Origin of the sequence: Micromonospora sp. DT233 (assembly GCF_049841815.1) — a bacterium.
Classification (GTDB): domain Bacteria; phylum Actinomycetota; class Actinomycetes; order Mycobacteriales; family Micromonosporaceae; genus Micromonospora.
This window is the reverse complement of record NZ_JBNCLB010000008.1, coordinates 111,905-166,340: the sequence shown is the minus strand read 5'-3', so window position 1 is coordinate 166,340 and position 54,436 is coordinate 111,905. Positions and strand designations below refer to the sequence as shown.

Here is a 54,436-nt window from a genome sequence, read left to right as displayed (position 1 = left end):
GCGCCCCGCTGAGCCGTCGACCGACGCAGGCCGTGACCGGATACGTCTTCCGTCGCATCACCTTCCGGAGGAAACTGACGGGAACCCGTCCCAAGCAATCGGTAGCCATGGCCGTCAGGCAAGATGTCGGCGTGCTCCGCTGTCGCCGGTCCCACGGGGGATTCCGACCGCGCACCGGGGCCGTCCTCAGCAGAATGGGGTAGTGCCGGTGACGTCGGCGACGCTGTTGACCCCCACCAGGACGCCACCACGTCCGGGTACGCGCCGATCCGGGCCGGTGGCCCGGGTCGACGAGCGGGCGTACGTACGCATGCTGGTGGTGCTGGACACCGCCGTGCTGGCCGCCGCGGTGCTCATCGGCTACGTCGCCCGCTTCGGCGACGAGGAGCCGGTGGGTTCGAAGATCCCCTACGTGGTGGTCGCCCCCGCGCTGGTGTTGACCTGGCTGGTCTCGCTGAAGGTGCTGCGCTGCTACGACGACCGGGTGCTCGGCTACGGCGCGGACGAGTACCGCCGGGTCGGCACCGCCTGCCTGCGGCTCGCCGGCGGCACCGCGATCGCCGGCTACATCGCCGACGTCGGCGTCTCCCGGGGCTTCCTCGCCATCTCCTTCGCGGTCGGCATGCTGGGCCTGGAGGTGGCCCGGTTCGCCGCGCGCAAACGGCTGCACCGGGCCCGCTCCCAGGGCCGGGGATGGTCCCGCAAGGTGCTGGTGGTCGGCGACACCGCCCACGTGCTGGAGCTGGTGCACCAGCTCCGCCGGGAGCCGTACGCCGGCTATCAGGTGGTCGGCGCGTGCATCCCCGACGCCCTGCTGGCACCGGTGCCGCAGCGGCTCGGCGACGTGCCGGTGGTGGGCTCGTTCCGAGGCATCCCCGAGGCGGTGACCGCGATCGGCGCGGACACCGTCGCGGTCACCGCCTCCGGCGAGCTGACCGCGACCCGGCTGCGGCGTCTCGGCTGGCAGTTGGAGGGCACCGGGGTGGACCTGGTCGTCGCGCCCGCGCTGACCGACGTCGCCGGCCCCCGCATCCACACCCGGCCGGTCGCCGGGCTGCCCCTCATCCACGTCGAGGCCCCCGAGTTCAGGGGGGCCCGCAAGCTGGTCAAGGGCTTCGTCGACCGGGCCGCCGCGTCGCTGGCGCTGGCGCTGCTGCTGCCGCTGCTGGCGGCGATCGCGCTGGCCGTCAAGCTCGACACCCGGGGGCCGGTGCTGTTCCGGCAGACCCGGGTCGGTCAGGGCGGTCGGGAGTTCGGGGTGCTGAAGTTCCGCACCATGGTGGTCAACGCCGACGCGCTCCTCGCCGAGCTGGCCACCCGCAACGAGACCGACGGCCTGATGTTCAAGATGCGCGACGACCCCCGGGTGACCCGGGTCGGCCGGGTGCTGCGCAAGTGGTCGCTGGACGAGCTGCCCCAGTTGGCGAACGTGCTGCTCGGCCAGATGAGCCTGGTCGGCCCGCGCCCGCCGCTGCCGTCGGAGGTGGCCCGCTACGACGGCGACGTGGCGCGGCGGCTGCTGGTCAAGCCCGGCATGACCGGCCTCTGGCAGGTCAGCGGCCGATCCGACCTGAGCTGGGAGGACGGCATCCGGCTCGACCTGTACTACGTGGAGAACTGGTCGCTGGCCGCCGACCTGACGATCATGTGGAAGACGTTCGGCGCGGTGATGCGCAGCCGGGGCGCGTACTGACCGACTCCCGGCCCCGCCGTCCCGGCCCCGCCGTCCCGGCCCCGCCGTCCCGGCGGTGGCCCTCGTCGGTCAGGGCTGGGGGCCCGTCCAGTCCAGGCAGACGACCACCGCGTCGTCGATGAGGTCGCCGGCGACGAACGCCCGCAGGTCGCCGATCAGGGACCGGACCGCCTCCAGCGGTGCCATCGGGCCGGTCCGGCGCAGGAACCGGTCCAGCGCGGTCTCGCCGTAGCGGACCTCCTGGCCGGTCGCGTCCAGGACGCCGTCGCTGAGGACGAAGAGCCGGTCGCCCGGGAGTAGCGTGAAACGCTGCTCCCGGTAGTCGGTGTCGTCGAACATGCCCAGCGGGAACTGCGCCTCCAGCGGCAGCTCGACCACCTCGCCGGCGCGCAGCAGCACCAACCGGGGCGATCCGGCGTCGACCACCGTCAGCACCCCGGCGGCCAGGTCCAGCGCCAGCAGCAGCACCGAGACGTGCTGCTCGCCCCGGTGCATCGCGTACAGCGCCTGGTCGGCCAGCGCGGCCTGGTCGGCCAGGCCGAGCCCGCACCGGCGGGCGTTGCGCAGGGCGTGGGTGGCCAGCGCGGTCAGCGCGGACGCGGCGACCCCCTCGCCCATCCCGTTGATCGTCGACAGCCACAGCCGGTGGCCGTCGTCGGACCAGTCGAAGCTGTCGCCGCGCACCGCGTACGCCGGTTCGAGCTGCCCGGCCAGGCTGAACGAGGGGCGGATCCGGCTGCGTCCGGGCAGTAGCTCCCACTGCATCTCGGCGGCCAGCGTGAGCCGCCGGCTGCGGCGGGCGGCCTGGTACACGTCGGTGCCCTGGTTGACCGCGACCAGTTCGTGACCGAGGGCGGTGGCGATGCCGAACAACTCGTCGATCACGGCCCGGTCGTCGGGGACCGGGGCCAGCCGGAGCACCCCCTGCCGTTCCCCCCGCATGCTCACCGGCAGGTATCCGACCCGGTCGACGACGATCGGCTCCTGGTGGTCGAAGCACCGCCAGGCCGGGTGCCCGGCCTCGGTCAGCGCCTCACCCTCCGTGAGCGGCAGGAGCCCCGAAAGCCGGTAGTCGACCTGGAACAGCTCGGCTTCGGTGATCCCGTACGACCGCTCCAGCTCCGCTGCCAACCGGTCGACCAGCAGGTCGGCGGGTGCCTCGGTCAGCGTCCGCCGGGCCCGGTCTGCGGCACCGCTCATCGTCGCACCCCTGTTCGGACGGGCCGGCGGCCAGGAACGGCGGGTAGTGTCGTGCCCACCATGGCCGAAGAACGCGGTCCACGCGGACCAGAAGCGAGTATGGCCGCAGCCCTCGATGCGGCCGCCGGCACCCTGCTCTCGGTCTTCGAGGCGGCCCGTGAGTCGACCACCAGCCGGCTCTCCGGGGCCCAACTGCGCGCGGTGATGGCGGTCGAGCAGCACGACGGGATCAACCTGCGCCGGCTGGCGACGCTGCTCGACATGCTGCTCTCGTCGGCCTCGCGGCTCTGCGACCGGCTGGTCGCCGCCGGGATGCTGGAGCGCGAGCCGGGCCGGTCCGACCGGCGGGTGATCTCCCTGCACCTCACCCCGGAGGCCGAACAGCTCCTCGCCGAGCTGCGCGCCGACCGCCAGGAGCGGCTGGCGGCGGTGCTGGCCGGCATGACCCCCGAGGGACGACGGGCGTTGCTGGCCGGCATCCGGGAGTTCGACGAGGCCGCCCGGCGTCGGCACCCACCGGAGCCGCCGAGGGCGGAGCACTCGGGGCAGACCCGAGCGGCCGAGGCGACCACGCGCCCCGAGCCGACGCGCCCCGAGCCGACGCGCCCGGAGACGACCACGCGCCCCGAGCCGACGCGCCCGGAGCCCACGCGCCCGGAGGCGACGACGTGGCCCGAGGCGACGACGCTGCCCGAGGCGGCCTCGCCGGGCAGGCCGACGATGTCGGGCGGGCCCGGACGGTCCGACGACCCCGCCCCGCACGGCGATTGGCCCCGTACGGCCTGACCCGCGCGGCGGCGCGGCCCGGGGCGGGGGATCCGGACCGGACCGTGCCTGCGGCCCCCCGACACCGGCGCGCGCTCGCGCTCAGCGGTGGTCGGCGGCGACGGCCAGCATCGCGATGTCGTCGTGGCCCTGCCCGTCGAGCCACTCGTCGACGAGCTGGAGCACCCGGTCGACCAGGGCGGCGGGGGGCAGCCCGGCCGCCGACGCGACGGCCCGCCGCAGCCGCTCGTCGCCGAACATCTCCGTCCCACCCGCCCCACCCCGGGCCTCGGTCACCCCGTTGGTGTGGGCGAACAGCAACTCGCCGGGGGCGAGGCGGAGCTGCGCGTCGGCGAACCGGGGGGCGCTGAGCGCGCCGACGGGCATGCCGCCGACCCGTACGGTCCCGACGCCGCCGTCGGCCCGGACCACCAGCGGGGACGGATGGCCACCGCCGGCGACCCGGACCCGGACCCCGCCGTCCCGCTCGGGAGTCAGCGCACCGAGCAACAGGGTGGTGAGCTGGCTGCGGCGGGTGTGGACCGGCGCGTCGAGCAGGGCCCGGTTGAGCAGGTCCATCAGCTCCAGCGGGCGCTGCTCGACCAGGCGCAGGGTCTGCAGGGACTGGCGGACCCGGCCGGTGAGCACCGCCGCGCCGACGCCCCGGCCGCAGACGTCGCCGAGGGCGAACAGGGCCCCGGCCGAGGTGGGGAAGACCTCGTAGAAGTCGCCGCCGATGCGCAGGCCGTCCCCGGCGGCCCGGTAGCCGCCGGCCAGGGCGACGCCCGCCACGGCGGGCAGGTCGGGCGGGAGGAGGCTGCTCTGCAGTACCCGGGTCAGGTGGGCCTGCTCGCTGTAGAGGCCGGCGGCCAGCAGGGCGGCACCGGCCCGAGCGGCGAATTCCCGGGCCAGGTCGACGTCCCGCCCGTCGAAACCGGGACGCCCGGCCCACCGGAGCAGCACCAGCGCGCCCGCCGGGCCGCCCGTGCCCGGCATGGGGCTGGCCAGCACGGTCCCGGCCCGGGGCAGGCCCCCCGGCAGCACCTCGGCGAGGCCGGCGGGCTCGGCGTCCCGCCAGGGGGCGGGTTCCGGTAGGTCGCCGCCGAGCGCCTCGGCGAGGCCGGGCAGCGCGGTGAGCAGCTCCCCGGCGCTGACGCCGGTCGTCGGTGCGGGGTCACCCGCGACGTACCGGGTCCAGTGCGGGGCGTGCTCGGCCGGCGGTGGCGGGTGGTCGACGACCAGCGCGGCGTCGGCCAGGTACGGCACCGGCAGGGTGGCCGTGGCCCGCAGCACCTGCTCGCGGTGCAGGGAGAGCCCGAGCCGGCTGCCCGCGCGGGCCAGGAACGCGGTGCGTGACCGCTCGGCGCGCAGTGCGGCGGCGCGGGCCTGCTCGCCGGTGACGTCCCGCACGTACCAGGCGCACCGCCCGCCGCGCAGCGGGCGACGCACACCGTGCAGCCGCCGGCCGTGGTGCTCGGCGTCGAAGGTGTCGGCCCCGGCGACGCCGGCGCGGGCCAGGGCGGGCACCGGGCAGCCGGCCAGCTCGGCACCGGGGGCCAACTCCGGCAGCAGCACGCCGGCCATCGCGTTGACCAGGGTCACCACGCCGCCGGGATCGACGGTGACGACGGCCTCGGAGAGCCCGTCGAGCAGCTCGCGGGCCAGCCCCGCGTCGGTCGTCATCGCCAGGCGCCGGGCGCACCGGTCTGCCGACCTGTGTGCATGGTCCTGAGCGCTCCTCCGCCTCGCGACGCCACCGACTCCGCGCAAGCGTACCGAGGCGCTCCGGCGCGCGCCCAGCGAGCAGAGGCGGCCGACCGCCGGGCGAGGGCGGCGGCTCAGCCCGCGCGGTTGAGCCAGCCGACCGGGGCGGCGACGATGCGCCGGACGACGGAGCCGGCCGCGCCGACCACGGCGGCCTCCGGGCCGAGCGCCGACGGGCGTACGGTCACCGGCGACCAGGCGGCGGTGAGTACCCGTCGGGACACCTCGGCCAGGACCGGCGGTCGCAGCCAGGGGGTGAGCCGGGCGTACCCGCCGCCGAGGACCACGGTGTCGAGGTCGAGCAGGTTGACCACGCCGGCCACCGCGACCCCGAGCGCCGCGCCGGCCTCGGCCAGGGCCGCCCGGGTGGCGTGGTGGCCGGCGGCGGCGAGGTCTGCCAGCCGGGCGGCGGCGGTGTCGGCGGGCAGGTCCGCCCGGTCCAGCCCGGCGGCGGCGAGGACGGCCTCCTGGCCGGCGTACCGTTCGAGGCAGCCCCGGCCGCCGCAGCCGCAGGGCCGCCCCGCCGGCCGGACGGTCAGGTGGCCGATCTCGCCGCTGAAGCCGCGCACGCCCCGGAAGAGGGCACCGTCCAGGACGATCCCCGCGCCGATGCCGACCTCCCCGGAGATGTGCAGGAAACTCACCGGGCCGTCCGGGTCGGCATGCAGCTCGCCCAGCGCGGCCAGGTTGGCCTCGTTCTCCACCACGAGCGCCGGGATGCCGGGGACCGGCTCGGCCAGCGGCGGGTGGGCGGCCAGCAGGGCGGGGACGGGCACGTCCCGCCAGCCGAGGTTCGGGGCGAGGCGGACCAGCCCGGCGGCGTCGACCAGCCCGGGGACCGCGAGGACGGCACCGGCCAGGGTGAGCCCCTGCCGGCGGGCGTCGAGGCGGGCGGCGTCGGCCAGCGCGACGAGCCGGGCGAGCGCGTCGGCGGGGGGCAGCGGGCGCAGGTCGGCCCGGTGCACGGTGTGGTGCCGGACCCGGCCGGCCAGGTCGGTCACGCAGACCGCCAGGTAGTCGACGTTGACCTCCAGGCCCAGCCCGGCCGGGCCGTCGCCGGCCAGCACCAGCCCCCGGGCGGGCCGCCCGGCCCCGGCGCGGGGGGCCGGCTCCGCCTCGGCGACCAGCCGGCCGGCGATCAGGTCGTCGACCACGGCCGAGACGGTGGCCCGGGTCAGGCCGGTCGCGGCGGCGACGTCGGCCCGCGAGGGCGGGCGGGGGGCGGCGGCGATCCGGCCGAGCACCACGGCGAGGTTCAGCTCGCGGAGGCTGCCCTGGCGGACCGCAGCCGGGGCGGCGGGGCGGTGCACCCCTTGACACTGCCATACGTCCGCCAAATAATTCAATCACTGAACAAATAGCTGACGGAGGTTCGCCATGGCGCCCCGCCCCACTCCCGCCGACAAGTTCTCCTTCGGTCTCTGGACGGTCGGCTGGCAGGCCCGCGACCCGTTCGGCGACGCCACCCGCCCCGAGCTGGACGCCGTCGAGGCCGTGCACCGCCTCGCCGAGCTGGGCGCCTACGGCATCACCTTCCACGACGACGACCTCGTCCCCTTCGGCGCGGACGCGGCCACCCGCGACGGCCGCATCGCCCGCTTCCGCAAGGCGCTCGACGAGACCGGCCTGGTCGTCCCCATGGTCACCACCAACCTCTTCAACCACCCGGTGTTCAAGGACGGCGGCTTCACCAGCAACGACCGCGACGTGCGGCGGTACGCGCTGCGCAAGGTGCTGCGCAACGTCGACCTCGCCGCCGAGCTGGGCGCCCGCACCTTCGTGATGTGGGGCGGCCGGGAGGGCGCCGAGTACGACCTGGCCAAGGACGTGCAGTCCGCGCTGGAGCGCTACCGCGAGGCCGTCGACCTGCTCTGCCAGTACGTCCTCGACCGCGGCTACGACCTGCGCTTCGCCCTGGAGCCGAAGCCGAACGAGCCGCGCGGCGACATCCTGCTGCCCACCATCGGGCACGCGCTGGGGTTCATCTCCACCCTGGCCCACCCGGAGCTGGTCGGCCTCAACCCCGAGGTCGGCCACGAGCAGATGGCCGGCCTCAACTTCGTCCACGGCATCGCCCAGGCCCTCTGGCAGGGCAAACTGTTCCACATCGACCTCAACGGCCAGCGCGGCATCAAGTACGACCAGGACCTGGTCTTCGGCCACGGCGACCTGCTCAACGCGTTCGCCCTGGTCGACCTGCTGGAGCACGGCGGCCCCGGCGGCGGCCCGGCCTACGACGGCCCCCGCCACTTCGACTACAAGCCCTCCCGCACCGAGGACATCGACGGGGTCTGGGCGTCGGCGGCGGCGAACATGAGCACGTACCTGCTGCTCAAGGAGCGGGCCAAGGCGTTCCGGGCCGACCCGGAGGTGGCCGAGGCGCTCGCCGTCAGCCGGGTCGCCGACCTGGCCACCCCCACCCTCGCGCCGGGCGAGAGCTACGCGGACCTGCTGGCCGACCGCACCGCCTTCGAGGAGTACGACGTCGACGCCGCCGCCGCGAAGGGCTTCGGCTTCGTCCGGCTCAACCAGCTCGCCGTCGAGCACCTGCTCGGCGCCCGCTGAGGCCGCCGCCATGCCCCTGGTCGCCGGAATCGACTCGTCCACCCAGTCCTGCAAGCTGGTCATCCGCGACGCGGAGACCGGCGCGCTGGTCCGCTCCGGCCGCGCACCCCACCCCGACGGCACCGAGGTCGACCCGGCGGCCTGGTGGCGGGCCCTGCGGGCGGCGGTCGAGGCGGCCGGGGGCCTGGCCGACGTGGCCGCGATCTCGGTCGCCGGCCAGCAGCACGGCATGGTCTGCCTCGACGAGGCGGGCGAGGTGGTGCGCCCGGCCCTGCTCTGGAACGACACCCGGTCGGCCGGGGCCGCCGCCGACCTCATCGAGGAGGCCGGCGGCGGCGAGGCCGGCCGGCGGTTCTGGGCCGACGCGGTCGGCTCCGTGCCGGTGGCCAGCTTCACCGTCACCAAGCTGCGCTGGCTGGCCCGGCACGAGCCGGCCAACGCCGACCGGGTGGCCGCCGTCTGCCTGCCGCACGACTGGCTGACCTGGCGGCTGGCCGGAGCGCCGGGCCTGGGCGCCCTGCGCACCGACCGCAGCGACGCCAGCGGCACCGGCTACTGGTCCCCGGCGACCGGGCAATACCGCCCCGACCTGCTGGAACGCGCCTTCGGTCGGGCGTTGGCGGTGCCGGTCGTGCTCGGCCGCGCCGAGGCCGCCGGCACCCTGGACCCGGCGGCGCTCGCCGGCCACACCGCCAGCGGGGTGCTGCTCGGCCCCGGGGCCGGCGACAACGCCGCCGCCGCGCTCGGCGTCGGCGCCCGCCCCGGCGACGTGGTCGTCTCCATCGGGACCTCCGGCACCGTGTTCAGCGTCGCCGACGCCCCGGCCGCCGATCCCGGCGGCGCGGTCGCCGGCTTCGCCGACGCCACCGGCCGGTACCTGCCGCTGGTCTGCACGCTCAACGCCGCCCGGGTGCTCGACGCCGCCGCCGGGATGCTCCGGGTCGGCCTCGACGAGCTCTCCGACCTGGCGCTGGCCGCGCCGCCCGGCGCGGACGGGCTGGTCGCCGTCCCGTACCTGGAGGGCGAGCGGACCCCGGACCGGCCTTCGGCCACCGGGTCGGTGCACGGGCTCACCCTGCGCACCGCCACCCCCGCCCACCTGGCGCGGGCGGCCGTCGAGGGGATGCTCTGCGCCCTCGCCGACGGGCTCGACGCGCTGGTCGCCCAGGGGGCCCGCGTCGAGCGGGTGATCCTGGTCGGCGGCGGGGCCCGGTCGGCGGCGGTGCGGCGCATCGCACCGCAGGTCTTCGGCCGCCCGGTTGTCGTCCCACCACCGGGGGAGTACGTCGCCGACGGGGCCGCCCGCCAGGCCGCCTGGCTGCTCCTGGGCGGGGCCAACCCGCCAGAGTGGCCCGCCGCCGGAGTGGAGGAGTTCGCCGCCGATGGGGTCGCCGCCGTGCGGGAACGCTACGCCGCCGCCCGCGACCGGGTGCTCGACCGCGTCGACCCGGCGTACGGGACGCCCCCCGAGGCGTAAAGGGTTGTCCGTGGCCGTCCCGGCTGGCGATGATCGACTGATGCGTTCCACTCCCGCCGGTGACGGCCCCGGGCAACTGCCCTCGATCCTGCAGTACGACGACGCGGACACCCCCTGCGACGTGATCGACGCGCTGGCGCTGGCGGACTTCGTCACCGGCCGACACCCCTGGTCACACACCGTGCGGCTGTCCCGGGTCAACCCGGCGGCGACCCTCACCCCACCCGACGGGCGGCTGCTGCGCGTCGCCATCGAGCACCGGCAGCGCTCCCGGCTGCTCGGCGGGGAGGGCTGGACCGCGCGGGTGGTCACCTGGAAGGGGCGGGGTGCCGAGGTGACCGTCACCGCCGTCGACGACGAGGTGGGTCAGGCGGCCCTCGACCGGATCGTTGCGGGGGCGGCCGAGCCGGAGGACCCGGACACCGGGCGGATCGGCTTCTGGCACCACAACCAGCGCCGGGGCGCGCAGCGGGACCTGCGCTCCATCGCCGCCCCCGAGTGGTCGCAGATTCGCGGCAACTACACGGCGACCGCGCGGGCGGCCCTGGACGCGTTGATGACGGTCACCCCCGAGAGCATCACCGGTCGGCTGGTGCTGCTACACGGGGCACCGGGCACCGGGAAGACCACCGCCCTGCGGGCGCTGAGCCGGCAGTGGCGGCCGTGGTGCCAGGTCGACAGCGTGCTCGACCCCGACGTGCTCTTCGCCGACACGTCGTACCTCTCCGAGGTCGCCGTCGGCGAGGAGGAGGACGGGGAGGCCGGCACCGGCCGGCGGTGGCGGCTGCTCATCCTGGAGGACTGCGACGAGCTGATCCGCGGCGAGGCGAAGCAGGCAACCGGGCAGGCGCTGTCCCGGCTGCTCAACCTCACCGACGGGCTGCTCGGTCAGGGCCGCGACGTGCTCATCGCGATCACCACGAACGAGGACCTGTCCCGGCTGCACCCGGCGGTGGTCCGTCCCGGCCGCTGCCTGGCCCGGGTCGAGGTGGGCCCGCTGTCCCACGGCGAGGCCGCCGGCTGGCTCGGCACCGCCGCCGGGGTGCCGTCCGCCGGGGCCACCCTGGCCGAGCTGTACGCGCTGCGCGCCGGCACCCCGACCGTCCCCTCCGTCGCCGCGGAGATCGGCGGGTACCTCTGAGCGCCCGGCCCGGTGAGCGGGCCGCTCGCCGGGCCTGGTTGGCTGCTGGGCATGACCTCGACGAGGGGCCCCCGGGCGGCCCGGGGCGGCACGGCGGCGCACCGCGCGTACAGCGTCGTGGTCTTCGTGCTGCTGGCCTCCCTGGACAACGTGGCCATCGGCCTCGTGCCGCCGCTGTACGGGCCGCTCTCCGGGGCGCTCGACGTGTCGCAGCGGATGCTCGGCCTGGTCACCGCCGTCAGCTTCCTGGTCAGCGCCGTCGCGGCGGTCGGCTGGGCGTACGTCGGCGACCGCACCGACCGCAAGCCGCTGCTGATGGTCGGCACCCTGGTCTGGGCGGTCGGCACGGGCGGCAGCGCCCTGGCGCAGAGCTACCCCACGTTCCTGGCCGCCCAACTCGTCGCGGCCGTGGGCCTCGGCGCTGTCGGCTCGGTCGGCTTCTCCGTGGTCACCGACCTGATCTCGCCCCGCCGACGCGGGCTGGTGATGAGCTTCTGGGGGCTCTCCCAGGGCATCGGCACCCTGGCCGGCACGCTGGCCGGCGGGCTGCTCGGCGCGACCGACTGGCGGCGTCCCTTCTGGCTGCTCGCCGTCGTGGGGTTGGTCGCCACCGTCGGGTACCTGTTCACCTACGACATCCGGCGTGGGCAGAGCGAACCGGAGCTGGCCGGCGTGCTGGCGACCGGCGCCGAGTACGACTACCGGATCACCCGCGCCGACCTGCCCCGCATCCTGGCCCGGCGGACCAACCGCTGGCTGATCCTGCAGGGCCTGACCGCCCAGGCCGCGTTCGGCTCGCTGGTCTGGCTGCCGGTGCTGTTCACCCAGCGGGCGCAGGCGCAGGGCTACTCGACGGCCACCGCCGTGGTGGTGGGGAGCGTCTTCGCCACCCTGTTCCAGCTCGGCGGGGCGCTCTCCATCGTGGGCGGCCTGGTCGGCGACGCCATGCAGCGCCGTACGCCCCGGGGCAGGGCGCTGGTCGCGGCCGTCGGCATCCTCGCGGCCCTGCCGTTCTACCTGGTCCTGTTCTTCGTGCCGCTGCGCATCGACGTGCCCGACGGCGGCGGCACCGGTGCGGTCGTCGGCGCGGTGCTGGCCAGCGTGTTCACCGAGCCGACGGTCGGGCTGAGCCTGCTCACCGCCGTCGTCGCCCTGGCGCTGACCTCGGCGAACTCGCCCAACTGGTTCGCCCTGATCGCCGACGTCAACCCGCCCGAGCACCGGGGCACCGTCTACAGCCTCGGCAACCTGGTCAACGGCGTCGGCCGGGCCGCCGGCAACGGCCTGGTCGGGGTGGCCTTCCACGGACTGCGGGCGGCCTTCCCGCCACCGCTGAACTACGCCGTCGGGCTGGCCGCGTTCCAGCTCTTCTTCATCCCCACGGGGATCATGTACTGGCTCGCCTCCCGCACCTCGTCCCGCGACATCGACGCCGTACACGACCTGCTGCACGCCCGCGCCGACCGGCTGTAGCAGCCTGCGGGTTGCGCGAGCTGGTGGGTTGCGCGGCTGGTGAGTTGCGCGGCTGGTGGGTTGCGCGGCTGGTGGGTTGCGCGGGTGTGGGTTGCGCGGGCTGGTGGGTTGCGCGGGTGTGGCGGATCTGTCGGGTTGCGCGAGTTGCGTGGGTTTGCCGGGCGGTTTCGGCGGCCGCACGATCGGCGCGATGCTGCTGGTTGGCAGCCTCGCGGCTAGGAGCGGCGGTCTGCGGTCGGCGGTGGTGCGGTGGTGCGGTGGTGGTTTGCGGCCGGTGGCGGCGCGGTGGCGGTTTTGCGGCCGGCGGTGGCGGTTTTGCGGCCGGCGGTGGTGCGGTGGCGGCGGCCGGCGGTGGTGCGGTGGCGGTTTGCGGCCGGCGGAGGTGCGATCGGCACCTGGCCGTAGCTCCGATGCTCTCCGATCCGACGAGGGCTGCGTTGCCGGTCCTTTGGAGCTGATGTCGTAAGCGAATCACGAGCGTGGCGACGTCGAGGGCGGCATTCGCGCCCGCTTCGGATGGGCGGTGGCCGGATGCTGGATGGGCGGTGGCCGGATGCCGGGGTGGCCGGATGTTGGATGGGGCCGGTCGCCGGTCGCCGGTCGCCGGGTCGCCGGGTGCCGGTCGCCGGGTGACCGGGCACCGATGGGCGGATCGGGTTGCGGCCCGCCCAATCGCCCGCCCTGCACCCCTGCGCAGCCAAGATCCGCGCATTTTCCCTGAAGATGCTGGCTCGATCAGGGGTTCAGCCAGCATTTTCCCCGAAGATGCGCGGATCTTGAGCTGCGGGAGAGGACGCGCGGGGGTGCTGATTCGTTTACGACATCAGCTCCAGATAGAGCGGAAAAGCCTACCGGCTCGGCGCGGCGTCGGAGCCTGGAGCTGCCGGGGCTATATGCCCGATCCCAGGGGTGTATGTCCGATTCTGGGCGAGCTGCCGGGCGGCGGGGTGAGCTGCCCGGCTCCGGGGCGGAGCCGGGCAGCTCGCGGGCGTTGCGGCGGTGCGGTGAGAAGGGGGTCAGGCGGTGGTGGTGGTGCGCAGCCAGACCGTCACGTCCTGCGGGACCGCGCCCTGGTCGTCGAGCGGGGCGCTGGCGTGCAGGACCTCGGCGTCGGCCGGCAGCGGCACCGGCGTCGCGCCGAAGTTGGTCAGCACGGTCACCTCGCCGTTGCGGAAGCTCAGCGTCTCGTCGTCGGAGGAGAGCCAGTACAGGCTGCCCCGACCCAGGTCGTGCTCGCGGCGCAGCCGCAGCGCGGTCCGGTACAGCTCGTACGTCGAGCCGGGGGTGTCGCGCTGCCGGTCCAGGGCGTACTCCGCCCAGAGCGGCGGCTGCGGCAGCCAGCTCGCGTCGGTCGGGCCGAAGCCGTACGAGGGGGCGTCGGCCTCCCACGGGATCGGCACCCGGCAGCCGTCGCGGCCCCGCTCGGTCTGCCCGCTGCGCTCCCAGGTCGGGTCCTGCCGGGCCTCGTCGGGCAGCGTGGTGTGCTCCGGCAACCCCAGCTCCTCGCCCTGGTAGAGGTACGCGGAGCCGGGCAGCGCCAGCATCAGCAGGGTGGCCGCGCGGGCGCGGCGCAGGCCCAGCGCCGCATCCGGCTGCGGGTCGCCGATGCCGATGCCGTTCGGCCTGCGGGTGCCCACGGGCAGGCCGAGCCGGGAGGCGTGCCGGACCACGTCGTGGTTGGAGAGCACCCAGGTGGTGGGGGCGCCCACCGCGTCGGTGGCCTCCAGCGAACGGGTGATCACCGCGTACTGGGCGGCGGCGGTCCAGGAGGCGACCAGGTACTCGAAGTTGAACGCCTGGTGCATCTCGTCGGGCCGGACGTAACGCGCCAACCGCTCGGCCGGCTCCACCCACGCCTCGGCGACCAGGACCCGCTCGCCGTCGTAGGAGTCGAGCAGCCGACGCCACTCCCGGTAGATCTCGTGCACGCCGTCCTGGTCCCACATCGGCGGGCGGGGCTTGTCGACCTCGTTGCCGGAGAGGATCTCCTGCGGCTCCTGCCAGTTTGCCAGGTCGGCCTGCTTGATCAGCCCGTGCGCCACGTCGACCCGGAAGCCGTCGACGCCACGGTCCAGCCAGAAGCGCAGCACCTCCAGGAACTCGGTCCGCACCTCCGGGTTGTCCCAGTTGAGGTCGGGCTGGCCGGGGTCGAACAGGTGCAGGTACCACTGGCCGGGACGGCCGTCCGGCTCCGTGACGCGGGTCCACGCCGGGCCGCCGAAGACGCTGCGCCAGTCGTTCGGCGGCTGGTTGCCGTCCGGGCCGAGGCCGTCGCGGAAGACGTACCGGGCGCGCTCGGGGCTGCCGGGCGCGGCGGCCAGCGCGGCGCCGAACCAGCGGTGCGCCGACGAGGTGTGGTTGGGCACCAGGTCGACGATGATCCGCAGGCTCCGGGCGTGCGCCTCGGCGATCAGCCGGTCGGCGTCGGCGAGCCCGCCGAACAACGGGTCCACGCCACGGTAGTCGGACACGTCGTAGCCGGCGTCGGCCTGCGGCGAGGGGTAGAACGGCGAGAGCCAGATCGCGTCCACGCCCAACTCGACGAGGTGGTCGAGGCGGGCGGTGATGCCCGGCAGGTCGCCGATGCCGTCGCCGTCGGAGTCGGCGAACGACCGCGGGTAGATCTGGTAGATGACGGCCTCGGTCCACCATCCGGTGGCCGGGGCGGCGGACGATTGCTGCTCGGTCGCGTTGCTGTTCAGGGCCTTCTCCAGTGTCTCGACGCCATCGCCGGTCATGTGCCCGATCGAGGGGCGGGTGAATCCGATCAGTGTGCCCGGGGCGGTGCCGTCGAGTCCCGTACGACGAGCCGAGTGGGCAGGATCACCGACCCGGACGCCGGGTCGGCCGGGGGGTCGAGGCCGGCCCGGTGGACCTGCGGCGGGACGAGGTCCGGGCCGCCGAGGGGGTCGAGCAGGAGGCGGGCCGCGACCCGGCCCAGCTCCGCCGCGGGCTGGGCGACCGTGCTCAGCCCCAGCACCCCGGCAAGGTCGTGGTCGTCGATGCCGACGACGCTGACGTCCTGCGGCACCCGCAGCCCGGCGTCGCGTACCGCGCGCATCGCGCCCATCGCCATCTCGTCGCAGGCGGCGAAGATGGCCGTCGGCGGCTCGCGCCGGGCCAGCAGCTCGACGGTGGCCCGGTGGCCGCCGTCGATGGTGAACTGCGTCTCCAGGTCCAGGCTGGGGGAGGGGACGATGCCGGCCTCGCGCAGCGCCTGCTGGTAGCCCCGGCGTCGGTCGCGGTGGGTGGTGAAGGCCAGCTCGTCGGGGTCGCCGGAGAGGTGCGCGATCCGGTGGTGGCCCAGGCCGAGCAGGTGCCGCGTGGCGGTCCGCGCGGCGGCGGCGTCGTCGATGCGTACGCAGGGCCAGCCGGGGACCTCGCTGCCGGAGCTGATGGTCACCCCGGGCAGGTCGAGCGCGGCGAGGGTGGTCAGCTCGGCCGGGCGCAGGTGGGTGGCGACCAGGACCACCGCGTCGACCCGCTTGTGCAGGCTGGTGGGGCGCAGCACCCGCTGCCGGACGCGTTCCCGGCCGCCGAGGTTGTAGAGCAGCAGGTCGTAACCGGACTCGTGCAGGGTGTCCTCGACCGCCTCGACGACGGTGCCGAAGAACCAGCGGGTGATCCAGGGGACCACCACCGCCACGGTGCCGGTCCGGCCGCCGGCCAGCCGCGAGGCGCTCGGCGACACGGCGTACTGGAGTTGTTCGGCGGCGGCGAGCACCCGGCGGCGGGTGGCCGCGGAGACGGTCGGCAGGCCGCGCAGCGCCCGTGAGACGGTGGCCGTGGAGACCCCGGCGAGCCGGGCGACGTCATCGATTGTGGTCACGGTCATCCCGCCTGCGACACCGCGACCGCCGCCGCCCGGTCACCCCGGGCGACGGCGGTCGGCGGGGTCAGCCCTTGACGCTGCCGGCGAGCAGGCCGCGGACGAAGTACCGCTGGAGCGACAGGAACACGATCAGCGGTACGACCATGGAGACGAACGCGCCGGCGGTGAGCCGCTGCCACTCGTTGCCCCGGGTGCCGGCCATCTCGGCCAGCCGGACGGTGAGCGGGGCGGTCTCGTTGCCGCCCCCGGCGAAGATCAGTGCGACCAGCAGATCGTTCCAGACCCAGAGGAACTGGAAGATGCCGAAGGCCGCGAGGGCCGGGGTGATCAGCGGCAGGACGATGGTGCGGAAGATCTTGGGGTGGGTGGCCCCGTCGACCCGGGCCGCCTCCATCAGGTCCTTGGGCAGCTGCGAGATGAAGTTGTGCAGCAGGAAGACGGCGAACGGAAGCGCGAAGCAGGTGTGCGCGAACCACACCTGCACGAACTTCTGCTCGTCGACCAGGTCCCAGGCGGGCATGAGGGTGACCCCGCCCAGGCTGACCCCGGTGGAGAAGAACTTCAGCAGCGGCACCAGGGCCATCTGCAGCGGGACGATCTGCAACGCGAAGATCGCGATGTAGAGCCAGTCCCGGCCCCGGAAGTTGATCCACGCCAGCGCGTACGCGGCCAGCGCCGCCAGCGCGAGCGGGAACAGCACCGAGGGGACGGTGATCGCCAGCGAGTTGATGAAGTAGCTGGCGAGCTGCCCCGACGACGCGGAGCCGCCGAAGAGCACGTCCTGGTAGTTCTCCAGGGTGAACTGGGGGTCACCGAAGAACGACCACCAGCCCGTGCTCTTGATCTCGTTCTCGGGCCGGAACGACGAGACGAGCAGCCCGAAGGTGGGGATCGTCCAGATCAACGCGATGGCGAGGGAGACCACCGTCGCGGTACGGCTGCTCAGCCGCTTGCGGACCCGCCCGACGGCGGTGGAGCCCTTCTTGGTCGCCTGGACCCCGGCCGGGAGCGTGGGCGTACTGGTGGTCATCTCAGCCCTCCCGCTGCTGGCGCAGGTTGCGGATCTGGTAGATCACCAGCGGGATCACCAGGACGAAGAGGACGACGGCCAGCGCCGAGCCCTGCCCGTTCTGGCCGTACCGGAACGACTGGTTGTACATCTCGTTCGCGATGACGCTGGTGTCGTAGTTGCCGTTGGTGCCGGTCCGGACGATGTCGAAGACCTTCAGCGTGGCGATCGAGATCGTCACCACCACTACGATCATCGCGGGCTTGATGCTCGGCAGGGTGATCTGCCAGAACATCTGCCACGGGCTGACCCCGTCGAGGCGGGCGGCCTCCACGATGTCGGCCGGGATGGCCTTGATCGCGGCGGAGAGCACCACCATGGCGAAGCCGGCCTGGATCCAGACCATGATCACGATCAGCAGGACGGTGTTCAGGGGCGATTCCAGCAGCCACTGCTTCGGCTCGCCGCCGAGGCTCACCACGATCTGGTTGAGCAGACCGATCTGCTCCTCGCCCTCACCCCGGTAGGCGTAGACGAACTTCCAGATGATCGCCGCGCCGACGAACGAGATCGCCATCGGCATGAAGATCAGCGACTTGGCGACCGACTCGAACTTCGCCTTGTCCACGATGATCGCGTAGAGCAGCCCGAACGCGGTGGCCACCAGTGGCACCAGCAGCACCCAGACGAGCGTGTTGATCAGCACCCGGACGATCGAGTCCTCGGCGAACATCCAGGTGTAGTTGCGCAGGCCGACCCAGTTGGTACTGCTGCCGTCCATGAAGGACAGCAGCGTGGTGCGGACGGCCGGGACGACCAGCCCGACGAGCAGCAGCAGCACCGTCGGCAGCAGGAAGAAGAACGCGAACATGCTCTCGCGCTGCTTCGGGCGGCGGGGCAGCGGTGCCCCGTTGGCCGAGGCGGCGATCAGCTGCGCCTCGCGGCGTCGGGCGAACCAGGACGGCACAGCGTCGAGGAGCAGCAGCAGCCCCCCGATGAGCAGGACGAACGCGATCAGCCCGTACAACAGCATGAGGAGCTTCGGCTGCTCTTCGGCGAAGTCGAACTCCATCAACCCTCCTTGGGGTCTAGACGCGACCGGTGGGCCGGTCCACGGCTACCGCGGACCGGCCCACCGGCGGGGAACTACTTCGGCCAGCTGCTTTCGATGCCCTGGAGCACCGTGGCGGTGTCCTTGCCGTTGATCCAGTCGACCATGCCCTTCCAGAAGGTCCCGGCGCCGACGGCGGCGGGCATCAGGTCGGAACCGTCGAAGCGGAACACGGTCTTCTGGTCCTGCAGGAGCTGCACGGAGAGCTTGTCGACCGGGTTCGGCACGTTGGCCAGGTCGAGCTTGTTGTTCGCCGACACCCAGTCGCCGATCTTGGCGCGGCTGTTGGCGTACTCACCGGAGGCGAGGTAGGTCTGCACGGCCTGGACCTCGGGACGGTCGGTGAAGGCGGTCACGAACTCGCCGCCGCCGAGCACCGGCTTGCCCTTGGCCGGGTCGATGCCCGGGAAGTAGAACGCGAAGACGTCGCCGTCCTCGGCCACCGTGGTGCCCTTCGGCCACTGGTTGGCGTAGAAGGACGCCTGGCGGTGCAGGGCGCACTTGCCGGTGGTGATCGGCAGGCCAGCCTCGCCGAAGGCGGTGGTGGAGATGCTCTTCACGCCGCCGAAGCCGCCGTTGACGTACTTCTCGTTCTTGAGGATGGTGCCGGCCTTGTCGAGGGCCTCGGCGACCTTCGGGTCGTTGAACGGGATGCCGTGGGTGGTCCACTGGTCGTAGACCTCGGGGGTCTGCGTCCGCAGCATCAGGTCTTCGATCCAGTCGGTGGCCGGCCAGCCGGTGGCGTCACCGGACTCGATGCCCGCGCACCACGGCTTGGTGCCGCTGCCGGCGATCTTCTCGGTCAGGGCCATCATGTCGTCCCACGTGGTGGGAACGGTCCAGCCCTTGTCCTTGAAGGTCTTCGGCGAGTACCACACGAAGGACTTCACGTTCGAGCCGAGCGGGGCGCCGTAGAACTGGCCGTTGACGGTGCTGTACTTCAGCCAGTCGGCGGAGAAGTTCTGCTCGGCCATGGCCTTGGTGTCGGCACCGGCCGCCTTGAGCTTGCCACCGTCGGCGAACCGCTTGATCAGGCCCGGCTGCGGGACGAAGGCCAGGTCGGGGGCGTTGCCGCCGTCGACCCGGACACCGAGCTGCGCCTCGAACTCCGCGCTGCCCTCGTGGTTGATCTCGATGCCGGTGCAGTCCTCGAACTGCTTCCACGACTGCTCGAGGCGGTCGGCCTCGATGTCGCGGATCGACGAGTAGATCGAGACCTTCTTGCCGTCGTTGCCCTCGTACTTATCGTAAGCCGCGCACTCCGCGGAGCCCGCCTTGTCGCTCTTCTTGTCGTCGCCGGTGCCGCAGGCAGTGACGCTGAGCGCCAGCCCCAGTGCGCCAGCTACCGCGAGAGCCTGGCGTGGTCTGGCAGATACCGCCATGCCGTTCTCCTTCCTTGCCGGCGCGGTCGTGCTCGACGCGGCGCCGGTCCGATGGACGTCACCACATGTAAGCGCTTGCATCGGAGGGAGTCCAGCCCAGGGCGGACACGGACGAGTAACAATCCCGAAACCAGCTCACCCCTGCTGGGCGCGCTCCCACGGATAGGGGTCCGTCCGTTGCGTCGCGCCCCTCCCCGAAAGTGGAGTTTTCTGCCAAGCTGAGAGCTTCTTATTGAAGGATGTAAACATTGGGGGTGCTGGATGGTTAAGCGGTGGTGGAGCCTCGCGGCGGCCGGCGCGTTGGCGGTGTCTGTCCTGGTCCCGGCGGTGCCGGCGATGGCCGCGCCGGGTTTCAAGGTGCCGTTCCCGTGCGGCCAGTCCTGGTCCGGCCAGACCCGGTCGGCCCACAGCCCGGCCAACGCGGTGGACTTCAACCGCACCGACGACCTCGGCGACCCGGTGGTGGCCAGCGCGCCGGGCACGGTCGACCGGGTCACCGATCTTGGTGGCACCAGTTACGGAAAGTACGTGCGCATCAACCACGGCGGCGGCTACAGCACCTACTACGCCCACCTCAACGGCTTCAACGTCTCGGTCGGCCAGAGCGTCGGCTACGGCAAGGTGCTCGGCTGGGTCGGCAGCACCGGCGGCTCCACCGGCCCGCACCTGCACTACGAGCAGCGGCTCAACGGCGCCGACGTCCAGGTCCGGTTCAACGGCACGTTGGCGCTGTACTGGGGCACGAAGACCTACACCAGCAACAACGGCTGCTCCTCGGGCGCGGCCTCGGCCACCGTGGACACGGCCGGCACCCCGCTGACGGTCCGCTCGGGCCCCGGCACCGGGTACGCCTCGGTGGGCACGGTCGCCGACGGCACGAAGGTCACGATCCAGTGCCAGACCAGCGGCACCAGCGTGACCGGCACCTACGGCACGAGCACGATCTGGGACCGGATCGGCAGCGGCCGGTTCATCTCCGACGCCTACGTCTACACCGGCTACGACGGCTACATCCCGAACGTCCCGCGCTGCTGAGCCGGATGCCGGGCCGGCGCCGCGCCGGCTCGATGTCGCGCCGGCCCGACGTCGCGTCGGCCCGACGTCGCGTCGGCCCGACGTCGCCGGAGTCGAGCTGCGCGGATCGAGCTCAGTTGAGCTGCCAGATCGAGTAGTTCAGGGCGGCGGCGAAGGTGACCCAGGCCCAGTAGGGCAGCAGCAGCGCCGTCGCCGGCCGGGAGACCCGCGCGAAGAGGGCCACCGTCACCCCGATCGCCAGCCACATCAGCACGATCTCGGCGAAGGCCAGGCCGTACCGGCCCGCGCCGAAGAACAGCGGCGTCCAGAGCGCATTGAGCACGAGCTGCCCCGCCCACGCCCAGAGCGCCGGGCCGAAGCCGACCCGCCGCCACACCAGCCACCCGGCGACCGCGATCAGGGCGTACAGCAGGCTCCAGGCCGGGCCGAAGAGCCACGACGGGGGTGCCCAGTCCGGCTGGGTCAGGCCCGCGTACTCCTCGGAGGTGCCCCGCACGCCGAGCCCGCCGACGGCGGCGGCCACGGCCACGGCCGCGCCGAAGCCGAGCAGCGCCCACCACGTCCGCGCGCCGCCCGACCGCCGGACGCCGTCCGAAGTCGTCATCCCGGTTAGGTGCCCGCAGACCGAACAGACAAACCCGGCGCTCCCCGATCGCCTCGGGTAACGGGTGCGTTCGTTGTCGCCAGGGCGACAACGAACGCACCCGATGGCGCGGCGCGGCCGGTCAGGAGAGGCGGCTCTGCTCCCAGCTCCGCACGGAGATCCGTCCGGCCATCTGGAGCACGAGCACGGCGGAGAGGACGGTGGCGGCCAGGCCGAGGACCCAGACCACCGCGAGGCCGATCCGGGGTGCCGTCGCGACATGGTCGCGGAGGAAGACGTGCCCGACGGTCCAACCCAGGGCGAACACGCTCGTCGCGACGAAGGTGAGCAGCAGCGGCAACGTGAAACCCAGGACGTGTGGATTGCGTGGTTGCCGCCGTCGAAGCCACTCTTCCCAGGCGAGGGCGCCCGGGACCCGGTCGCTGAGTTCGGCGATGATGTAGTCGGCAATCCGCATCGTGGCGAAGTGCTGGGCCACCAGGCGCCCGCACAGCAGGTACGACGTGAACGGCATGATCAGCAGAAGTGCGCCCATCCCCGGGCGGGAGACGGCGAAGCCGAAGATCGCTGCGGCGACGGTGAGCTGCAAGGAGAGCAGCTGCTGCTGCCCCTTGATGCGTTCCTGGAGCTCCTGCCGCAGCGCGGAGAACTCCGCGAGCGGGCCCTCGTGTCCGTCGGCTGCTGCTGTCGGCTGGTCATCGGCCAGCGCGGGATCCGATCGACACATGTCTGCACGGTATGACCCGACAGCCACCGGGCCCGTACGAAAGGCGCCGGGGTCGCCGCGACCGGATGTTCCTGTCTGGGAGGACGGAACTCCGGTCCCGACGACCCCGGCGGGTCTAGGACGGATACGAAATCAAGGTCAATTACTGAAGATGCTGACCCCACCCGGGCCGACCAACAGCCCGACCACGATGAGGACCACACCCCAGAGGATCTGCCGGCGGAAGAGCGCCAGAATGCCGGCGACCACGAGTACGACTGCGAGAATCCAGAGAATCAGCTCCATGGTTGCTGAGTACCCGATGGGCCGATCCCGGAAACCTCCGCCGGATCGGGTTGCTCGCCCAGGTGGAAGACGCTGTACGCCTGCTTGATCACGGGGTGCGCGACGTTGCGGACCCGGACCCCGCCGGGGGTGATGCCCCGCTCGCTGCCGGCGTGCGCATGCCCGTGCAGGGCCAGCGCGGTCGGCGCCGAGTCGATCGCCTGACCGAGCTGGTACGACCCCAGGAAGGGGTAGATCTCCAGCGGCTCCCCGGCCAGCGTCTCCGGCACCGGGGCGTAGTGGGTCAGCGCCACCAGCAGGTCGCAGTCCAGCCCGCGCAGCGCCGCGCCCAGCGCGTCGGCGCTCTCGTTGGCGGTGCGGACGAACGCCTTCATCTCCGGCTCGCCGAAGTCGCTGGCGCAGCGGCCGGCGAAGCCCCCGCCGAAGCCCTTCACCCCGGCCACGCCGAGCCGCCCGCCGGGCAGGTCCAGCACGATTCCCTCGCCCTCCAGCACCCGGATGCCGGCCTCCTGGAGCACCTTGACCACCTGCGGCACCTCGTCGCACTGGTGGTCGTGGTTGCCCAGCACCGTCACCACCGGCACGCCCAACCCGCCGAACTCCCGGGCCACGCAGCGCGCCTCGGCCTCGGTGCCGTGCCGGGTCAGGTCGCCGGCGAGCAGCAGCACATCGGCGCAGTCGGGCAACTCCTCCAGGGCGGGGCGGAAGCGGCCCACCACGTCCTCGTCCACGTGAACGTCGCCCACGGCGGCGATGCGGATCACCTTTCGACCTCCCTCACGGCAACTGTTCGACTTCCGTGGGCGCCTGGGTGCGGATCACCCCGATGTCGCTGGTGACCGGCACGTCGGGGAAGCGCTCGGCCACCCGGCGCAGGATCTCCTCGCGGCGGTGCGGGCTCTCCACCTCGCCGTAGAGGATCAGGCCCCGTTCCTTGCGGACCACGGTGATGCCCTGCTCGGCCACGTCCGGGTCCTCGGCGAGCAGCCGTTGGATCTCGGCCTCCACGTATTCGTCGGGTGGGCCGGCGGCAACGGCGGGCCTCGCCGCGGAGCTGTCGCGGTGCTCGCTCACACGGTCTCCTTCTCCTTGGTGACGCCGGCGTGCGGCAGCACGTCCAGCCGGTCGAGCAGCACCAGGAACGCCTCGGCGTACGGCGAGTGCTGCGTCTCCCTCCGTACCCGCTCCCAGTCGATCTGTTCCCGCAGCGACCGGGCCAGCGGCAGCGCGCGGGCGAAGTCGCAGTAGTGCTGGGAGAAGCTCAGCAGCTTGTGCACCATGAGCTGACTCGCCGACAGCACCGGCATCTGGATCGCGTCGACCGGCCGGTTGATCGTGTCGGCGAAGGTCTCCGCCGTCACCGGCGTCTCGACCGGGCGATGGATCAGGTCCACCATCCGGCCGTCGTCGTAGACCTTGACCAGCCAGTCCTCCGGCGGGCGCTCGGCGGTGAAGCCCGCCTCGACCAGGGTCTCCAGGGCCCGGTCGACGTCCTGTTCGCGGATGAGGAAGTCGACGTCGTGGTCGCTGGAGTGCCCGCCGTGCGCGTACACGGCGAAGCTGCCGCCGAGAGCGAACGGGATCTCGGACTGCTTGAGCACGGCGGCGACCTTCTTCAGCGTGTGCACCAGGGTCTCGTCCCCGCGCTCGGCCATCTGGTTCGCTCCCGTCGTGATGAGGTGGACAGGTGGATGCCGAATTGCCTACCCGGCATCCCGGTCGCCCACACCTGAGCGTCGACCGGGATGGGCCAGACAGGGCAGGATCGGACAAACCGCCAAAGGCGAGCGTGGGTCGGATAACCTGTGCAAGGTGGCCAGATCTATGCGGGAGCGGCACGGCAGGGCCCGACTGCGCGCCGTCGCCCTGATCGGCATCGACGGGTCGGGCAAGACCACCCAGGCCCATGACCTCGCCGAGGCGCTCACCGCCGCCGGCCGTCCGGCGACCTACCACCGCAACGCCGGGGGTCGCCGCTGGCTCGGCCGCCTGGCCAACCGGCTCGGCCGGGCCGACGCCGAGGGGCTGGTCGGCCGGCGCGGACTGCTGGCCGTCGAGTCCGTGCTGCGCTGGCTGGCGATCGCGGCGGCCCTGCTGAGCTGCCTGGTCACCGGCCGCACGGCGGTGATGGACCGCTACTCCGCCTGCCAGTACGCCAGCATCCGGGCGCACGGGGGGCAGCGCTGGGAGCGGCTGGCCCGGGGCGCCTACCGGGTCTTCCCGGCGCCGCAGGTCACGTTCCTGCTCACCGTCGATCCGACGGAGGCGTACCGGCGCATCGAGCGGCGCGGCACCGACCACGAGAGCATGGACTGGCTGACCGCCGCCGACACCGCGTACCGGACGCTGCCCGAGTTCCCGACCTTCGTGGTGGTCGACGCGGGCCGCCCGCCGGAGGAGGTGGCCCGGCGCATCCGGGAGCACCTGGCCGGCTGGCTGCCGGCGGGGACACCGGCCGACGCCGGCGCCCCGGTGGAGCCCGTACGCCCCGGCCCGGCGGCCCCGGCGCGGTCGGGGGTGGCCGACGGGGGGACGGCGCGGGGGGTGGCGGGCGGGCTGCTGGTGCGGGCCCCGGTCGGCCCGTGACGTCCGGGAGGGCCGGTCGACTGCGCCGGAAAACCGCCGAACGCCCCGCGATCGACTTTCTCCGGCAACACTGATTAACGGACGGAGTACTTTTTTACCGATTCGCGGTGTCGTGGTTGACGCTCACGCCTCGGTGAAAGTAAGTTTCATCCGTGGCGAAGAGTCCGAAGATTTCTGTGAGTCACGAGCCGGGTGGGTTGATCGTCCACATCAGCGGCCTGCTCCCCTCGCTCTCGCCTGCCGAGCAGCGGGTGGCCCGGCTGGTGGTGGCCAACCCGGCGGACGCCGCCCGGCGCACCATCACCGACCTCGCCACGGCCGCGGAGACCTCCGAGGCGACCGTCATCCGCTTCTGCCGCTCCGTCGGCATGGACGGCTACCCACAGCTTCGCATCCGGCTCGCCGCCGAGGCGGCCCGCCGGATCGACCCGCCGGACGCCCGGGTGGTCGGCGGCGACATCCCGCCGGGCGCCGACCTGGCGCAGATCATCGCCACCATCGCGTTCAACGATGCGCGGGCCGTCGAGGAGACGGCCGAGCAGCTCGACCCGGCCGTCTGCGAGCAGGTCGTCGAGGCGATCGTCGGCGCCGGCCGGATCGAGGTCTACGGCGCGGGTGCCAGCGGCTTCGTCGCCTCCGACTTCCAGCAGAAGCTGCACCGCATCGGCCGGACGGCGTTCTACTTCCCCGACGTGCACACCGCGCTCACCTCGGCCGCACTGCTCGGCAAGGGCGACGTCGCGGTGGGCATCTCGCACACCGGCGCCACCTCCGACGTGATCGAGGTGCTGGAGCAGGCCCGCTCGCGGGGCGCGGCCACGGTCGCGCTGACCAACTTCCCCCGCTCGCCGATCGCCGACGTCGCCGACTTCATGCTGACCACGGCGGCCCGCGAGACGACCTACCGCGCCGGCGCGATGGCCAGCAGGCTGGCCCAGCTCACCGTGGTCGACTGCCTCTTCGTCGGGGTGGCCGCCCGCAACCGGACGCGGGCCCGCAAGGCGTTGGAGGTCACCGCCGAGGCGGTGCAGACCCACCGGGTCGGCTCCCCCCGGAGGAGGGGATGAGCGCCGGCCGTTCCGAGCCCGCCGAGGCGACCGCCGTCCCGGTCCGCCCGGTGGTCCGGGTGGGCGCGCCGACCGAGCGACGCAACCCGCTCAGCGTCGATCTCGACCTGATGTCCACCCGTGACGTGCTCACCGTGATCAACGAGGCGGACCGCCGGGTGCCGGCCGCCGTCGCGGCGGTCCTCGACGAGATCGCCGCCACGGTGGACCTCGCGGTCGCCGCGCTGCGCGGCGGTCGCCGGGTGCACTACTTCGGCGCGGGCACCTCCGGGCGGCTCGGCGTGCTCGACGCCGCCGAACTGGCCCCCACCTTCAACTCGCCCCGGCACTGGTTCTGCTCCCACCTCGCCGGCGGTCCCGAGGCGATGTGGCGGGCCGTCGAGGACGCCGAGGACGACCACCGCAGCGGGTTGGCCGAGGCGACCGAGTGCGTCGCCGCCGGCGACCTCGTCGTCGGGTTGGCCGCCAGCGGGCGCACCCCGTACGTTCTCGGGGCGCTGGCCGCGTCCCGGGCGCGGGAGGCCTCGACCGTGCTGCTCTGCGCCAACCCGGAGGCCGACGCCGCCGCGTCGGTCGACGTCTTCATCGGCGTGGACACCGGCCCCGAGGTGGTCACCGGGTCCACCAGGATGAAGGCGGGCACGGCGCAGAAACTCGTGCTCAACACGTTCTCCACGGCCGTGATGGTGCGGTTGGGGCGGGTCTACTCGAACCTCATGATCGACATGGTGGCCACCAACGCGAAGCTGCGCGGCCGGATGATCTCGATTCTGATGGAGGCCACCGGCTGCGCCGAGGAGGTCTGCCGGCAGGCCCTGCACGAGGCCGACGGCGACCTGAAGACGGCCCTGGTGTCCCTGGTCTCCGGCGTCGAGGTGCCCGCGGCCCGAGCCGCGCTGGCCCGCTCCGCCCACCAGGTGCGCGGCGCGCTGGCCCTGCTGGCCACCTGACGGCGCCGGCGCGGTGACACCGGTCACCGTGGCGGCGAAAAGGGACTGCGCGCCCGGCACGGATTGTTGGACCGGGGCGAGGGTATCCAGTGTTCATGGATGAACCCGAGCGGGCCGCCGGCGCGTACGCGTCGGTGACCAGGCTCTCAGTGCGGCGGTGACGCGGGTCGCTGTGCGCCCGGCGGTGGCGGTGCTGCCATGGCCGAGGCGGACGCGTTCCTCGCGCTCCGCCGACCCCGCACCCGGGCCCAGCAGCGGACCCGTTGGCGGGGGCTGACAGCGAACGTGGATCGCGCTCTCAGCTACTACTCAGGCATTCGTGACACTTTCGACTCACGGCACGGAATCCCCGACACGTCTGAACTGTTGTGCAGGTGTCAGGTGAGCACCGATGGACGCAGCGGAAGTCACGGGGGAGGGCTGATGTACGTGGGGATGGCAAGGAACCGGGCAACCGGCGCGAGCGAGGGGACCGTGGGCAACGTGGACAAGAACATCGGCATGCGAACCGACGAGGTGGCCGAGGAGCGCGACCTGGTTGGAGTCTACCTGCACGAGATCTCCCGGACGCCGCTGCTGGACGCCGCCACCGAGGTCGACCTCTCCAAGGCGATCGAGGCCGGCCTCTACGCCGAGCACCTGCTCAACGACGACCGTCTTCCCGACGGCGTGGACCGGGACGACCTGGAGCGGGTGGTCGCCGACGGCGAGCGGGCGAAGGACCTCTTCATCCGCGCCAACCTGCGGCTGGTCGTCTCCATCGCCCGGCGCTACGTGCGCTCGGGCATGCCCATGCTCGACCTGATCCAGGAGGGCAACACCGGCCTGGTCCGGGCGGTCGAGAAGTTCGACTACGAGCGGGGCTTCAAGTTCTCCACCTACGCGACGTGGTGGATCCGCCAGGCGATCAGCCGGGCCATCGCCCAGCAGGAGCGCACCGTGCGGCTGCCGGTGCACCTGGTCGAGGACGTCAACCGGATGCGCAACGTCACCCGCCAGCTCACCCGCGAGCTGGGCGGCGACCCGGAGCCGGAGCAGATCGCGGCGTCCCTCGGCGTCACCGTCGAGCGGGTTCGGGAGCTGGTGCGCTGGTCGCAGGACACGGTGTCGCTGGACACCCCGATCGGTGACGACGGCGACACCAAGCTCGGCGACCTGGTCGCCGACAGCGACGCCCCGTCCCCGGAGGACATCGTCCTCACCGGGCTGGAGCGCCAGCGCATCGAGGGCCTGCTCAACCACCTCGACGACCGGTCGGCCGGCATCATGCGGGCCCGGTACGGCCTCGAGGACGGCCGGGAGCACTCGCTGACCGAGGTCGCGTCGCGCTTCTCGCTGTCGCGGGAGCGCATCCGGCAGCTCGAGATCCAGGCACTGGGCCGGCTGCGCGAGCTGGCCCGCGCGGAGGGCCTACAGGCCGCCTGATCAAGGGCGCCGGGCCCGATCAGGTCGCCGGCCGGCGACCGGCAAGGAGCACAACGGCACGACGGCCGGCGTCCGCTCTCGGACGCCGGCCGTTCGCCGTACCGAAGAACCAGTGGTCAGCTCGCCAAGCCGGCCGGGCCCACCGAGGGCCCGGCCGTTCGCCGTGCGCGGGCCGTCAGCGGACCCGGCCGTACCCGTAGGGCGGCATCAGGTCGACGGCGCGCTTCTCCACGTTGCGACCGAAGGTCGGCGCGTGGATCACCTGGCCGTTGCCCACGTAGATGGAGACGTGCCCGAGGCTGTTGTAGAAGACCAGGTCACCCGGGCGCAATTCGCTGCGGCTGATGTGGCTGACCTTGCTCCACTGCATCTTGGTGTTGTGCGGCAGCGACTTGCCGGCCGCCCGCCAGGCGGCCAGGGTCAGGCCCGAGCAGTCGTACCCGTTCGGACCGTCGGCGGCCCAGACGTAGGGCTTGCCGAGGGCGCCGTACGCGTATCGGACCGCCACGCCGGCCTGGCCGGAGACGGCGGGCGCCTTCTCGGCGGAGCCGCCGCTCGACGAGGACTTCGCCTTCGGCTTGGGCGGCTCGGTGGCCCGCCCGTACGCCTGCCGGCGCATCTCGTAGAGCTCCGCCAGGTCCTTCTCGATCTTCTTCTTGCCGGCGGCGAGCTGCTTGGACTGCGCGGCCTGCTTCGCCAGCGTCGCGTCGAGCCGGGCCTTCTGGTCGAGCAGCAGGCGCTGACTGTCGGTGAAGGCGGCGATGCGCTGTTGGCGCTGCCGGGTGATCCGGTCCAGGGTGTCCAGCCGGGCCAGCAGGTCGCCCGACCCACCCGTGCTCAGCAGCACGTTCGCGGTGTCCAGCCGCCCCGACTTGTACGCGGTGACGGCGATCTCGCCGACGTCCGCCCGGCTCTGCTCGGTCTGTGCCTCCAGGGGCCCGATCCGGGCCGTCAGCTTCGCCGCCGCGGCCTTGTTCGCCTTGATGTCCTCGTTGACCTTGTTGTAGGACTCGACGACCCGTTCCAGCTCGGTCGAGGACTTCTCGATCCGCTGCGTCAGCTCGGCCGGCGACGGCTCGGCGCGAGCCGCCGACGCCGGGGCGATCAGCGCGGCCGCGAGGCCGGCCGCCGCCAGTGCGCGCAGCGAGTTCCTGAGGAACGACAAGAGCGAAGGGCTCCTCTCCCACCAGTCACCGGGGCGTCGTGCGCCGCGGCGACGCCGGCTCGGGGCAGCCCGGGTGGACCACCGTCGACCGGCCGACCTGATCAACCTAGCGCGGGGCGGGGGTGGCCCGCAGGTGAAGTAGGGGCGAAAGTGGTGAAACGGCCGGATGTGTCGTGAGAAAGAAACACGTTGCGTGAGGCTGGTGTGACGGCACGGCGCGGCGACTGGCGCTGTTTGCGGCCTTTGGCAGCTGTGCGGTTTAAGTCGTTCTCGGCGGATGCCGTCGGGCCCGAGCGGTAATAATCGGATAAGCCGGCGGCGGGCTGCAACGGCTCACCGCCGGGGCGTACCTCGCGCTCGGGGCGGTGGTCCTGCTGCCGGCGCTGCTCGCCCTGGCCGGCGACCGGTGGCGTCCGCCGCCGTACGAGCTGTGGGGCTGGCACCGGGGCGTCGAGGTGCTGCTGTTCAGCAGCGACGACGAGCGCCAGTTCGGGGACGTCAGCCGCGCCGTACGACAGGCTCGGGACAGCCACCGGCGTGGCGGCCGGGACGACGCGCCGGCCGGGGCGGGGCGGTACTGGCGACCGCAGCGCTGACCGGGGCGCAACCCGGCGGCCCCACGGCGTGCGGGGCCCCGTGGTCGCGGTGGCTCAGCCGGCGACCGGCTGCGGGGTGGGCGTCGGCTTCGGGGCGAGCCAGTGGCTGACCCGCCGCTCGGCGTAGAAGGACACGAAGGGCACCGTGCCGGCGAGCATCACCAGCAGCATCCGCTTCAGCGGCCAGTCCACCCGGCGGGACAGGTCGAACGTCGCTGCCAGGTAGAGCATGTAGAGCCAGCCGTGCGCGGTCCCGACGACCGCCACCACGATCGGTTCGTCGAAGCCGTACTTCAGCGGCATGCCGATCAGGACCAGCACCACCAGCGCCACGCCCACGATCCAGGCGATCGCGCGGTATCGGGTAAGGGCTCCGCCCACCGTCGTCCGTCCTTCCGAACCCGGCCTGCGCCGGGATAGTCGTGCCCCGGCCGTCGGCCGGGATGGTTGTGCCCCGGCCTGCGCCGGGTGGTCGTGAACCGGCCCCGTCAGCCGGGGTAGTCACCGGGCCGGGCGCCCGGGTTGGCGTTCAACCACGCCAGGTAGTGGTTGTAGGCGGCGAGGTCGTCGTCCTGGGCGCCGTCGACCGGCGCCGCCGGCACCCGGACGACCCGCACGGGTCGGCGTACCCCCGTCACGGTGGCGGACGACGAAGCCGCCGCCCCGGGCGCGGCCTGGCCGGCGTCGCCGGCCCGCTCGGTGCCCGCCGGCTCGCCGTCGGCGCGGTCGCCGTCGGCGGGGGAGCGCAGGGCGTGCCGCAGTTCCCGCCACCAGACGAAGATCACGAACCCGGCGAAGACCGGCCACTCGACGGCGTAGCCCCAACTCGACGCGTTGCCCTCTGCCGCCCGGGTGACCTGCCACCAGCCCAGCGCGAGGAAGGCGGCGACCGCCGCGACCATGGCCAGGTGGCGGGCCACCCACGCCGGGGTCCAGAGCCGCTTCATGGCTACGAGGGTACCGGGACCGGGGGCGTTCTCCGACGCGGCGTCGTAGCGGCGCAGGGTTTGGTGGTGGCCGGTTTGGGCAACCGTCTAGACGCCAGCCCAAACGAGACGAGGGGGGCGAGATGACCGAATCACTGCGGCAGACCGACGACCCGAGGGGCGCCAGCCCCGAGCAGCGGATGCCCGAGTGGGACGGCACACACGTCTACCACACGCACGCCGACGACGGGGAGCTGGGAGTCGACCCCACCGAGCTCACCGACGAGGACCTGATCCGCGAGATGCGCAGCCTGCACCGCACCCGGCTCGACACGCTGCGACACGCGGCGGACTCGGCGCTCGCGAACCACCTGCGCCGCACGGCGGAGCTGGAGACCGAGTACCTGGCCCGGCACCCCGGGCGCGAGGTCGACCCGGCCCGGCTGCGGGGGGAGTGATGGCGGGGCACGCCGAGCGCGGCATGTCCGCGCCGCCCGAGGTGGTGTTCAGTACGGCGACCGACCCGACCCGGGCCGCGTCGTGGCTGCCCCCACCGCTGCGCGCCGACGGCGACAGCCGCCCCGACGTCAGCGCCGAGGAGTTGACGGCCCGCTGGGCCAGCGACTCCGCCCCCGGTTGGTCGGCCGAGATCCGGGTGGAGCCGGCCGACGCCGGGGGTGCCCGGGTCCGGCTCGACCTGGCCGGGGCCTCCGGCCAACCGGACCCCGGCCTGGCCGACGAGACACTGGACAACCTCGCCCGCGAGGTGGCCGACAACCTGACCGCCGGCTGAGCCGACAACCTGACCGCCGGTGCGAGCCGGCGGGTCGCCGCACCCGCCGTCCGGCGGGTCGCCCGCACCCCCGGCGCGAGCCGGCGGGCCGCAGCACAGAGAACAAGGAGACAGACCGGGTGAGCGAGAGCAGCCTGAAGCAGAAGGCGGCGCGGCTGCGCCAGGCGTACGCGCCGCACGAGCACCGGCCGCTGGGCGGCTACCTGGCGGCGATGGGCACCTACGCCGGCGTGACGGCGGCGATCGCCGGCCTGGTCAAGGCGACGGGACGCCCCGTGCCCGAGCGTCCCGCCCCCTCGGACGTGGTACTGCTCTCCATCGCCACCCACAAGCTCAGCCGGCTGCTGTCCAAGGACGCGATCACCAGCCCGCTGCGCGCCCCGTTCACCCGGTACGACCGCCCGATCGGCTCGGGTGAGGTGATGGAACAGGTGCGGGACTCCGGCAGCCCCACCCGGCACGCCATCGGGGAGCTGCTGAGCTGCCCGTTCTGCCTGGCGGTCTGGGTGGCCACCGGGCTCACCGGCGGCCTGGTGCTGGCCCCCCGGCTGACCCGCCTGGTGGCCACCGCGCTGACCGCCGTGGCGGCCTCCGACTTCCTCCAGATGGGCTACGCACGGGCCCCGCTGGCCGCGGTGGGCGGGCACGACACGGACTGCCCGACCGCGGGTCCGCGCGGGGGCGGGGGGCGGGCGCCGCCGCCCCCCTTCCGCGTACGTCGGGCGTGCGCCCTCTTGTACGGACGTCGTGCTGCGCTCAGCTCTGCATACCGGACCAGCCGTGCGGCGACTCCGGCTCGCGCTCCTCCTCGTCCTCGTCCCCGGTGATGATGTCCCGGTCGACGGCGGTGCGGTCGTGCTCGTTGGCGAAGTCCGGCTCGGGGGTGGTGTCCAGGCCCTCCGGCGGCTCGCCCAGCGCGGGGATGTGCTCCTGTTGCTGATCGCGATCGGTCATCTCGCTGTCCTCTCCGTGGTCGGGGTAGCGGCGTGGGAGGTGGTCAGGCCACCGAACCGCCCAGCAGGTCGGCGGCCTCGTCCACCGCGTACTCGCCCTCGGGCAGGGCGGAGATCCGGGTGAGCAGCGCAGCGGGAAGCTCGGCGGCGACCGCCCGGCGGTAGATGTCGGCCTGGCTGATCCGCTCCTGGCCTCGGTAGATGTCGTCGAGCAGCTCGTCGAGCGGCCGGGTGTCGGTCTGGTCGACGGCTTCGGCGTCCGGATCCGGCTCGGTGTCGGCCAGCAGGTCGGTGTCGGCCGCCAGTCCGGCGTCGTCCACGGGGGCGTCCGTCACGGGTGCCTTGTCGGTCATGACGGTCAGCTACCCGGCCCCGAAACGGTCAAACGTCACCCGCTGCCGAGGCCGGGTGGGCGCCGTCGGTCGGCCGGTTGGGTGATCAGGACGCCATGGACCCTAAAACCGCGGGGAAAGGTCCATGGCGTCCTGATCACCTTCGGGGCACGGCGGCGGCGGCGGGTGGGGTGGCGGTCAGGCCGGGGTGGCCAGGGGGGTCGTGGCGACGCGGCGGGTTCGGACGGCGGCGGCCAGCGCGTCGAGGACCTCCTCCGTGTCGTCCCAGCCGAGGCAGGCGTCGGTCACCGAGCGGCCGTACTCCAGCTCACGGGTGGGGTCGAGGTCCTGACGGCCGGCCAGCAGGAAGCTCTCCAGCATGATGCCGATGATGCCGCGCTGGCCGGCGGCGAGCTGGGCCGCCACGTCGGCGGCGACGAGCGGCTGGCGGCGGTGGTCCTTGCCGCTGTTGGCGTGGCTGGCGTCGACCACGACCCGCTCCGGCAGGCCCGCCGCCCGCAGCAGGCCCAGCGCCCCGGCCACCGAGGCGGCGTCGTAGTTCGGGCCGTCGTTGCCGCCGCGCAGCACCAGGTGGCCGTCGGTGTTGCCCCGGGTGTGCATGATCGCCGGGGTGCCGGAGAAGTCGATACCGGGGAAGACGTGCGGGACGCCGGCCGCCCGGATCGCGTCCACCGCGGTGTCGATGCTGCCGTCGGGGCGGTTCTTCATGCCGATCGGCATGGAGAGGCCGGAGGCGAGCTGCCGGTGCACCTGGCTCTCCACCGTACGCGCGCCGATCGCGCCCCAGGCCACCGTGTCGGCGATGTACTGCGGGGTGATCGGGTCGAGGAACTCGCAGCCCACCGGCAGGCCCAGGCGCAGCACGTCCAGCAGCAGCGCCCGCGCCGTGCGCAGACCGGTGTTCACGTCGCCGGAGCCGTCCAGCCCCGGATCGTTGATCAGGCCCTTCCAGCCGACCGTGGAGCGCGGCTTCTCGAAGTACACCCGCATCACGATCAGCAGGTCGTCGGCGAGGCGGTCGGCGGCGACGCGCAGCCGGGCCGCGTAGTCCAGGGCGGCGGCCGGGTCGTGCACCGAGCACGGGCCGACCACCACCAGCAGCCGGTCGTCGGCGCCGTCGAGCACCCGGCTGACCGCGCGCCGGCCGTCGAGGACGGCCTCGGTGAGGGTGGCGTCCAGGGGCAGGTGGTGGTGCAGCAGGGCCGGGGTGGTCAGCGGCACGACGTGGTCGATGCGCTGGTCGATGACGCGATGGCTGTCCGGGGTGGTCACGGTGGGGTTCCTTCCGCCGACCGCGCCCCCGGGGCCGGCGCCCGAGGTCGAGCCGGCTGCTCGTACGCAGAAGGGCAGGAACGAAGGTCCCTGCCCGGCCGGCTCGAAGAACGGTGACGTCAGTTCATGGTGAAGTCACCGGCTCCTCCAGCCGGCTGCCTAAACCATCGATACGACCGCGTCACGCCCGAAACCTTACCCGACGCGCGGCGCGAAAGGCGTACCCGGTCGTCGACGCGGCCCATCCAGCGTTTACTTGCGTCAATGGATGGAGTGGGCTGGCCCGCCACGAGTTCCGGAGGCTCGAATGGACCGCCGCACGCTGCTGCGCGCCGGCTCCCCGGGCGGGATCACCTACGAGGTGCGTGGCCCGTTCCGTCGAGCCGCGAGCGGGGTACAGAGGTCGGCATGAGCCACGCACAGAGCGACGCAGACCGGATCGAGTCCCGCGCCCACCTGCTGCCGGAGGAGGCGGCGGCCGGCAGCGACGACCCCCAGGCCCAGGCCGAGGCCATCCTCGCCGAGTCCGACATCAGGGAGGACGGCCGGCCGGCCGCCCCCGACACCGTCCTCGAACAGCGCACCTCCGACGAGACGGCCACCAACGTCGAGCCGACGGACTGAGCACCCGCGCCAGCGGCGCTCAGGGCGTGGGGGACGCGCCGCGCGCCCGGCGGGACCCCCGGTAGCTGGTGTCCCGCAGCCGGGCCAGCACCCCCACCGCCCGCAGCTCCGCCGGCAGGTTGCCGATCGGGTCGAAGGCCAGCGCGGCGTCCTCCCGGGCGTCGCGCCGGCCTTCGAGGGTCACCTGCCCGAACGGCCGCCACGGCCCGAACGCCGACGCGACCGCCAGCACCAGCCGGGGCGCGTCCGCCGCCCGCGTCGCCGTGGCCGCCTCGGCCAGGCTGCGACCCAGGTCGGTCGAGTCGGGGGCGGCCAGCGCCGCGAACCACCAGCGCCGACGACCCCGCCGGTACGGCATGATCGAGCTGTACGTCCCCGCGAAGCGTCGCCGGGGCAGCGGCAGGTGGCGCAGCACCGGCGCCGCCGCGCTGGAGCTGACCAGCAGGTCGACGGGGGGTTCCCCGCCCCGGTGCAGGCGCACCGCCAAGCCGAGCACGTCGGGCCAGCTTCCCGGCGTCGGCACCCCCTTGGAGAGCCGGACCGTCGCCGGGTACCGACCCGGGGAGTCCAGCAGGGCCACCCCGGTCGGCGGGCCCGGCGTACCCCAGATCGTCACCTCGCCGGCGAAGGTGCGGCCGGCGGGGTGCAGCAGCCGCCCGCCCCGCCGCCGCCGGGCCAGGGCGGCGGACGCGCGCTCGACCAGCGCGGGCCCGACCCCCGTGGCGACCGCGACCGCGCCGGCGGCGACGAGCGCCAGCGCGGTGGCGCCGACGGGGCCGAGGCGGGCGCTCCCGGCGGCGGGGTGGGGGCTCTCGGCGGCGGTGGCGGGACGGGTGCCTGCGGCGGCGCGGCGACGACGGACGGACATGCCTCCTGCGGTACCCCGCCCGCGCCCGACGATGCCCCGCCCGACGCCCCCGTCCGCGCCGCGTGCCCAGAAGGCGGCCGTCCCGGCGGTCCGGCGGGACACGCGGCGCCGGTCGCCTCGGAGCGGGGGCACCGGGGCCGGTCCGTGATCGGATAGCGTCGGAGCATGCCCGACAGCGGTTACCCCTGGCCGATCGAAACGACCCGACTCGACAACGGCCTGCGCGTGGTGGTCAGCGAGGACCGCGGCGCACCGGCGGTCGCGGTGAACCTCTGGTACGACGTCGGCTCCCGGCACGAGCCGCAGGGGCAGACCGGCTTCGCCCACCTCTTCGAGCACCTGATGTTCGAGGGCTCGGTGAACGTGGCGAAGACCGAGCACATGAAGCTCGTCCAGGGTGCCGGCGGCTCGCTGAACGCCACCACCAACCCGGACCGGACCAACTACTTCGAGACCGTCCCGGCCGAGCACCTGGAGCTGGCGCTCTGGCTGGAGGCCGACCGGATGGGCGGGCTGGTCCCGGCGCTGACCCAGGAGACCCTGGACAACCAGCGGGAGGTGGTCAAGAACGAGCGCCGCCAGCGCTACGACAACGTCCCGTACGGCGACGCCTGGCTGCGGCTGCTGCCGCTGCTCTACCCGCCCGGCCACCCCTACCACCACGCGACGATCGGGTCGATGGCCGACCTGGACGCCGCCGATCTGGCCACCTTCCAGGGCTTCCACCGCACGTACTACGCGCCGGACAACGCGGTGCTGACCGTGGTCGGCGACACGACCGCCGCCGAGGTCTTCGCGCTGGCCGACAAGTACTTCGGGGCGATCCCGGCCCGGGGGTCGTTCCCGGCCGCGCCGGACGGCCGGCAGGTGGCCGCCACCGGTGTGCCGGTGACCGAGACGGTCGTCGCCGCCGTGCCCGCGCCCCGCGTCTTCGTCGCCCACCGCACCCACCCGTTCGGCAGCCCGGAGTACGACGTGCTCACCGTCCTGGCCACCGTGCTGGGCAGCGGGCGCGGCAGCCGGCTCTACCAGCGCCTCGCCGACGGCGAACGGATCGCCCAGCCGGACTCGGTCGCCGGCTACGGGGTGGACCTCGCGCACGCCCCCGCCCCGCTGGTCGTCACCGCCACCGCCCGTCCGGGGGTGAGCGGGCAACGGCTCGCCGCCGGGGTCGCCGAGGTGGTCGACGAGCTGGCCACCGTGCCGGTGACCGCCGCCGAGCTGGACCGGGCCAAGGCGTTGCTCAGCACCGGGTGGTGGCGGCAGCTCTCCACCGTCGACGGCCGCGCCGACACCCTCGGCCGGTACGCCACCCAGTTCGGCGACCCGAGGCGGGCCGCCGACCGGCTGCCCTCGTGGCTCTCGGTGACCGCCGACCAGATCGCCGCGCTGGCCGCCGAGGTGCTGGGCGCCGCCGACCGGGTGACCCTGACCTACCTGCCCGAGGAGACCGCATGAGCCTGATCGCCGACCGTCCCGGGCCGGGGCTGGCCCGGCCGTACCGGTTCCCCCAGGTGGTGCGCCGCGAGGTGGCCGGCGGCCAGGTCGTCGCCGCGCACCTGCCGGGGCAGAACCTGGCCGTGGCGCTGCTGCTGCTCGACGCCGGCGCGGGCCGGGAGCCGGCCGGCCGGGAGGGGCTCGGCGCGGTGCTGGCCAAGGCCCTGGAGGAGGGCACCACCCAGCGTGACGCGACCGCGTACGCGCTCGCCGTGGAGGGGCTCGGCACCGAGCTGGTGACCGGGCTGGACTGGGACTCGTTCCAGGTCAGCGTGCAGGTGCCGGTGGACCGGCTGACCGCCGCCGTGGAGCTGCTCGCCGAGGCCGTCCGCACGCCCCGGCTGGACCCGGACGACGTGCGCCGGGTCCGCGACGACGAGGCGACCGCGCTGCGGATGGACTGGGCCAACCCGGGCCCCCGGGCCGACGCCGCGCTGCGGGCCGACCTGTTCGGTGCGGAGAACCGCTGGGGCCGGCCCATGTACGGGGACCCGGAGTCGGTGGCGCACCTGGACATCGAGGACGTCACGGTCTTCCACTCCGAGTGGTTCCTGCGCCCCGGCACCCTGATCGTCGCGGGTGACCTGGAGCGGATCGACCTGGCGGCGCTCGGGGCGGCGGCGTTCGCCGGCAGCGGTGGCGGCCCCGCCGGCCGGGGCGGCCCGATCGAGGTGCCGACCCGCGCCGAGCGGCGGATCATCCTCGTCGACCGGCCCGGGTCGGTGCAGTCCACGCTGCGGCTGGGCCACCCGTCGGTGCACCGGGCGCACCCCGACCACGTGCCGATGACGCTGGCCGGCACCGTGCTCGGTGGGGCGTTCACCTCCGGGCTCAACCACCTGATCCGGGAGGTGCTCGGCTACACGTACGGGATCCGGGGCGAGTTCGCCGCCTCCCGCCGGTTCGGCCGGTTCGTGGTCAGCTCCGGGGTGCAGACGGCGGTGACCGCGCCGGCCCTGGTGGCGACGGTGGGGGAGATCACCCGTACCCGGGTGGAGGGGGTGACCGCCGACGAGCTGGCGGTGGCCCGCGCCTGGCGGGCCGGTCAGCTCTCGGTGGAGCTGCAGAGCCCCCGGGCGATCGCGTCGGCGCTGACCACCCTGGTCGTGCACGACCTGCCGGACGACTACCACGCCCGGCTGCGCGAGGCGCTGCTGACCGCCGACGTCGACGAGGTCTCGGCCGCCGCCGCGACCCACCTGCGCCCGGAGTCGCTGACCCTGGTGGTCGAGGGCGACGCCGCGCTGATCCGCGCGGAGCTCGCGGCCACCGACCTCGGCGAGATCGTCGACGCCGGAGCCTGAGCGCACCCCCGACCGGCGCGGGGCGATCCGGGCCGCGCCGGGTGTGATTCGCGTCGCGTCCGGGCCGCGCGGCCCGGCGGCCGGCGGGCGAAGGATGTTCTGGCCGGGAGCGGGGAAAGCCTCGGATCTTGCGGGCCGGCACCGGATCGCGGTGGCGTCGTTGCGGTTGCGGGGCCAACCGGGGTGGGCCCGGGAGGTCGCCGCCGGCGGTCCGCGCGGTGGGAAAGCGTTCCCCGACCCGCAGCCGACCTGGGTAGCCTCGCGGGCATGAGGATCGGCATTGTGGGGGCCACCGGCCAGGTCGGTGGCGTGATGCGGCAGGTGCTGGCGGAGCGGGAGTTCCCGGCGGAGCAGGTGCGGTTCTTCGCCTCCGCCCGCTCGGCGGGGCGCACCGTGGCGTGGCGTGGCGGCGAGGTGACCGTCGAGGACGCGGCCACCGCCGACTACACCGGGCTGGACATCGTGCTCTTCTCCGCCGGCAAGGGCACCGCGCGGGAGCTGGCCCCCCGGGTGGCCGCGACCGGCGCGGTCGTGATCGACAACTCGTCGGCGTTCCGGATGGATCCGGACGTGCCGCTGGTGGTCGCCGAGGTCAACCCGCACGCCGCCCGGCAGCGCCCGAAGGGCATCATCGCCAACCCGAACTGCACCACCATGGCCGCCATGCCGGTGCTGCGCCCGCTGCACGCCGAGGCGGGGCTGGTCGCCCTGGTCGTCTCGACGTACCAGGCGGTCTCCGGTGCCGGCCTGGCCGGCGTCGCCGAGCTCGACGAGCAGGTCCGCAAGGTCGTCGAGCAGGCCGCCGGGCTGGCCTTCGACGGCGCTGCCGTGGAGTTCCCCGCACCCCGGGTCTTCGCCCAGCCCATCGCGTTCAACGTGCTCCCGCTCGCCGGCTCGGTCGTCGACGACGGCTCCGCCGAGACCGACGAGGAGCAGAAGCTGCGCAACGAGACCCGCAAGATCCTGGAGATCCCCGGGCTGCCGGTCTCCGGCACCTGCGTGCGGGTGCCGGTCTTCACCGGCCACTCGCTGCAGATCAACGCCCGCTTCGCCCGGCCGATCACCCCGCAGCGGGCCCGCGAGCTGCTCGACGGCGCACCCGGGGTGGCCCTGGCCGACGTGCCGACCCCGCTGCTGGCCGCCGGCGCGGACCCGACGTACGTGGGTCGGATCCGCGCCGACGAGACGGCGGAGCACGGCCTGGCCCTGTTCTGCTCCAACGACAACCTGCGCAAGGGCGCCGCGCTGAACGCCGTGCAGCTCGCCGAGCTGGTCGCCGCCGAGCGGCGCTGACCGGCGTTGACCGGTTCCGCCGCCGGGCGGTGCTGAGCCGCCACCGCCGCGCCGGCTTTGCCGAGCCACCGCCGCCGGGCGGCGTGTTGAGCCGTCACCGCCGGCCGGGGATCCTCGGGTCGCCCGGCCGGCGGGGCGCGCGTCGGGTTGGATGGACGGTGCCCGACGAACCCCCGACGCGGAGGCCGACATGGTGGATGACAGGACCCAGGCGGACGACGAGACCCGGCACGCCCTGACCGAGCTGGTCGCGGGCGGGAAGCTGGGCGTGCTGGCGACGATCCGGCGCGACGGTCGGCCCCAGCTGTCGAACGTCGTGTACTCCTTCGACCGGGCGGCCGGGCTGATCCGGGTGTCGGTGACCGACGGCCGGGCGAAGACCGCCAACCTGCGCCGGGACCCCCGGGCCAGCTTCCACGTCGGCAGCGCCGACGGCTGGGCGTACGCGGTGGCCGAGGCCCGCGCCGAGCTGACCCCGGTGGCCGAGCGCCCCGACGACCCGACGGTGGCCGAACTGGTCGGGCTCTACCGCGCCGTGGGCGGTGAGCACCCCGACTGGGACGACTTCCGCCGCAGCATGGTCGCGGAGCGTCGACTCGTGCTGCGCCTGCACGTCGAGCGGCTCTACGGCGTGCCGCCGCGCGGCTGACGGCGGGCGGGGCAGCCGATGGCGGGCGACGGGCCGCGCGACGCGGCCGGGGAGGGCGACGCGGCGCAGGAGAGCGGGCCGCGCGGCGCGGCCGAGGAGGGCGAGAGCGCCGTGCTGCGCTCGGACCCGGTGCGCGCGGTCGCCTTCAGCGACGCGGTCTTCGCCATCATCATCACGCTGCTCGTACTCGACCTGCGGGTCCCCGCGACGGGGCCGGGCGGGCTCTGGGCGGGCCTGCTCGACCAGTGGCCGGTCTACCTGGCGTACGTCACCTCCTACCTCTACGTGGCGGTCAACTGGCTCAACCACCGGGGGACGTTCCACCGGATCCGCTGCACCGACCAGGGGCTGCACTGGGTCAACCTCGGGGTGCTCTTCGCCGTCGCGCTGCTGCCGTTCGTCACCGCGGTGGTCTCCGAGGCGGTCCAGCACGGCAGCCGGGCCGACGAGCGGGTCGCGGTGACCCTGTACGCGCTGGTCGGGGTCGTGCTCTCGGTGGCCTGGCTCGGCCTCTACCACCACCTCAGCCGGCATCGGGAGCTGCTGCAACCGCACACCCCGGCCCGGTTCTTCGCCGTCGAACGACGGCGGGCCGTCCTGGGCATCGTGTCGTACGCCCTCGCGGGCCTGGCCGGCTGGCTGGTCTCGGTGCCGGTGGCGCTGGTGGTCTTCCTGCTCCTGCCGATCTTCTACGGCTTCTCCAGCAACGGCGTCGACGACCTGTCCCGGCGGGTGAGGCGACGCCGCCCCCGGTGAGCGGCGGGGCGCGTTACCGCTCGGGGTGGGCGGGTAGACGACGGTGCCGACACCGAGAGGGGAGCACCGATGACTACGGTCGGAGAGTTCATGACGACCCGGTTGGTGACGATGGACGCGGACGACACGATCGCCACCGCGGCCCGGCAGATGCGCGACAGCGCGATCGGCGATGTGGTGGTCACCAGCGGGGACGATGTGGTCGGCATCGTCACGGACCGGGACATCACGGTCCGGGGCGTCGCCGACGAGCGCATCCCGGCGACCACCCGGCTGAAGGAGATCACCAGCCGGGACGTGATCACCGTGAGCCAGCACGACGACGTGGTGGCCGCCGCCGACCTGATGCGCACGTACGCCGTACGCCGGTTGCCGGTGACCGAGGAGGGCCGCCTGATCGGCCTGATCTCCATGGGTGACCTCGCGGTCGAACGGGAACCGCAGTCGGTGCTGGCCGACATCAGCACCGACGACCCCAACAACTGACCGCCCGCACGCGCGGCGTCGACGCCGGCCCCGCCACGGCGGGGCCGGCGTCGCGGCGTCGGAGCGCCGGGGGGGGGTGACTCACCCGATCCGGATGAGGTTCACCGCGCCCGGGGCGGGGATGCTCCGCACGTCGAGGGACGGACCGACGGGAGGGGCCCGATGTTGGACGCGACCACCAGCTTCTTCGAGGAACTGGACCGGCGGGGCTACGAACCCCGGTTGGCCAAGATCTCCGGGACCGTGCGCTTCGACCTGCGCGAGGGGGCACAGACCACCCACTGGCTGCTGACCATCGACGAGGGGCGGCTGGCGGTCAGCCAGGCCGACCGCGAGGCCGACACCGTCATCATGACCAGCCCCGCGCTCTTCGAGGAACTCGCCACCGGCCGGGAGCATGGGCTGGCGGCCTTCCTGCGGGGGGACATGACGGCCAGCGGGGACGTCCGGCTGGTGGTGCCGGTCGAGCGGCTCTTTCCCGGCCCGCCCACCAGTCAGGGGCCGCGCCGGATCTTCGAGCGGGAGGCGCGCTGATGGGACAGGGCGACACGGTCCGGATCCTCGACGGCAGCACCTTCGTCGTCTCCGCGGACACCGGCGACATCGAGGCCACGACGAGCGAGCCGACCGGCATGTTCTCCCTGGACACGCGGTTTTTGTCGCGGTGGGTGCTGACGGTCAACGGCGAGCGGCTCAACGCCCTGTCCTACGACGACCTGCAGTACTACGAGGTGCGGTTCTTCCTGGTGCCCGGGGTGGCGACGCACTACATCGACGCGAAGTTGTCGATCATCCGCGAGCGGGTGGTCGGCGGCAGCTTCCACGAGCAGGTGACGATCCTCAACCACGACGAGAAGCCCGTGGACCTGGAGATCCGGATGGAGGCCGGCGCGGACTTCGCCGACCTGTTCCAGGTCAAGGACGAGATCGTCAACAAGAAGGGCGAGTTGTACGCGGAGGCGGAGGCCGACCGGCTCCGGCTGGGCTACCGGCGGGGTAACTTCCAGCGGGAAACGATGATCACCTCGTCGCAGCCCGCCCGGTACGACCGCAACGGGTTCGCCTTCAGCGTCCACCTGGAGCCGAACGAGCAGTGGCGCACCGAGATCGACGTGGAGACGTCGGCGTTCAGCGCCGCCGGGCGGGACCTGCGCATCGGCGCGCGGCCGGGCGGCACCGAGCGGCTCACCCTGGAGCACGACCTGCAGCAGTGGATCGACGACGCTCCCAAGGTCAACTGCGAGTGCCAGCACCTGTCCCGGACGTACCAGCGCAGCCTGATCGACCTGGCGGCGCTGCGCTTCTCGCCGCTCTCCCTCGGCGGTCAGGCGCTCCCCGCGGCCGGGCTGCCCTGGTTCATGACCATGTTCGGCCGCGACAGCATCCTCACCTGCCTACAGGCGATGCCGTTCGCCCCGGAGCTGTCCAAGGGCACGCTGCGGCTGCTGGCCTCGTTGCAGGGCACCCGGTTCGACGACTTCCGCGACGAGGACCCCGGCCGGATCATGCACGAGATGCGCTACGGGGAGACGGCCGCGTTCGAGGAGCAGCCGCACTCGCCGTACTACGGTTCGGTCGACGCCACCCCGCTGTTCCTGGTGCTGCTCGACGAGTACGAGCGGTGGAGCGGCGACGCGGCGCTGGTGCGGGAGCTGGAACGGGAGTGCCGGGCCGCGCTGCACTGGATCGACGCGTACGCCGACCTGGGCGGCAACGGCTACATCTGGTACGAGCGGCGCAACACCGACACCGGCCTGGAGAACCAGTGCTGGAAGGACTCCTGGGACTCGATCTCGTACCGCGACGGGCGGCTGCCCGGCTTCCCCCGGGCCACCTGCGAGGTGCAGGGGTACGCGTACGACGCGAAGGTCCGGGCCGCCCGGCTGGCCCGGGAGTTCTGGGACGACCCCGCGTACGCCGATCGGCTGGAGCGGGAGGCCGCGCAGCTCAAGGAGCGGTTCAACCGGGACTGGTGGGTCGCCGACGGCGGGTTCTACGCCCTCGCGCTGGACCCGGACGGCCGGCAGGCCGACGTGCTCAGCTCGAACATCGGCCACCTGCTGTGGAGCGGCATCGTCGACGACGACCGGGCCGAGCGGATCGCCGCGCACCTGGTGGGGCCGCGACTCTTCTCCGGCTGGGGGGTGCGGACCCTGGCCGAGGGGGAGGTCCGGTACAACCCGATCGGCTACCACAACGGCACCGTCTGGCCCTTCGACAACTCCTTCATCGCCTGGGGGCTGCGCCGGTACGGCTTCGCGGAGGAGGCCGCCACGATCGCCGACGGGATCCTCGCCGCCGCCAGCTTCTTCGACGGCCGGCTGCCCGAGGCGTTCGGCGGGTACGCCCGGGAGCTGACCAAGTTCCCGGTGGAGTACCCGACGGCGTGCAGCCCGCAGGCATGGTCCACCGGCACCCCGATGCTGCTGCTGCGCACCATGCTCGGCATCGAGCCGCACGAGGGGCACCTCTCGGTCGACCCGCGCCTGCCGGTCGGCATGGGTCGAATCGAGGTGCTGGACATCCCGGGGCGCTGGGGCCGGGTCGACGCGTTCGCCCGGGGCCGCCTGGAGCTGAACAAGCTCGCCCGCTGACCGCCGCCCCGGCGCGGCCCCGGCGGCCCCGGGCTCCCCACCGGGGTGCGGCCGCGCGCGACCTCGCCGTGAGCAGGGTAAAATCGCCGGATGCCGGAACTCGTGTACCCGCCCGTGATCACCGCCGCCAAGACGATGTTCCGGGTCCTCGACCTGCGCCTGAGGGTGGAGGGCAAGCACCACGTGCCCCGCACCGGCGGGGCCGTCATGGCCAGCAACCACGTGAGCTACCTGGACTTCATCTTCTGCGGCTTCGGGGCGCACGAGTCCCGCCGCCTGGTCCGGTTCATGGCCAAGCACGAGGTGTTCGCGCACAAGATCTCCGGCCCGCTGATGCGCGGCATGAAGCACATCCCGGTCAACCGGCGGGCCGGTGCCGCCTCCTACAACGCGGCGGTGGAGGCACTGCGCCGCGGTGAGGTCGTCGGCGTCTTCCCCGAGGCCACGGTGAGCCGCTCCCTGGTGGTGAAGGACCTCAAGAACGGCGCGGCCCGGATGTCGCAGGACGCCAATGTGCCGCTGCTGCCGGTCGCGCTCTGGGGCACCCAGCGGCTCTGGATGAAGGGCCACCCGAAGAATCTCACCCGCCGGCACACCCCGATCACCATCCTGGTGGGCGAGCCGATGGACCCGGCCGACTACCCGGACCCGACCACGATGACCGCCGAGCTGAAGACCCGGCTGACCGCCCTGGTCGACCGGGCGCAGCGGGAGTACCCGGACAAGCCCGCCGGCCCCGACGACGGCTGGTGGTTGCCGGCGCACCTCGGCGGCACCGCGCCGACACCGGAGGCGGCGGCCGAGCTGGACCGGCCGGTGCGGCGTACTCCGACCGCCTGACCGCTCCGGCCCCGGCCGGTGGTCAGTCCCCGCGTTCGGCGACCCGCTGGGCGTGCCGGGCCACGGTCGCGCCGAAGATGCCGTCCAGCCGGCCGCAGGCGCGACACACCAGGTCCTGGCCCAGCGGGCCGCCGCAGTCGCCGCAGCGGCCGGCGTCGTCCGGGTCGGCCCAGCGGTTCAGCGCCTCGGTGAGGGCGCGGGCCGCCCGCTCGGTCAGCGGAAAGGTGCCGCGCAGCCGCCCCACCCGCAGGTCGACCGTGGCGACCGGCTCGGCGGCGGGATCGTCGTACGGGGCGATGCGGGCGAGGAACCGTTCCATCGCCTCGACGGGATCGGGTGCCGGCGGTGTCGTCACCGCGCCACTGTATTGCCACCCGCCCGCCGGGCCCTCCAAGGGTGATCAGGGCGAGGCGGAGTAGACGACCAGGGTCTGCTCCGGGCATTCCGCCAGGTGGAATGCGGTGTACGCGTAATCCGTCACGCCGTGCTGCGGGTGGCGGAGGCGCTTACGGCCGCTGTGTCGCGGCTGCACCTCGTACTGCGGCCACCAGGCGCGGACCTCGGCGCTGGCCTCGTGCAGCTCCTCGATCAGGCGGGCGAACCGTGGGTCGGTGGGGTGCCGGCCGGCCAGCGCGCGCAGCCGGGCGAGCAGCCCCCGGGCCTCCACCGTCCAGTCGACCAGGACCTCGCGGGCCAGCGGCTCGGTGAAGGTCCAGCGGACGAAGTTCGGCGGGCGGTGTCCGCCGAAGAGGGCGGGGAAGAGCTCCACCGCCGCCTGGTTGTGACTGAGCACGTCGTACGCCGCGCCGATCAGGTACGCCGGGTGGGGCTGGAGCAGCAGCGGCACGGCGGCCGCCTCGGGAGCGAGGGGCTCCGGGCCGGAGGCATCGTCGGTCACCGGGTGACCGGCGAGCCGGAACAGGTGGTCGCGTTCGTACCCGTCGAGGCGCAACGCGGCGGCGATCGCGGAGAGCACCTGGTCGGAGGCCCGGATGTCGCGGCCCTGTTCGAGGTACGTGTACCACGTGGCGCTGACCCCCGCGAGCACCGCCAGCTCCTCGCGGCGCAGCCCGGGGGTGCGGCGTCGGCCGGTCGCGGGAAGGCCGGCCTCGGCGGGTGCCATCCGTTCTCGTCGGCTGCGCAGGAACGCGGCCAACTCACGGCGTTGATCCGGCATGGCTGGCAGCTCCAGTTCCAGGATGAGGCGATTCTGGATACCAGCTTAACTGTGGGTGAGGCTGGCTCCCATGACAGGAATCAGCGACAAGGTAGTGGCCATCACCGGCGCCAGCAGCGGCATCGGCGAGGCGACCGCGCTGCTGCTCGCCGAGCAGGGCGCGCGGGTCGTGCTCGGCGCACGCCGGTCGGATCGGCTCGCGGAGCTGGCCGCGCGGATCGAGCGGGCCGGCGGCGCGGCCGGGTACGCGCCGACCGACGTCACCCGCCCGGACGACCTGCAACGGCTGGTGGGACTGGCCGTCGAGCGCTTCGGTCGGCTCGACGTGCTGGTCAACAACGCCGGGTACGGGCCGGTCGGCCCACTCGACGAGCTGCGGGTCGACGAGTGGAACGAGATGATCGACGTGAACGTCAAGGGCCTGCTGCACGGCATCGCGGCCGCGCTACCGGTGTTCCGCGCTCAGGGCGGCGGGCACTTCGTCACCATCGCCTCGGTCGCGGCCTACCTGGTGGTGCCCAACATGGCGGTCTACGCCGGCAGCAAGGTCGCCGCCCGGGCAATCTGCGAAGGGCTGCGCCAGGAGGCCGGCGACACGGTGCGGGTCACCACCATCTCGCCCGGGTTCGTCGCCACCCCGTTCGCCGGGCAGTCCAGCAACACGGTCATCCGCGAGCAGCTGACCGCCATCCGCGACCAGATCGCCATCCCGCCGCAGGCCATCGCCCGCGCGATCGCGTTCGCCGTCGAGCAGCCGGCCGACGTCGACGTGAACGAGATCGTCGTCCGCCCGACGGCCCAGGCGTAGCTGCGCCCGGTACGCCCCGGTGGCGGGGGAACGGGGCCACCCCGCCACCGGCGTCCTCGGTGCACGGACCTCCGCAGTGACCCGGACCTCCGCCACCGGGGCCCGGACGGTGGGGAGCGGAAAAAACCGTCCACTGTGTTCGTGGTGCTACCTTCCACGCCGGGGCCGCCCCACGAGGCAGGAGACAGTCGTGCACAACAGGATCATCGGCGTACTGGTCGCCATCGTGGCGCTGGCCGGGCTCGCCGTCGTCGGTGCGCTCGGCGGCGGGTTCCTGGCCAGCCTCAACGAGGCCGATCCGGTCGGCTTCACGCCCACCGCCACCGCCGGCCCCACCCGCGCGCCCGCCCCGGCTCCCACGATGGCCCCCACGCTCGCGCCCACCCCGAGCCCTGCCCGCACCTCGACCGGCTCCGACCGCGTCGTCTCCACCGCGCCGGCGTCGCCGGAGGAGACGAGGCGGCCTGCGGGGGGGACCTACCGGCTCGACCGGGTCATCCACGCTCAGGCCTCGACGAGCGTCAAGCTGCTCACCGCCGAGGTCACCGGCGACAGGATGCGGTTGAACACCGTCTACCGCAACGCTTCGGCGTCACCGTGGTGGCTCAAATGCCCCACCCTCGACATGGACCTGGCCTCCCTGCACATCACCCTCGCCGACGGCCAGATCGTCCGCCCCGAGCGCACCTGGTGCGCGGCGCGGGCTGGCGAGTCCTTCGCCCTCGAGCCGGGCCAGCAGGTGAGCAGCTGGGCCGTCTTCGCGGTGGTGCCGGAGATCGGCTCGTCGTTCGCGCTGAGCTGGTACAACTTCCCCGTGGCGTACGGCCTCCGGCTCGGCTAGGGGCGCGTCCTCGTCGGTCAGCGGCCGCGCGCCGACAAACTTCTCAACCTTTTCCGCCGGCGGCGGGTCTACCTCTCGTGGATGACGACCAGGCAGGACTGGAGCGTGCCGATGACGGCTTCCGCGCGTTCGTCGAGATCCGGTACGCGGATCTGCTCCGGACCGCGTACCTGCTGAGCGGTTCGCGGCACGCGGCCGAGGACCTGGTGCAGAGCGCGCTGATGCGAGCGATGCGCCGGTGGGGGCAGATCAACGACCCGATGGCGTACGTCCGCCGGATCATGGCCAACGAGCGGGTCAGCGGGTGGCACCGCTTCGGGTCCCGGGAGTTCCTGACCGGGCTGACCGACGCCTGGCGGTCGCACACCGAGCAGGGGCGCAGCCCGGACCCGGCGCACGACGTCGTCGTACGCGACGAGCTGCTCACCGCGCTGCGCGGTCTGCCGCCCCGGATGCGGGCGGTGCTGGTGCTGCGGTACTGGGAGGACCTTCCCGAGGCGCAGATCGCGCAGACCCTCGGTTGCTCGGTCGGCACGGTGAAGAGCCAGGCGTCGCGGGGGATCGCCCGACTGCGCGCGGCGCTGCCGGCCCTGGCAGAGGGGGCGTCGCGGGCGGGGGAGTCGTCGCTCGAGGAGGAGGAGCCGGTGGGCGTGCACGGACGGCCGGTCAGGACGAGTGGGAGAGGGGTCAGCGATGGCCGATGAGATCAGGCAGGCACTGACCCGGCTCGCGGAGCCGGTGGTGCCGGGCCCCGACCCGTACCAGCGGTTGCTGGTCCGCGTCCGACGCCGCCGGCGGCGGCGCACGGCGGTGGCCTGCGTGGCCGGCCTGGCGGTGGTGGCGATGGCGCTGCCGGTGCTCGGGGCGGCCGGCCGGCTGACGACCAGCGGCGTGGCGTCGCCGCCGCCGGCCGCCGGCACCTACCAGCCCGCGAGCCGGGTCGAGGAGCCGATGGTGCGGCAGCTGCTGGACTCGCCGACGCGGGGCAACCTGGCCGGCGACGAGGCGCTGATCGCGGACCTCCAGCGGCGGTACCGGGCGGCCCGCGCGGAGCTGCTGGTCGACCCGGCGCTGCACGAGGTGCGGGTGCTGCTCGCCCACGACGCGCCGAACGCCCGGATCGTGGTGGTGGCCTTCCTGGACGACTCGCACGCGCTGCTCCGCTCGGGATCCGCGCAGCCCGGGGCGTCCGTGCCGGAACTGCTGAGCCAGACCGGCACCCCGGACGAGCCGCAGCCCCTGGCGCCGTACGTCTTCTACGGTCGGTCCTTGCCGGAGGGGGGCCGGCACGGCACCGACCTCAGGGTGGGGCTCGCGCCGGCCGGGTGTCTCGTCATGGTCTCCGCCGACGGCCGGATCCAGCCGGACGGCTCGGTGGCCCGGAGCTGGCGGACGGTGAGCACCGACGGGTTCGTGACCCAGGGGTCGGGCCGGGTGACCGAGCGGTGGCGGTTCACCTGCCAGGGCGTGCTGCGCTACGTCGGGCCGGCCGTTGGTGGGCCGGGCACCAGACTGCCGAGGGAGGCGGCGTCGCCGGTCGCCACCGCCGGCGCGCGCGGCACGGTCGACGCCGCGCTCGCCGCCGACGGCGCACGTGAACTGCGCGAACTGATGGCGGGTCAGGGACTGGTCGGGTCGGCGCCCCAGGTGGTCTGGGGCGGGCGGCTACCCGGTTGGATGGCCGGTGCGCCGGCCGCCGTGCTGGTGCGTTCCTGCTCGACCGCCGGCGGCTGCGCCGTGTTGCTCGAAACCGAGGCCGAGACGTCGTCGCAACCGGGTGCGGTGGCGACCGACCACCGGGCCGCCACGGGGAGCCCCGATCTGGCCGTCGTCCGGGTGCCGGGGGAGACGGGCGGGGTGCTGGTCGTCGGGCCGGAAGCGGCGGTCCGCGTCGAACTGCTCGACGCGTTGGCCGGGACGGTCGCGACCGGTCGGCTCGACGCCGGTGCGGGCACGCTGCGCGTCGATCCCCGCCAGGTCTCCACGGTCCGGCTCTTCGACCGCGACGGCCGGCTCCTGCGCAGCGCGGCGACGCCGAACCTCGGCGGCAGCTACTCCGGCCAGCTCGGTGAGCCGACCATCTGGGCCTGGTGACGACATACGACTGGTGATGGCGTGAGCCTGGTGACGGCGGCGCGTCGGCTGGCGGCGGCGCGTCGGCCGGGTGCCCGGCCCGGTGGGGTCGGGCACCCGGTGGGGCCGCCGGCACGACGGCCCGGCGAGCCGATACCGCCCGCCGTCAGGCGGCGGGGCAGCGGGCGCCGGGCGGAGGGAGGACCAGGTCGACCAGATACCTGTCGACCGCGCCGACGGTGCAGGCGGTTCGCTGGTAGGTGCCGTGCCCCCAGCCCTCGTACGTGAGCAGCCGGCCGCGCCTGCCGAGCTGCGCGGCGACGTTCGTGGCCCACTCGTAGCCGGTGCGCGGATCGTGTAGCGCGTTGAGCAGCAGCAGCCTGGCGTCGCCGGTCACGCGCAGCTCGTGCGGGGGGTTGCGCACCGGCGTCGGCCAGCCGAGGCAGGTCCGCACGGCGAGCAGCCCGGCACCGTAGCGCACGTCCGGGGCGGCGGCCCGGGCGAGGCGCACCAGGGCGGCGTACTGCCGGTAGTCGCGCACGGGCGCGGGCCAGTCCGCGCAGAAGACGGCGGCGGCGACCGGCAGGCTCCTCGGCGGCGGCGCGACACCGCCGCGCAGGCCGTCGATCGCCTCCGCGAGGCCCGTCCAGTCCGGCCCGGCGAGCATGCCCATCGGGAGCGCGGCGACGTCGAAGGCGGTGTGCGGCGCGTACTCGCCCGCGTCGGCGCGGGCTAGCACGTCGGCCCAGACCGCCCGCACGTCGGTGCCGTGCAGCACGCAGTCGGTCGAGCGGCCGCACCACGCCACGAACTCGTCGAACGAGTCCTGCACCGCCGCCGCCTGCGACCGGACGAACGACGGCAGGTCGAGGCTGTGGTCGAAGACGCCCTCCAGCACGATCGCCCGGACCCGGTGCGGGTACCGCTGCGCGTACTGCTGGCCCAGCAACGTGCCGTACGAGCTGCCGTGGAAGGTCAACCGCGACTCGCCGAGCGCCCGCCGCAGCGCGTCGAGGTCGCGGACGGCGCTGAGGGTGTCGGCGTGGTCGAAGACCGGGCTGGTGGGGCGGCACCTCGCCCACAGCGCTCGGTTGTGGGCGACCGTCGCGTCGAAGTCGGCCTGGCTGCCCAGCAGCGGCGGCGGGGACGGCGGCACGGCGGGGCCCGGGGGACACTGCGGCGCGGCACTGCGCCGGACCCCCCGTGGGTCGAAACTGACGATGTCGAAACTGTCGAGCTGTTCGTCGCTGAACCGGTCCCCCCACCGGACCCGGTCCACGCCGGAGTTGCCCGGCCCGCCCGGACCGAACACCAGCGAGCCCACCCGGTGGGCCGGGTCGCGGGCCGGACGACGGGCCACCATCAGGTCGAACGTGGCACCGCGCGGCCGGGCCCAGTCCACCGGCAGCCGCAGCGCCGCGCAGGTCACCCGCGGGTCCGGCGGAAGTTTCGGGATGTCGTCGGGGCACGGCCCCCACGCCAACGGCGGCCCTCGATGCTCCGCCCCCGATGCCGCCGGCGCCGTGGTGGCGACGAGCGTCCCGGTCAGGATCACGGCGAGGCCGGCGGCAAGACTTCGGTACGACACAACGGCTCCCAAATGGTCGCGACGATTAGGCTGCGGGTGTCCATCGTCGAGGCGTATCGCGCCGGAAAGCCATCGGGGGGAGCCCGGAACTGCCCCCGGTGTTCACCGTCGCCGTGAAATGATCCAGGCAGGAGCAGCCGATGATCACCGATGCCACGCTCGTTCGCATCGGCGAGGCGGTGGAGTTGCACCACCATCAGGGGCAACGCGGGGCTGCTCGGGAGGTGTTCGCGCATATCTGGGACGAGATCGGCGGTGAGCGCGGCGACCCCCTGCACATCTGCGTCCTGGCGCACGCGATGGCCGACGTGCAGGACGACGTGCGGCAGGAACTGCTCTGGGACGAGCGCGCACTGGCGGCGGCCGCCCTGCTCACCGACGACCGGCTCGCCCAGGCGGGGGTGCCGATGACGGTGGCCGGCCTGTCGCCGTCGTTACAGCTCAACCTCGGCGAATGTCATCGCAGACTCGGTGATCTCGACCGGGCCCGCGAGTGCCTGGAGCGAGCGCGGGAAGGGATCGGCGCGCTCGGCGACGACCCGTACGGGCAGCTGATCAAGGACGGCCTGGAGCAGTTCGCGCAGCGGCTCGCCGACCCGGAGGCGGCCACCGCCGTCGAGACCACCCGCTAGCCAGTCACCGGGCCGGCCGGTTGGTCGCCGGCGGGATCGTCACCTCGAGCGCCCAGCAACGGTGCGGGCGGGCGCTCGCCGGGTCGGGAATGGACTCGCGGCCGCTCGGGTAGACATCGACAATGACGACCATGGGGAACAGTTCTCCCGATGAGGAGCGCGGGGCGCTCGTCGCGGGGGGCCGCCGCCGGGACGGCTGGCTGATCGCGGGCGTGCTCCTGGTGGTGGCCGTCGTGGCCGTGCTGGCCGTGCTGGCCGGCGAAGTGCTGGGCGGGGACGGCTGGCTCGCGGGGAAACGGCCATGGCTCGCCTTCCTGATCATGCTGGTCCCGCCGCTGCTCGGCGCTGTCGTCGCCCTCACCGTCGGCCGCCGGCTGCTGCGGCGGATGCCGCCGGCCGCAGCCGACCCGGAGACGATGCGCCGGGTGAAGCGGGCCCTGCGCGACGGGTCGACCGATGACCCGCGCGTCGACGCGCTCGCCCGCGACCAGGCCACCCGCATCCTCGCCCGCCGCTGGATGCCCTGGGTGAGCGTGCTGCTGCTGGCCGCTCAGCTGGCCTTTTTCTTCCTCGGCAGCGGGGATGCCGTGCAGAAGACGGTCGCGGGGGTGGGCGTGGTCTGCTGGGCCGGGCTGATCGTGGCGTTCTTGAGATCGCGGCGGCGGGCCCGCCGCTACCTGGCAGCCTGACGGCGGGGGAGGTCGGCGACGAGCGAGGTCAGTTGTTCTCCCGCCTCGACGGTGATGACGACTCGGGGCGAGCCACGCGTCGGGCGAGCAGGAACTCTGGTGGAGCGTGCCGCCCAGAGTGACGTGCCCCCCTGCCGTCATGGCGGGCGGTGATCCGCATTACGGCGGCGTACTCGTCGCCCCACGGGCCTTACGGTGGTTGAAACACCGAGGCGTTCTCTGCCGGTGGATAACGGATGATCAGTGTGGCGGTCATGATGCTGCATTATGGCCAGCGAATCGTAGACGTTCTTCGATCATGCTTCGATGGTCTCGACGCAACCGGACCGGTCCCCGCCGATGGGAAGGTGTTCCCACCGGCGGGGACCGGAATTGGAATCGGTCAGCAGCCGACCTTGCGGACGTAGCTCTTGGTTCCGTAGTAGAGCGCCGGGCTGGCGAACTGCACCTTGATGTCGCCACCGTTGCGCCGCTGCTCGTAGTGCAGGTGGGCGCCGGTGGAGTTGCCGCTGGTGCCCACGTTGCCGATGGTGGTGTTGTAGCCGACCTTTTGGCCGACCTTCACCTTGAAGGCGCTCAGGTGGGCGTAGTAGGTGGTGTATCCGCCCCCGTGGTTGATCCGGACGTACCGGCCGTAGCTGGTGTTGCCGAGGTTGGTGACCACGTCGACCGTGCCCGGCGCACTGGCCTTGACCGGGTCGCCCGCGTCGTTCGCCCGGTTGAAGTCGATCGCGTACTGCGGGCTGTGGCTGGACCGGGTCGTGCCCGACCAGGTCTGGCCGCACGGGAACGGCACCCGGAACGACGGCGCGGCCATGGCCGGCGAAGCCGGCACCAGCAGACCGGCCGCCACCAGGGCGCCAGCGCTCAGAAGACCCACCAGACGTGACCGCATAAAAACCTCCTACGACGAAGTATTTAGATTCATGATCGTGGCAGGAGGGCGTGAGGGTGTAAAGACTTCTGTCGATTTTGGCGGCACTTAATAGGGGTTAAGCGGCTAAGCCGCTGGTCAATGACTACCTGCTGCTACCCACCGCTGATAGGGGGTTAATGGGAATCTCTTTCATCTTGCGTCTCTTCTCGCGATACCCTGCGGCAAATAAAGGTCGAAGCGCTCGTTAGTGCGACGAAGGCGGATGAAGCGCTCCGTTCGGCTACAGTCGCTTGCGCATCTGAACGGCCGTGATTTCGTAGCCCATCCCCTCGTACAGCGCCCGAGCCCCGGTGTTCTGGCCGAACACGTTGAGGCCCACGGTCAGCACACCCGCCTCCCGGCACCACCGATCCACCGCCTGCAGGATGGCGCGGCCGTAACCGCTGCGCCGTAGTTCCTTCCGGACCTCCACGTCGTAGATGAAGGCATGCGGCCCGTCCGACTTCTGCTCGGTGTGCAGCCACAGCAGGCCGACGTCGAGGCCGTCGTCGTAGACGGTCCAGAAATGGTGTCCCCGCGTACGCAGGCCCTCGGGCAGCAACCGCCGGTAGTCCGCGGCTGCCTTCTCCTGCGCCTCCCGCAGGGGCAGCAGCCCGCTGGTGAAGATGCTCTGCGCGTAGTCGGCCTCGGC

57 protein-coding genes and 1 pseudogene (2 of these 58 cut by a window edge) are annotated in these 54,436 nt (G+C 73.4%); 32 read left to right on the top strand and 26 right to left on the bottom strand.

The genetic code is table 11. The annotated features are described in order from the left end of the window. Together ACLQ2V_RS19185 and ACLQ2V_RS19180 are read left to right on the top strand one after the other, a co-directional pair. Nucleotides 1–12, top strand: the end of a protein-coding gene (locus tag ACLQ2V_RS19185) for a substrate-binding domain-containing protein (protein WP_425719943.1). It extends 1,746 nt beyond the left edge of the window; 12 of the gene's 1,758 nt are visible here — the last part of the coding sequence; its start codon lies off the left edge, out of view; it ends in the stop codon at nt 10–12. Nucleotides 13–208: 196 nt separating this feature from the next. After that, nucleotides 209–1,693, top strand: a complete 1,485-nt coding sequence (locus ACLQ2V_RS19180; protein WP_425719942.1) for a sugar transferase — start codon at nt 209–211, stop codon at nt 1,691–1,693. A 69-nt stretch (nt 1,694–1,762) separates the two neighbouring features. Here the strand turns inward: ACLQ2V_RS19180 and ACLQ2V_RS19175 are convergent, their stop codons facing one another. Continuing rightward, complete coding sequence (locus ACLQ2V_RS19175) at nt 1,763–2,893, bottom strand: PP2C family protein-serine/threonine phosphatase (protein WP_425719880.1); 1,131 nt, start codon at nt 2,891–2,893, stop codon at nt 1,763–1,765. A 99-nt stretch (nt 2,894–2,992) separates the two neighbouring features. On the opposite strand from ACLQ2V_RS19175, the gene ACLQ2V_RS19170 reads away from it, so the two are divergent. Then, nucleotides 2,993–3,679, top strand: coding sequence for a MarR family transcriptional regulator (locus tag ACLQ2V_RS19170; RefSeq protein ID WP_425719879.1), 687 nt, complete (start codon nt 2,993–2,995; stop codon nt 3,677–3,679). Nucleotides 3,680–3,760: 81 nt separating this feature from the next. On the opposite strand, the gene ACLQ2V_RS19165 is transcribed toward ACLQ2V_RS19170, so the two are convergent. Both ACLQ2V_RS19165 and ACLQ2V_RS19160 read right to left on the bottom strand, forming a co-directional pair. Next, nucleotides 3,761–5,341, bottom strand: coding sequence for a PP2C family protein-serine/threonine phosphatase (locus ACLQ2V_RS19165; RefSeq protein WP_425719878.1), 1,581 nt, complete (start codon nt 5,339–5,341; stop codon nt 3,761–3,763). Nucleotides 5,342–5,496: 155 nt separating this feature from the next. Then, the gene (locus ACLQ2V_RS19160; protein ID WP_425719877.1) at nt 5,497–6,732 is read right to left on the bottom strand and encodes an ROK family transcriptional regulator; all 1,236 of its coding nucleotides are present in this window, start codon (nt 6,730–6,732) and stop codon (nt 5,497–5,499) included. 67 nt (nt 6,733–6,799) lie between these two features. On the opposite strand from ACLQ2V_RS19160, the gene xylA reads away from it, so the two are divergent. Genes xylA through ACLQ2V_RS19140 form a run of 4 tightly spaced genes read left to right on the top strand, consistent with a single transcriptional unit; the run spans nt 6,800 to nt 12,078 of the window. Further along, nucleotides 6,800–7,987 (top strand): xylose isomerase, encoded by a 1,188-nt coding sequence (gene xylA / locus ACLQ2V_RS19155; protein ID WP_425719876.1) that lies wholly within the window; start codon nt 6,800–6,802, stop codon nt 7,985–7,987. A gap of 10 nt (nt 7,988–7,997) precedes the next feature. Further along, nucleotides 7,998–9,464 carry a xylulokinase gene (gene xylB, locus ACLQ2V_RS19150; protein ID WP_425719875.1) on the top strand — a complete coding sequence of 489 codons (1,467 nt, stop codon included), beginning with the start codon at nt 7,998–8,000 and terminating at the stop codon, nt 9,462–9,464. Between the two features lie 40 nt (nt 9,465–9,504). Beyond that, nucleotides 9,505–10,605, top strand: coding sequence for a DUF5925 domain-containing protein (locus ACLQ2V_RS19145; protein ID WP_425719874.1), 1,101 nt, complete (start codon nt 9,505–9,507; stop codon nt 10,603–10,605). Nucleotides 10,606–10,656: 51 nt separating this feature from the next. Then, on the top strand, nt 10,657–12,078 hold the full coding sequence (locus ACLQ2V_RS19140; protein ID WP_425719873.1) for an MFS transporter: 1,422 nt from the start codon (nt 10,657–10,659) through the stop codon (nt 12,076–12,078). A gap of 1,016 nt (nt 12,079–13,094) precedes the next feature. On the opposite strand, the gene ACLQ2V_RS19135 is transcribed toward ACLQ2V_RS19140, so the two are convergent. From ACLQ2V_RS19135 to ACLQ2V_RS19115, 5 genes are all read right to left on the bottom strand, one after another. Further along, the gene (locus tag ACLQ2V_RS19135; RefSeq protein WP_425719941.1) at nt 13,095–14,780 is read right to left on the bottom strand and encodes a glycoside hydrolase family 13 protein; all 1,686 of its coding nucleotides are present in this window, start codon (nt 14,778–14,780) and stop codon (nt 13,095–13,097) included. A gap of 65 nt (nt 14,781–14,845) precedes the next feature. Beyond that, nucleotides 14,846–15,907 (bottom strand): LacI family DNA-binding transcriptional regulator, encoded by a 1,062-nt coding sequence (locus ACLQ2V_RS19130; RefSeq protein ID WP_425719872.1) that lies wholly within the window; start codon nt 15,905–15,907, stop codon nt 14,846–14,848. A 67-nt stretch (nt 15,908–15,974) separates the two neighbouring features. After that, the gene (locus tag ACLQ2V_RS19125; RefSeq protein WP_425719871.1) at nt 15,975–16,940 is read right to left on the bottom strand and encodes a carbohydrate ABC transporter permease; all 966 of its coding nucleotides are present in this window, start codon (nt 16,938–16,940) and stop codon (nt 15,975–15,977) included. 1 nt (nt 16,941) lies between these two features. Next, complete coding sequence (locus ACLQ2V_RS19120) at nt 16,942–17,991, bottom strand: carbohydrate ABC transporter permease (RefSeq protein ID WP_425719870.1); 1,050 nt, start codon at nt 17,989–17,991, stop codon at nt 16,942–16,944. Between the two features lie 74 nt (nt 17,992–18,065). Beyond that, nucleotides 18,066–19,412, bottom strand: a complete 1,347-nt coding sequence (locus ACLQ2V_RS19115) for an ABC transporter substrate-binding protein (protein ID WP_425719869.1) — start codon at nt 19,410–19,412, stop codon at nt 18,066–18,068. Between the two features lie 261 nt (nt 19,413–19,673). Between ACLQ2V_RS19115 and ACLQ2V_RS19110 the strand changes: the two genes are divergently transcribed. Continuing rightward, a complete protein-coding gene (locus tag ACLQ2V_RS19110; protein ID WP_425719868.1) occupies nt 19,674–20,447 on the top strand; it encodes a peptidoglycan DD-metalloendopeptidase family protein in 774 nt (257 codons plus the stop codon). Between the two features lie 112 nt (nt 20,448–20,559). Here ACLQ2V_RS19110 and ACLQ2V_RS19105 read toward each other — a convergent pair whose 3' ends face one another. The 6 genes from ACLQ2V_RS19105 to ACLQ2V_RS19080 all read right to left on the bottom strand — a co-directional run bounded on the left by ACLQ2V_RS19105 (nt 20,560) and on the right by ACLQ2V_RS19080 (nt 23,739). Further along, nucleotides 20,560–21,051, bottom strand: a complete 492-nt coding sequence (locus ACLQ2V_RS19105; RefSeq protein ID WP_425719867.1) for a TspO/MBR family protein — start codon at nt 21,049–21,051, stop codon at nt 20,560–20,562. Between the two features lie 121 nt (nt 21,052–21,172). Beyond that, complete coding sequence (locus tag ACLQ2V_RS19100; RefSeq protein ID WP_425719866.1) at nt 21,173–21,778, bottom strand: hypothetical protein; 606 nt, start codon at nt 21,776–21,778, stop codon at nt 21,173–21,175. A gap of 138 nt (nt 21,779–21,916) precedes the next feature. Further along, nucleotides 21,917–22,063: a GPGG-motif small membrane protein gene (locus ACLQ2V_RS19095; RefSeq protein WP_320067625.1), complete on the bottom strand. Its 147-nt coding sequence runs from the start codon at nt 22,061–22,063 to the stop codon at nt 21,917–21,919. Continuing rightward, entirely contained in the window at nt 22,054–22,827 is a 774-nt protein-coding gene (locus ACLQ2V_RS19090) for a metallophosphoesterase family protein (protein ID WP_425719865.1), read from the bottom strand. The genes ACLQ2V_RS19095 and ACLQ2V_RS19090 overlap by 10 nt, the downstream gene beginning before the upstream one ends. A gap of 13 nt (nt 22,828–22,840) precedes the next feature. Then, the gene (locus ACLQ2V_RS19085; protein WP_425719864.1) at nt 22,841–23,137 is read right to left on the bottom strand and encodes a hypothetical protein; all 297 of its coding nucleotides are present in this window, start codon (nt 23,135–23,137) and stop codon (nt 22,841–22,843) included. Further along, a complete protein-coding gene (locus ACLQ2V_RS19080) occupies nt 23,134–23,739 on the bottom strand; it encodes a nucleotidyltransferase (RefSeq protein ID WP_425719940.1) in 606 nt (201 codons plus the stop codon). The genes ACLQ2V_RS19085 and ACLQ2V_RS19080 overlap by 4 nt, the downstream gene beginning before the upstream one ends. Before the next feature lie 148 nt (nt 23,740–23,887). On the opposite strand from ACLQ2V_RS19080, the gene ACLQ2V_RS19075 reads away from it, so the two are divergent. The 4 genes from ACLQ2V_RS19075 to ACLQ2V_RS19060 all read left to right on the top strand — a co-directional run bounded on the left by ACLQ2V_RS19075 (nt 23,888) and on the right by ACLQ2V_RS19060 (nt 28,091). Then, a complete protein-coding gene (locus ACLQ2V_RS19075) occupies nt 23,888–24,649 on the top strand; it encodes a dTMP kinase (protein ID WP_425719939.1) in 762 nt (253 codons plus the stop codon). A gap of 152 nt (nt 24,650–24,801) precedes the next feature. Continuing rightward, nucleotides 24,802–25,716: a MurR/RpiR family transcriptional regulator gene (locus ACLQ2V_RS19070; protein ID WP_425719863.1), complete on the top strand. Its 915-nt coding sequence runs from the start codon at nt 24,802–24,804 to the stop codon at nt 25,714–25,716. Continuing rightward, nucleotides 25,713–26,666: an N-acetylmuramic acid 6-phosphate etherase gene (murQ, locus tag ACLQ2V_RS19065; protein WP_425719862.1), complete on the top strand. Its 954-nt coding sequence runs from the start codon at nt 25,713–25,715 to the stop codon at nt 26,664–26,666. The genes ACLQ2V_RS19070 and murQ overlap by 4 nt, the downstream gene beginning before the upstream one ends. A 435-nt stretch (nt 26,667–27,101) precedes the next feature. Next, the gene (locus tag ACLQ2V_RS19060) at nt 27,102–28,091 is read left to right on the top strand and encodes a sigma-70 family RNA polymerase sigma factor (protein WP_425719938.1); all 990 of its coding nucleotides are present in this window, start codon (nt 27,102–27,104) and stop codon (nt 28,089–28,091) included. Nucleotides 28,092–28,266: 175 nt separating this feature from the next. Here ACLQ2V_RS19060 and ACLQ2V_RS19055 read toward each other — a convergent pair whose 3' ends face one another. Continuing rightward, nucleotides 28,267–29,256, bottom strand: coding sequence for an NlpC/P60 family protein (locus ACLQ2V_RS19055; protein ID WP_425719861.1), 990 nt, complete (start codon nt 29,254–29,256; stop codon nt 28,267–28,269). A gap of 323 nt (nt 29,257–29,579) precedes the next feature. Here ACLQ2V_RS19055 and ACLQ2V_RS19050 point away from each other — a divergent pair, with 323 nt between their 5' ends. Then, complete coding sequence (locus tag ACLQ2V_RS19050; protein ID WP_425719937.1) at nt 29,580–29,852, top strand: DUF6232 family protein; 273 nt, start codon at nt 29,580–29,582, stop codon at nt 29,850–29,852. 54 nt (nt 29,853–29,906) lie between these two features. Here the strand turns inward: ACLQ2V_RS19050 and ACLQ2V_RS19045 are convergent, their stop codons facing one another. Together ACLQ2V_RS19045 and ACLQ2V_RS19040 are read right to left on the bottom strand one after the other, a co-directional pair. After that, complete coding sequence (locus tag ACLQ2V_RS19045; RefSeq protein WP_425719860.1) at nt 29,907–30,233, bottom strand: DUF3817 domain-containing protein; 327 nt, start codon at nt 30,231–30,233, stop codon at nt 29,907–29,909. 107 nt (nt 30,234–30,340) lie between these two features. After that, nucleotides 30,341–30,799, bottom strand: a complete 459-nt coding sequence (locus ACLQ2V_RS19040) for a hypothetical protein (protein ID WP_425719859.1) — start codon at nt 30,797–30,799, stop codon at nt 30,341–30,343. A 122-nt stretch (nt 30,800–30,921) separates the two neighbouring features. Between ACLQ2V_RS19040 and ACLQ2V_RS19035 the strand changes: the two genes are divergently transcribed. The 3 genes and pseudogenes from ACLQ2V_RS19035 to ACLQ2V_RS19025 all read left to right on the top strand — a co-directional run. After that, nucleotides 30,922–31,236: a DUF6158 family protein gene (locus tag ACLQ2V_RS19035; protein WP_425719858.1), complete on the top strand. Its 315-nt coding sequence runs from the start codon at nt 30,922–30,924 to the stop codon at nt 31,234–31,236. Next, nucleotides 31,236–31,571, top strand: coding sequence for a hypothetical protein (locus tag ACLQ2V_RS19030; RefSeq protein ID WP_425719857.1), 336 nt, complete (start codon nt 31,236–31,238; stop codon nt 31,569–31,571). The genes ACLQ2V_RS19035 and ACLQ2V_RS19030 overlap by 1 nt, the downstream gene beginning before the upstream one ends. A 119-nt stretch (nt 31,572–31,690) precedes the next feature. Further along, nucleotides 31,691–32,221 (top strand): annotated as a pseudogene (locus ACLQ2V_RS19025) (DUF1360 domain-containing protein); the annotation flags it as partial. 106 nt (nt 32,222–32,327) lie between these two features. Here the strand turns inward: ACLQ2V_RS19025 and ACLQ2V_RS19020 are convergent. The 3 genes from ACLQ2V_RS19020 to ACLQ2V_RS19010 all read right to left on the bottom strand — a co-directional run bounded on the left by ACLQ2V_RS19020 (nt 32,328) and on the right by ACLQ2V_RS19010 (nt 34,149). Continuing rightward, a complete protein-coding gene (locus tag ACLQ2V_RS19020; RefSeq protein ID WP_425719856.1) occupies nt 32,328–32,525 on the bottom strand; it encodes a hypothetical protein in 198 nt (65 codons plus the stop codon). Nucleotides 32,526–32,568: 43 nt separating this feature from the next. Further along, complete coding sequence (locus ACLQ2V_RS19015; protein ID WP_425719936.1) at nt 32,569–32,808, bottom strand: hypothetical protein; 240 nt, start codon at nt 32,806–32,808, stop codon at nt 32,569–32,571. Nucleotides 32,809–33,054: 246 nt separating this feature from the next. Next, nucleotides 33,055–34,149 (bottom strand): 3-deoxy-7-phosphoheptulonate synthase, encoded by a 1,095-nt coding sequence (locus ACLQ2V_RS19010; RefSeq protein WP_425719855.1) that lies wholly within the window; start codon nt 34,147–34,149, stop codon nt 33,055–33,057. Between the two features lie 408 nt (nt 34,150–34,557). On the opposite strand from ACLQ2V_RS19010, the gene ACLQ2V_RS19005 reads away from it, so the two are divergent. Beyond that, a complete protein-coding gene (locus ACLQ2V_RS19005) occupies nt 34,558–34,773 on the top strand; it encodes a hypothetical protein (RefSeq protein WP_425719854.1) in 216 nt (71 codons plus the stop codon). Between the two features lie 19 nt (nt 34,774–34,792). Here ACLQ2V_RS19005 and ACLQ2V_RS19000 read toward each other — a convergent pair whose 3' ends face one another. Further along, entirely contained in the window at nt 34,793–35,641 is an 849-nt protein-coding gene (locus tag ACLQ2V_RS19000; RefSeq protein WP_425719853.1) for a phosphodiesterase, read from the bottom strand. A 165-nt stretch (nt 35,642–35,806) separates the two neighbouring features. Here ACLQ2V_RS19000 and ACLQ2V_RS18995 point away from each other — a divergent pair, with 165 nt between their 5' ends. The 9 genes from ACLQ2V_RS18995 to ACLQ2V_RS18955 all read left to right on the top strand — a co-directional run bounded on the left by ACLQ2V_RS18995 (nt 35,807) and on the right by ACLQ2V_RS18955 (nt 45,060). Then, complete coding sequence (locus tag ACLQ2V_RS18995; RefSeq protein ID WP_425719852.1) at nt 35,807–37,099, top strand: M16 family metallopeptidase; 1,293 nt, start codon at nt 35,807–35,809, stop codon at nt 37,097–37,099. Then, entirely contained in the window at nt 37,096–38,442 is a 1,347-nt protein-coding gene (locus ACLQ2V_RS18990; RefSeq protein WP_425719851.1) for a M16 family metallopeptidase, read from the top strand. Before ACLQ2V_RS18995 ends, ACLQ2V_RS18990 begins: the two co-directional genes overlap by 4 nt. A gap of 267 nt (nt 38,443–38,709) precedes the next feature. Continuing rightward, nucleotides 38,710–39,735, top strand: coding sequence for an aspartate-semialdehyde dehydrogenase (locus ACLQ2V_RS18985; protein ID WP_425719850.1), 1,026 nt, complete (start codon nt 38,710–38,712; stop codon nt 39,733–39,735). A gap of 190 nt (nt 39,736–39,925) precedes the next feature. Further along, nucleotides 39,926–40,384: a PPOX class F420-dependent oxidoreductase gene (locus ACLQ2V_RS18980; RefSeq protein ID WP_425719849.1), complete on the top strand. Its 459-nt coding sequence runs from the start codon at nt 39,926–39,928 to the stop codon at nt 40,382–40,384. An 18-nt stretch (nt 40,385–40,402) separates the two neighbouring features. Continuing rightward, nucleotides 40,403–41,140, top strand: a complete 738-nt coding sequence (locus tag ACLQ2V_RS18975) for a TMEM175 family protein (protein ID WP_425719848.1) — start codon at nt 40,403–40,405, stop codon at nt 41,138–41,140. A 69-nt stretch (nt 41,141–41,209) separates the two neighbouring features. Next, the gene (locus ACLQ2V_RS18970) at nt 41,210–41,626 is read left to right on the top strand and encodes a CBS domain-containing protein (RefSeq protein ID WP_425719847.1); all 417 of its coding nucleotides are present in this window, start codon (nt 41,210–41,212) and stop codon (nt 41,624–41,626) included. Between the two features lie 162 nt (nt 41,627–41,788). Beyond that, nucleotides 41,789–42,160: an SCP2 sterol-binding domain-containing protein gene (locus ACLQ2V_RS18965; protein ID WP_425719846.1), complete on the top strand. Its 372-nt coding sequence runs from the start codon at nt 41,789–41,791 to the stop codon at nt 42,158–42,160. Beyond that, entirely contained in the window at nt 42,160–44,220 is a 2,061-nt protein-coding gene (locus tag ACLQ2V_RS18960; RefSeq protein ID WP_425719845.1) for a glycogen debranching N-terminal domain-containing protein, read from the top strand. Before ACLQ2V_RS18965 ends, ACLQ2V_RS18960 begins: the two co-directional genes overlap by 1 nt. A 90-nt stretch (nt 44,221–44,310) precedes the next feature. Beyond that, complete coding sequence (locus tag ACLQ2V_RS18955) at nt 44,311–45,060, top strand: lysophospholipid acyltransferase family protein (RefSeq protein WP_425719844.1); 750 nt, start codon at nt 44,311–44,313, stop codon at nt 45,058–45,060. A 22-nt stretch (nt 45,061–45,082) separates the two neighbouring features. Here the strand turns inward: ACLQ2V_RS18955 and ACLQ2V_RS18950 are convergent, their stop codons facing one another. Together ACLQ2V_RS18950 and ACLQ2V_RS18945 are read right to left on the bottom strand one after the other, a co-directional pair. Further along, nucleotides 45,083–45,415 (bottom strand): hypothetical protein, encoded by a 333-nt coding sequence (locus ACLQ2V_RS18950; protein ID WP_425719843.1) that lies wholly within the window; start codon nt 45,413–45,415, stop codon nt 45,083–45,085. Nucleotides 45,416–45,460: 45 nt separating this feature from the next. Further along, nucleotides 45,461–46,237: a helix-turn-helix transcriptional regulator gene (locus ACLQ2V_RS18945; protein ID WP_425719842.1), complete on the bottom strand. Its 777-nt coding sequence runs from the start codon at nt 46,235–46,237 to the stop codon at nt 45,461–45,463. A gap of 70 nt (nt 46,238–46,307) precedes the next feature. Here ACLQ2V_RS18945 and ACLQ2V_RS18940 point away from each other — a divergent pair, with 70 nt between their 5' ends. The 4 genes from ACLQ2V_RS18940 to ACLQ2V_RS18925 all read left to right on the top strand — a co-directional run bounded on the left by ACLQ2V_RS18940 (nt 46,308) and on the right by ACLQ2V_RS18925 (nt 49,980). Then, nucleotides 46,308–47,045 carry an SDR family oxidoreductase gene (locus ACLQ2V_RS18940; RefSeq protein WP_425719841.1) on the top strand — a complete coding sequence of 246 codons (738 nt, stop codon included), beginning with the start codon at nt 46,308–46,310 and terminating at the stop codon, nt 47,043–47,045. A 190-nt stretch (nt 47,046–47,235) separates the two neighbouring features. After that, entirely contained in the window at nt 47,236–47,886 is a 651-nt protein-coding gene (locus ACLQ2V_RS18935) for a hypothetical protein (protein ID WP_425719840.1), read from the top strand. Nucleotides 47,887–47,963: 77 nt separating this feature from the next. Then, nucleotides 47,964–48,590 (top strand): SigE family RNA polymerase sigma factor, encoded by a 627-nt coding sequence (locus ACLQ2V_RS18930; RefSeq protein WP_425719839.1) that lies wholly within the window; start codon nt 47,964–47,966, stop codon nt 48,588–48,590. Then, entirely contained in the window at nt 48,580–49,980 is a 1,401-nt protein-coding gene (locus ACLQ2V_RS18925; protein WP_425719838.1) for a hypothetical protein, read from the top strand. Before ACLQ2V_RS18930 ends, ACLQ2V_RS18925 begins: the two co-directional genes overlap by 11 nt. A 145-nt stretch (nt 49,981–50,125) precedes the next feature. On the opposite strand, the gene ACLQ2V_RS18920 is transcribed toward ACLQ2V_RS18925, so the two are convergent. After that, a complete protein-coding gene (locus ACLQ2V_RS18920) occupies nt 50,126–51,547 on the bottom strand; it encodes an alpha/beta hydrolase (protein WP_425719837.1) in 1,422 nt (473 codons plus the stop codon). A 140-nt stretch (nt 51,548–51,687) separates the two neighbouring features. Between ACLQ2V_RS18920 and ACLQ2V_RS18915 the strand changes: the two genes are divergently transcribed. Together ACLQ2V_RS18915 and ACLQ2V_RS18910 are read left to right on the top strand one after the other, a co-directional pair. Further along, on the top strand, nt 51,688–52,179 hold the full coding sequence (locus ACLQ2V_RS18915) for a tetratricopeptide repeat protein (RefSeq protein WP_425719836.1): 492 nt from the start codon (nt 51,688–51,690) through the stop codon (nt 52,177–52,179). Nucleotides 52,180–52,310: 131 nt separating this feature from the next. Further along, entirely contained in the window at nt 52,311–52,868 is a 558-nt protein-coding gene (locus tag ACLQ2V_RS18910) for a hypothetical protein (RefSeq protein WP_425719835.1), read from the top strand. Nucleotides 52,869–53,250: 382 nt separating this feature from the next. On the opposite strand, the gene ACLQ2V_RS18905 is transcribed toward ACLQ2V_RS18910, so the two are convergent. Together ACLQ2V_RS18905 and ACLQ2V_RS18900 are read right to left on the bottom strand one after the other, a co-directional pair. Further along, the gene (locus ACLQ2V_RS18905; protein ID WP_425719834.1) at nt 53,251–53,763 is read right to left on the bottom strand and encodes a M23 family metallopeptidase; all 513 of its coding nucleotides are present in this window, start codon (nt 53,761–53,763) and stop codon (nt 53,251–53,253) included. A 262-nt stretch (nt 53,764–54,025) separates the two neighbouring features. Beyond that, nucleotides 54,026–54,436, bottom strand: partial view of a GNAT family N-acetyltransferase gene (locus tag ACLQ2V_RS18900; protein ID WP_425719833.1) — the 3' portion only. 60 nt of this gene lie beyond the right edge of the window; the window shows 411 of its 471 coding nt (coding positions 61–471); the start codon falls outside the window, past its right edge; its stop codon occupies nt 54,026–54,028.

Bases quoted from the DNA above. Each gene is read 5' to 3' on its own strand.
- ACLQ2V_RS18955 (WP_425719844.1), top strand. From the start codon at position 44,311: ATGCCGGAACTCGTGTACCCGCCCGTGATCACCGCCGCCAAGACGATG.
- ACLQ2V_RS18980 (WP_425719849.1), top strand. From the start codon at position 39,926: ATGGTGGATGACAGGACCCAGGCGGACGACGAGACCCGGCACGCCCTG.
- ACLQ2V_RS19125 (WP_425719871.1), bottom strand. From the start codon at position 16,940: ATGACCACCAGTACGCCCACGCTCCCGGCCGGGGTCCAGGCGACCAAG.
- ACLQ2V_RS19115 (WP_425719869.1), bottom strand. From the start codon at position 19,412: ATGGCGGTATCTGCCAGACCACGCCAGGCTCTCGCGGTAGCTGGCGCA.
- ACLQ2V_RS19075 (WP_425719939.1), top strand. From the start codon at position 23,888: ATGCGGGAGCGGCACGGCAGGGCCCGACTGCGCGCCGTCGCCCTGATC.
- ACLQ2V_RS18910 (WP_425719835.1), top strand. From the start codon at position 52,311: ATGGGGAACAGTTCTCCCGATGAGGAGCGCGGGGCGCTCGTCGCGGGG.
- ACLQ2V_RS19145 (WP_425719874.1), top strand. From the start codon at position 9,505: ATGCGTTCCACTCCCGCCGGTGACGGCCCCGGGCAACTGCCCTCGATC.
- xylA (WP_425719876.1), top strand. From the start codon at position 6,800: ATGGCGCCCCGCCCCACTCCCGCCGACAAGTTCTCCTTCGGTCTCTGG.
- ACLQ2V_RS19060 (WP_425719938.1), top strand. From the start codon at position 27,102: ATGGCAAGGAACCGGGCAACCGGCGCGAGCGAGGGGACCGTGGGCAAC.
- ACLQ2V_RS19165 (WP_425719878.1), bottom strand. From the start codon at position 5,341: ATGACGACCGACGCGGGGCTGGCCCGCGAGCTGCTCGACGGGCTCTCC.
- ACLQ2V_RS19110 (WP_425719868.1), top strand. From the start codon at position 19,674: ATGGTTAAGCGGTGGTGGAGCCTCGCGGCGGCCGGCGCGTTGGCGGTG.
- ACLQ2V_RS19095 (WP_320067625.1), bottom strand. From the start codon at position 22,063: ATGGAGCTGATTCTCTGGATTCTCGCAGTCGTACTCGTGGTCGCCGGC.
- ACLQ2V_RS19175 (WP_425719880.1), bottom strand. From the start codon at position 2,893: ATGAGCGGTGCCGCAGACCGGGCCCGGCGGACGCTGACCGAGGCACCC.
- ACLQ2V_RS19005 (WP_425719854.1), top strand. From the start codon at position 34,558: ATGAGCCACGCACAGAGCGACGCAGACCGGATCGAGTCCCGCGCCCAC.
- ACLQ2V_RS19105 (WP_425719867.1), bottom strand. From the start codon at position 21,051: ATGACGACTTCGGACGGCGTCCGGCGGTCGGGCGGCGCGCGGACGTGG.
- ACLQ2V_RS18990 (WP_425719851.1), top strand. From the start codon at position 37,096: ATGAGCCTGATCGCCGACCGTCCCGGGCCGGGGCTGGCCCGGCCGTAC.
- ACLQ2V_RS18985 (WP_425719850.1), top strand. From the start codon at position 38,710: ATGAGGATCGGCATTGTGGGGGCCACCGGCCAGGTCGGTGGCGTGATG.
- ACLQ2V_RS19020 (WP_425719856.1), bottom strand. From the start codon at position 32,525: ATGACCGATCGCGATCAGCAACAGGAGCACATCCCCGCGCTGGGCGAG.
- ACLQ2V_RS18940 (WP_425719841.1), top strand. From the start codon at position 46,308: ATGACAGGAATCAGCGACAAGGTAGTGGCCATCACCGGCGCCAGCAGC.
- ACLQ2V_RS19100 (WP_425719866.1), bottom strand. From the start codon at position 21,778: ATGTGTCGATCGGATCCCGCGCTGGCCGATGACCAGCCGACAGCAGCA.
- xylB (WP_425719875.1), top strand. From the start codon at position 7,998: ATGCCCCTGGTCGCCGGAATCGACTCGTCCACCCAGTCCTGCAAGCTG.
- ACLQ2V_RS19040 (WP_425719859.1), bottom strand. From the start codon at position 30,799: ATGAAGCGGCTCTGGACCCCGGCGTGGGTGGCCCGCCACCTGGCCATG.
- ACLQ2V_RS19035 (WP_425719858.1), top strand. From the start codon at position 30,922: ATGACCGAATCACTGCGGCAGACCGACGACCCGAGGGGCGCCAGCCCC.
- ACLQ2V_RS19170 (WP_425719879.1), top strand. From the start codon at position 2,993: ATGGCCGCAGCCCTCGATGCGGCCGCCGGCACCCTGCTCTCGGTCTTC.
- ACLQ2V_RS18915 (WP_425719836.1), top strand. From the start codon at position 51,688: ATGATCACCGATGCCACGCTCGTTCGCATCGGCGAGGCGGTGGAGTTG.
- ACLQ2V_RS18970 (WP_425719847.1), top strand. From the start codon at position 41,210: ATGACTACGGTCGGAGAGTTCATGACGACCCGGTTGGTGACGATGGAC.
- ACLQ2V_RS19000 (WP_425719853.1), bottom strand. From the start codon at position 35,641: ATGTCCGTCCGTCGTCGCCGCGCCGCCGCAGGCACCCGTCCCGCCACC.
- ACLQ2V_RS18995 (WP_425719852.1), top strand. From the start codon at position 35,807: ATGCCCGACAGCGGTTACCCCTGGCCGATCGAAACGACCCGACTCGAC.
- ACLQ2V_RS18945 (WP_425719842.1), bottom strand. From the start codon at position 46,237: ATGCCGGATCAACGCCGTGAGTTGGCCGCGTTCCTGCGCAGCCGACGA.
- ACLQ2V_RS19120 (WP_425719870.1), bottom strand. From the start codon at position 17,991: ATGGAGTTCGACTTCGCCGAAGAGCAGCCGAAGCTCCTCATGCTGTTG.
- ACLQ2V_RS19030 (WP_425719857.1), top strand. From the start codon at position 31,236: ATGGCGGGGCACGCCGAGCGCGGCATGTCCGCGCCGCCCGAGGTGGTG.
- ACLQ2V_RS18960 (WP_425719845.1), top strand. From the start codon at position 42,160: ATGGGACAGGGCGACACGGTCCGGATCCTCGACGGCAGCACCTTCGTC.
- ACLQ2V_RS18925 (WP_425719838.1), top strand. From the start codon at position 48,580: ATGGCCGATGAGATCAGGCAGGCACTGACCCGGCTCGCGGAGCCGGTG.
- ACLQ2V_RS18965 (WP_425719846.1), top strand. From the start codon at position 41,789: ATGTTGGACGCGACCACCAGCTTCTTCGAGGAACTGGACCGGCGGGGC.
- ACLQ2V_RS18905 (WP_425719834.1), bottom strand. From the start codon at position 53,763: ATGCGGTCACGTCTGGTGGGTCTTCTGAGCGCTGGCGCCCTGGTGGCG.
- murQ (WP_425719862.1), top strand. From the start codon at position 25,713: ATGAGCGCCGGCCGTTCCGAGCCCGCCGAGGCGACCGCCGTCCCGGTC.
- ACLQ2V_RS18975 (WP_425719848.1), top strand. From the start codon at position 40,403: ATGGCGGGCGACGGGCCGCGCGACGCGGCCGGGGAGGGCGACGCGGCG.
- ACLQ2V_RS19140 (WP_425719873.1), top strand. From the start codon at position 10,657: ATGACCTCGACGAGGGGCCCCCGGGCGGCCCGGGGCGGCACGGCGGCG.